The following is a 43629-nucleotide window of genomic DNA, read 5'->3' as shown; positions in this document are numbered from 1 at the left end:
AATGATTGCAAATACGGTTATGATGCCCAGGCGTCCCAATTACGTCTAACATTGCTTCGCTCTCCGACGTGGCCCGATCCTGAAGCTGATCAAGGCATCCACCAATTCACCTATGCTCTTTATCCTCATCAAGGCAATTGGCGTTTTGCAGATACAATTCACCTAGCATACCAGCTTAACTTACCATTTCTAAGTTTACTTTGGTCTCCCCCCAATAGTTCTGTTGTCAGTAATAATGTCAGTAATAATAGTCAACCTTCTTTACCATCAACCGGACAACTATTAAATTTGTCAGCCAAGACTTTAATTTTGATGGCACTTAAACAATCCGAAGATATCCCTGATCAATGGATTCTCAGGTGTTATGAATCTCATGGGGAGTCAGCAAATTTATCCTTAGTAAGTGATTTGGGATTAAAAGTAGTTCACCCAGTTGATTTATTGGAAAGACCCGTTAGTTTATCAGAACCATCACCGGATGGAAAAGTAGTTCAGATAGAGCCTTGGAAAATAAGTAGTTTTGCAGTTAGATTAATAACCTAGAAGGGAGTCGGGAGTCGGGAATCGGGAATCGGGAGTCGGGAGTCCGGAGGTAAGCTATCAGCTATCAGCGTGTCGCGTATCAGCTATCAGTTATCAGCTAAAGGCTGAGGGCTGAGGGCTGAGGGCTGAGGGCTGAGGGCTGACCACTGACCGCTGAATCCTTACCTATTTTCTAATCTGCACTGGCATAATCAAATAGGTCATCTTCAATCCCCCTAGAGGCATAAAAATCACAGGACTATTAGCTTCATTCATCTGCATTTTAATCTCAGAGGTAGAAAGGGCTTTTAAGCCATCAATTAAGTACTTAACATTAAAAGCAATTTCCAAACTATCACCCGATATTTCTACTTCCATTGACTCCCGACCACTACCCAAATCTTTTGCCTCTACCGAGAGGTGAAGCCGCTGGTTAACACTATCGATATTAAACTTGACAATATTATTTTTCTGATCAGCCAACACTGCAATCCGTTCTACTGCACTCAGTAATTGACGGCGATCGAGAATGAGCTGACGCTCAAAGTGTTTGGGAAGCAGCTGATGATAGGAAGGGTACTGTCCTTCCAGAGTTCGGCTTGTTAAAAGCTGTTCTCCTCCTTGACAAACAATCTGACCAGGTTCAAACTGAATCGCAATAATATCTTGAGCTTCAGCCTTAGATACTATCCGCTCCAACTCCCTTAACGCTCTAGCTGGTAAAGTAAATTCTAGGGGGAAATCATGATCATCCAATTCTTGGGTAGCTTCAGTCGTTGCACTTTCCTCTATTGTGCGATTAGTTTCCACAACTGCTAGTCGGTGACCATCGGTAGCAGCAAATTCCAATTTGTCCGACTGTACAGTAAGGTGAACCCCCGTCAACACTTGCTTAGTTTCATCAGAACTGGTGGCAAATAAAGAACCCTGCAATCCAGCCTTTAAGACTTCTACAGGAATATGAACCGCAACGGATGTGTTAACTTCCGGCAGTTCGGGGAATTCCTCAGAACTCATGCCTCGAACCTGATAACGTCCGGTAGCCGAGGTTAAGGTCACAATCAGGCTATCACTGTCTGTTCCTGTCCCATCATCCTCTAGAGTAATTTCCCCTGAAGGTAGACGGGAGACAATATCATTGAGCAGTTTGGCTGGCAGCGTAATTTCCCCTCCTGTCTCAACGTCAGCATTAAAGCTAGTCTGGATACCCACGCTCAGGTCGAAAGCAGTTAGTAGCACCCGCTGATTTTTTTGGTCTGCTTCTAACAAAACATTACCCAGCACAGGATGAGTAGGGCGAGAAGGGACTACCCGACTCACTAGTGAAAGGTTTGTATTGAGGTCACTTTGACTGCAAACCAGTTTCATGATTGGTTTTCTAATGGGGCTTGCTTTAGCAAAAAACTATAGTACTCGATTACTAATCTTTCTACAAAACCACCTCAAAAACCTAAGTATTCAGTGGTCAGTAGTCAGCGGTCAGTGGTCAGTGGTCAGCGGTCAGTGGTCAGCGGTCAGTGGTCAGCGGTCAGCGGTCAGCCTTTAGCTGATAGCTGATAGCTGATAACTGATACCTGATAGCTGATAGCTGATGACTGATAGCTGATGACTGATAGCTGATAACTGATAGCTGATAACTGATAGCTGATAACTGATAACTGATAGCTGATAGCTGATAGCTGATAACTGATAGCTGAATACTAATTGGGCTAGTAATCCATTTGTGGAAAAAGTTGTGGAAAAATTCGGTGATTTTTCCACAGAGCATTTATACTCAGAAGCCAGATATTCCAGCAGTAGACTCGATCATAACATCAAGCTCAAGGGGTTAATTAATAAACTTTAATTAATAAACTTTAGTTAATATAGTGTTTTCTAGGCTAATCAGGTACAGAGTATTTTTTCCCTGTTCCCTATTCCCTATTCCCTATTCCCTATTCCCTATTCCCTATTCCCTAAAAGCCAGGACAAAATTACCTCAAACGTCGCTGATAATTGCTATAAACACGCTTTATTTTTGGTTTTGACTCCTGGCTGTCAGATTTATGCGATCGCTTAACTGAGAAAGTTTCTGAGCTAACTCATCATCTTTTTCCCGCAGCTGAGTTATTTTATCGCAGCTGTACATGACTGTCGTGTGGTCTTTGCCCCCAAATTCTTCCCCAATTCGGGGTAGGCTCAATTCTGTATGCTGCCTCATCAGATACATGCTAAATCCGCAATAGTTCCCAGAGTAAATAGTTCTAACAGCTGTTGGGTCAAGCCTTTGAGTTGACCCAGTTCTTGTGCTAGACAGATAGCTAAAATGTAAGCTATCCCTACACCCGCTAAACTTCGGTAGGGTGACTCTTCCGGCAGTTGCTTAGGATTGAGAATGGCATCAGCGTCTGGAAGTTCTGGAGGTAGGTCATGGTGGTCAGTTACAATAACCGTTATTCCAAGTTCTACAGCTCTAGCAATAGGTTCATGGGCAGCAATACCATTATCAACCGTTAAAATCACACCCACCCCTTCCTCCGCAAATTCTTCCACAATCCGTGTATTGATGCCATAACCCTCTGTCATCCGGCTGGGTATGGCGTAGTCTACATCAGCCCCCAACCAGCGTAATGCTCTGAGTAACAAAGCCGTGCTGGTCATGCCATCAGCATCGTAGTCTCCACAGATAGCGATTTTTTCTTGATTTGCGATCGCTTCAGTGAGCATCCCGACACTAATTGCCAAATCGGGAAATTCATCAATCGGTGCAGGCATCACCTGAGATAGGGGATTGAGGAAAACCTCGGCTTGTTCAGAGGTTTCAATGCCCCGATTGATCAGGAGTTGAGCGATTAGGGGGGAAATGCCTCTAGCTTGGGCGAGTTGGTCAGCTTGTTCAGTTTTGAGGGGGGCAATTTCCCAACGCTGATTAGGCAATTGGGCATGGGGTTTGGATGGGGTGGGTGAGAGGTGGTTGTGCACAGGTGTCGTGATCGAACAACAATAGCCCATACTACCACCCATACTATCAGTTATTGAATTTGACCGAAATAATTACAATAGGTTATAATCTTAACATTTTGTAATACTCAGCTGCCTGGGTTTGTCAAGCCAGAGATCACCTATCGATAGATATATCTTTAACAGCTATCTGCAAACCCCTTTAATCCTGATTAATTGTCAATTTTAAATTGTTAATTAATCAGGAAAAATTGTCTGGTTTCTATTACTTAACCGTAGTCAATAGGACAGGCTCTGAACCCTATTTTAAATTAAAATTTTTTTATTAAACTTCCCGACTAAAATCAGGAAAGTAAGTCAATTTCAAGGCACGTTTAACAAAATCAGAAGGAACTTTGGTAACTATGGATTACCGCCATATTCAGTTTTGCGATCGCAAATCTCAAATCGACTATTACCAGCTACAGCAATTGTTTAACCTAGGTGCTTTTTGGGCAAAAGACCGAAAAATCGAGGATTGGCAAGTTGCGATCGCTAACAGTAATCCTGTCATCAGCGTTTGGGATAACCAGAAGCTGATTGGATTAGCTAGAGCTACCTCTGACGGAATTTATCGGGGAACCATTTGGGATGTCGTTATCCATCCAGACTATCGAGGAGCTGGGCTAGGGCGTAAGCTAGTGGAAACCGTACTCTCTCATCCTCAGATGAGCCGAGTAGAGAGAGTTTATCTGATGACCACCCATCAACAAAGTTTTTACGAACGCATTGGTTTTGAGGTGAACTCCAGTACCACAATGGTATTGTACAATCAGCCTCTAGCTACTCCAGTGCCTAGTAAGGCTCTACAATCTCAGGAATCCCCTGGGGTATAGAAACTTGAAACCGGGTAAGATTCTCAGCAGAGGTATCATTGTCAGCTTCTTCACTGGGGACCGCTAATACTTCTATACGCCCCTGCATCACTTCCAAGAGTGTTTGAATCATCAACAAGGTCAGTCCAGATGAAGTGGATACCGTTTCACTGGGCTGTTTTGATTGATCTGGTGGTAATTGCAATAAATCAACAGCTTCAGCCCAACAGCTGATAGCACAGGGCATATCAATCCAGATGGAAACTGTTTCAGATTTAGAGGAGAGTGTAGTCGAAACTTTAATTTCACCACTGCTTATCTGAGTAATCGCAGTATCCACAATCATTAGTAATGCTTGTCGAAAACGCCGTGGATCTACTAAAACGTGAATTTGGGGGTCAGGTGGAACTATTTGCAGTTGGAGATTGCGATTGGCAGCTTGCAAATAGGTCAGACGATAGAGGTCTTCCAACAGCTGCTTCAAGGGGACTGAGCAAATCTCCAAAACGTTAGTACCGTGTTCAGTTTTAGCTACAGCAGTCACCTCATCAAGCAGTTTGACCATAGTATGGGCAGAGGCGTTAGCCTGGTTCACAAATTCTCTCTCTTCTTCTGGAGACTCACACAGATCCGACAAAATCAACTGATGTAAACCAATCAACCGACTCAGAGGCGATCGCAACTCGTGGGAAGTTCGTGCCAAAAATCCGGCTTTAAACTGGCTCATTTCCATTGCCATTTGGTAAGCCAATTGATTTTGCTTGAATTCCTGTTTCAGACCCTGGATTTCTTCAGCATCAGTATCAGTTTGATGGCATCCAGAGGTCTTTGAGTCTGTGCTTTCATGGAGGTGCGACCCAAGGCCGGGGAACCCGGCCATTGGAAAGCGCACCTTAAGGTGCGACCCAAGGCCGGGGAACCCGGCCATTGGAAAGCGCACCTTTAAAAATTTCCGGAAGCGACTCCCCATAACTCCTAACCCAATGCCTACTAGCAAATAGATCAGATCTGTCTCACCCATGCTTATTAAGTCTTGCCACACTAAAAACGTCAACAGGTGCGACCCGAAGGTGCGACCCTAGGCCGCGAGGGATTGCTCGCGGCCTTGGAGGCGCGACAATCGCGCGAATTTAATTCGCCAAGGTCAAGCGCACCTAACAAAATTGAAGGATAAAGAATGAAGGTTGAAGATTGTACTGCTGGTAATCGACAAGGGTAGAGTTGGGTAGGCAACGAGGCTAAAAAAATACCTGTTGCTGAGTAACCAATCGATAGAACCTTTTCAGGATTCCTTCACAATTCAGGGTTCCTTCACAATTCAAACTTCATACTTTTTTGTCAGATCTTTTTAAGGATAGCTAGTTTTTTTAAAAGGTGAGTAGAACTATTCAAACTCTGAATCGTCTAATTCAATCCCTCCAGCACGCAAAATTTCCCAGCCACTGCTGGTCCATTTGGCAACAGTAGACGGGACGCCAATCTTGTCTGGTTTGATCGCTTCTAACTCAGCTGGCTGGAGGGTCAATACCTCGGGAAACTGCACCTCAACCGCTGCCATTGTTTGTAAAGGTGGCTCGCCTGAGTAATTAGCACTGGTAGTTGCCAACGGACCAGTCTTGGACAAAATTGCGATCGCTATCCTGGAAGCTGGCACACGCACCCCAATAGTAGTCGGGTCAGAAGGATTCATAACGGTAGGTACTTTATCTGAAGCGGGTAAAACCAATGTTAATGCTCCTGGCCAATACTTAACAGCCATGTGTTCCCAAATCGACCTCTGTGCGGAAGTACCTTGAACAAATGGCCAAAGAGACTTAGGAGATGCCCCCATCAAAATCAAAGGTTTGTCTTGAGGACGCCGCTTTGCCTCAAACACCAACTCTGACTTGTGCGGTAGCACTGCTAGTGCTGGTACTGTATCTGTCGGAAAACTTACCAGCTTACCTGAGAGAGCCCCGGAAATCAGGGTAGCCATAGAAACTTGGGTCATTGCTCACCAGCACACTAAAAAGTAGAAGCTATCACGTCAAAGGTAAAAGCTTGGGAAAATTCTCCAAAGCTTTTTACCTGTGGGCATCTATGCATACCTTGTTTATACTTCATACTTCCTATAAGCTAGAGCAAAGCGGTCAATACCTGCTAAATCTGGAAATATCTGGATCTCAGAGTAACTGCCATGGTTTTGGAGTAGTTGAACAACCTTGTCCGCTTGTCCTGCCATCATTTCAATTAACCAAACACCGCCTGGGCGCAGATAATCCCCAGACATGTCAATCAGCTGTCGGATACAGTCTAGACCATCCCTGCCACCGTCGAGGGCAATATGGGGTTCATGGTAGTATATTTCTGGTTGTAGCTGTTTGAGGGAGTTACTAGGTATATAAGGTGGGTTTGCCACCATACCACTTAACTGACCTTTCAAGGCTTCTAGAGGTGAATACCAATAACCATGGTAGAACTTAATTTTTTCTGCCATGCCCAACTGTTGAGCATTCAATTGAGCGATGGCAAGGGCTTCTTCAGTGCAATCAACGGCATGAATAGTCCCATGGGGAAATACCTCTGCCAGTCCACAAGCGATCGCTCCACTACCAGTCCCCAAATCCGCCCAGTGTCCTGATGATAAGTCAGGTGTAGAGCTCATAGCTACACCATTGACCGCCAGATCAATCAGGGATTCAGTTTCTGGGCGGGGAATCAGGACAGCTGGGGAAACTCTCAAGGAGAAATGACGCCAAGGAGTAACCCCAGCTAGGTATTGAACTGGGCATCGCTGATGGATACGCTTTTGCCACAGTTGGGTGAGTACAGGTAGAGGTTGGGAAAGTTGAATAGTTGAGTTTTCAGTGGCTTGCCCTAACAAGGAACACTGTTGCCATGACTCCAAGCGTAGCACTAATGGGTCAAGCTCAGCTACCTCCTTTAGCAACCAGTCCACTTCAGCTGTAGGGACACCTGCCTCGGCGGCAGACTTGCAGGCATCTTGACGCCACTGCCAGAGTTCTTTTCCCGAGACCACCCACCGCTGACCCATAATCATTGATTTGGACGTTGGAGTTGATTTTGGGACAGACCTTGCAAAAATTTCAGGGATTCCTGGGATGGCACTAGTACGATTTTCTCTAGCTGCTGATCGTTGCTGTCCTGTAAGGTTTTTATAACGCCCTCTAGAGGCACTACCTCTATCTTAACCTGGGAGTTAGGGTCTTGCTGCTTATAGCGATTCACTATACTCTGCAATTGCTCTTTGTTAAAAAAGAACGGAATTGATGAGACCCCATTTTGTTGAATGGTTAGGTATCCGCTGTTGCTAGCTTCTTTGGCCACAAACAGCGGTACGCCCTGAAATGGCTTTTTTTCTTGACCATTTTGGTTCCAGATCGCTTGTGCCTGCTTTACCTGCTGTTGGTTTGGTATGTAGGCAAAATTTAAACCATTGGGAACAGTGCGATTCTTTTGATTTTGCTCATGAACTTCCCCCAAAGATACAGGCACTACTTGAACCTTGTTACCTAGTTGAGGATTCTCCTGCTTTAAACGCTGTACAAAGGCATTAGCATCTTCTTGGCTAATAAACACACCTGCCACTGAGGTAGTCTTCTTTTGATCTTGCTGATCTGGAATTGAGGCTACTAGTGGCGAACCTTTAGTATCAGTAACTGCAAATACAGGTACAGGTGTCAACTTTTCTCTTACCTGCTCTTCGGTCAGAGCCAGTGCCGCTAAATTTTCCGCACTCACTGAGCCTAGTAAGGCACTCCCTACTAAACTTAATGTTGTGCCCCAACGGAACAATGATTTCATAGAAATTACCTCGAATTTTAACGAAGAAGAGCCTGTTACAACTAGAATACCCTGCTCACTGAGAGATCTGAACGCAACTTACTAACCTCTAGTAGAGGCAGAGATTAAATTCATTCTTGTCGATCATAGCTTGACGTGGCATGTTAACTTAGCTGATCAGCGGCGTTTCATGGCTCTGCACCTGACTATTATCAAGTTTCACTGACTTTACCCTGGTGTCTTGACTGATTAGACTTATTGATTGATCGATTTCCAATCGGGATGACAGGATTTGAACCTGCGACATCCTGCTCCCAAAGCAGGCGCGCTACCAAGCTGCGCTACATCCCGGATGCTACCTCTAAGCAGTATAACCAGTATAACTCACTTTTGGCATTTTGTGTGTACTCTAGATTAATCTGGATACCAAAACATGCCTTTAATACCTTCTGGGTCAGGCATAAATCCCATTTTACGGTAAAAACTTACCACTTGAGGATCGGCAAATAGGGTGATATTGCTAATATCTTGGCTGCGCAATTTTTTGATCATATATCTCATCAAAGCTTTACCTAGTCCCTTGGCTTGGAAATCTGGATGAACTACTACATCCCAGATTGTGGCATTGAAAGCATGATCAGAAGTGGCACGGGCAAAGCCAATTAAGCGCCTCGTGTTACCTCGCTGGTACCACATAGAAGTAACCAAAAAGCTATGCTGAATGGCTTTCTTAACTTTGCGCAGAGGACGCCGAGACCAACCAACAGCATCACAAAGTTCTTCCAATTCGTACAGGTCAATTTCCCGTGTTGTACTGAAAAATACCCGTGAGGTACCGTCGGTGCGATATTTGACACCTTCTACGGTATCTCCTTCAGATCGTGTTTGAGGCAAAGCAGTATCAGAACTGCTAAAGAAGCTTTTCCAAAAACCCATGCAGGTGTGACAGTGGCGTTATCATAATTGTGAGCTACTTGGACTGGTAATGGTCTTCTTTCCCTGACGGCTCAGACGTTCTGGGTCTCGGTCAACCAGAGCCAGACTTAAATGTTTTAAAAAACAGAAAGTGATATTTGATCTATATGGTTTTACTCCACCAGGAAAACTATCATACCCGACCTACCTTGATCTGAAACTAATTCTTTGTGCAAATGATAATACCACAATTAAGCCTCCTATCCAAATTCCCATCCTAGCATTCCCTCAAGGCTCGCGCTCTTTGAAGTTGCTTGGGTAAGATTCTCGCGTCGGAGGGGGCACAGCTGTTTCAGGCTAGGAAGGTACCGAAGGTGGGGAAGTTGGGGAAGATTAGTTAGACTAGGCTAATCAGCAGGATTGCTCAGAAATGAATCAGATCCGCCCTTGTTGTTGGCTGGGGGCTCCAACCCATATATATCAAGAAATCAAGCAAATCAAGGTGCGCTTTCCAATGGGCGAGTAAATCGCCCTTGGGTCGCACCTCAATGTTAAACTCTATCTATATATACATTTAAGGCTCTTTTATCAGTATTTTTGTAAGTCCCCCTAGAAGCTGACGGGGTTGTGTTAACTCAAAAAGCTTAGGTGCGCTTGACCTTGGCAAATTAAATTCGCCACGGGTCGCACCTTTTGATAAACAAGAATAGCCACCTACCCCTATCGATCACTGTGGGTTGGAAATCATCCCAACAAGAAATCCTGAAACGCTTCAACCGAGCGTTTCCTAAGTTCTATGAACAGTTTGTCAGTAGTGAGATCCAACTGCACAACCTCAAACTGGCTTACCGACTCTATAAAACCCAACATGCTGTAATTGAGATCAAACCGGAAGGCTCAAAAAGTGTCCTGCACTTTGCTTACCGCAATGAGTCTTTTCTGCTCAGTGACATTTTTGGCGTTCTGACTGCCTATGGACTGACTATCCACAGTCTCAGTCTTTATGGTCAAATTAGTCCCCCAATGCTGGTGTTTATGAAACTAGTGGTGTCTCGTGACCGGAAAGCGCTGACCTACAAAACCTCAGAAAATGTCTGCCGTGCCCTGAGGGAGGCTTTGGCAGGGCGCTTTGAGGTGGAACAAATGCTGGCAGTGGAATTTAATCTCGATGCTGGCTTGAAGCAGGTAGAAACAGAATTTTATGTAGACCCAGTGTTTCATCTACCAGCGCTGTTAATTGAGGCCAATAACCAACCTGGATTATTTTACAAAGTTATGTATGCCATCTGGCAAGAGGATTTACTGGTGGTCAATGCCAACTTGCTGGTGTGGCGGGGACGAACCCGACTGATTCTTTACCTACTAGGTCCTAACGGAAACTTGATTCCCGATTATTTAGGTCAAAAAATTGCTGAAAGCATTCGGAGGCGATTACTAGGTCAAGTGTTTTAGTTATCATTGGGTGACAAGCACAGGTGAGACCCGAAAGTGCGACCCAAGGGCGATTTACTCGCCCATTGGAAAGCCCACCAAAGCCAGAATTTAATTCTTAATGGGGAAAGCGCACCTAAGGACTTATGCCGCAAACCCAGTTTCTTAAGGTAATTACTACGATTTCAGCCTTTGATATATAACCAGAAACCGGGTTTTAAGGCTATTGGTGGCTAAGTCCGTCATCCTGCCTACTTTTCAAGTAAAGACAAACAAGATGTGATTAAAATCACTGACTAATTTCCTATCCTGTTAATTCTTCGATAAGATCAAGGTATGGCAAGCATTAACATCCTAGGAGTATCCCATACTTACGAATTAACACCTCCTACTCAATCATCCTGTCCTGTTCTGGTTTTCATCCACGGCTGGCTGTTAAGCCGTAGCTATTGGCAACCTCTAATTTATAGGTTGTCACAGCAGTATCAGTGTCTGATTTATGACCTGCGGGGATTCGGTGAATCCCAGTCCCAAATTCATAACACTCAAAGCTCAACATCGAACCGGGACTCGGAATCACCATTTCCTGAGACTGCTGCTTCATCCACTGACCGCTATAGCTTAGCTGCCTATGCTCAGGACTTGGGCATCCTGCTAGAAAAACTGGGAATCGAGCCGGCTTGGTTGGTTGGTCATTCCCTAGGGGGTAGCATTGCTCTATGGGGTGCCTATTTGCTGCCTCAGAGGATTCAAGGGGTAATCTGTCTTAATGCTGGTGGTGGGATTTATCTGAAAGAAGAATTTGAGCGGTTTCGGGTGGCTGGTCAGCAGTTGGTAAAACGGCGTCCCCGTTGGTTGTGTTATGTCCCTTTACTGGACTTACTGTTTACCAGGGCTCAGGTAGCGCGCCCTATTGCCCGGAAATGGGGACGTCAACGGGTTATTGATTTTGTTACTGCTAACGCAGAAGCTGCATTGAGAACCTTATTAGATTCTACCACAGAAGCGGAGGTGCATCGCTTACCTCAGGTAGTTTCCCGACTCAAACAACCTGTTTATTTCATTGCTGGTACTAAGGATAAGGTAATGGAACCCAAATATGTGCGCCATCTTGCTAGTTTTCACAGTCTCTTTCAATCCTGTGGGGACAATGTGATTGAAATTGCTGAATGTGGACATATGGCGATGGTTGAGAAACCAGAGACTATTGATGATCAAATTCGTCAAATTTTGGCTAATTACAGTTAATTAAAATGGTTAATTAGAATGGGCGAGGCTCAAGCTAATAGAGAACTTTAGCCTCACCCCAGGCTGGGAATGATCGGGCGATCTAGCCGAGATTTGCTTAATGCATAACCTAGATAATTCGGCGTTGATGATTAATGGAATAATTGAGGGGAGTGGGGAATGGGGAATGGGTAACTGACCACTGATAAATGACCCGACTATACTTGATATCATTTCTTACTTCAGCAACGTCGAAAATTCAGAGGGAAGTGCTAGGCAAGTGCAGCACCAAACAGATCACCGGCTTCATTTGCTCCTAGACCTGCCTGATCCAGTCCTTGGCTAGGTACCAATCCGTTAGCGGAGCCATGAAAGATAAAGGCAAACCCGGACTTGGGATCAGACCCAGGAGCTTCACCAGGGGCTCCAACCCCTAGGTCGTCAAAACCGTCGCCGTTGAAGTCTCCCACTGCTAAGGATTCACCAAACCGATCACCAGCCTCATTGGCTCCCAGTCCTGCCTGACTCAGCCCTTGGCTGGCGACCAGTCCGTTCTGGGAACCATTAAACACAAAGGCAAACCCCGACTTGGGAGCCGACCCCGGGGCTTCACCAGGGGCACCAACTACTAAGTCGTCAAAACCGTCGCCGTTGAAGTCTCCCACTGCTAAGGATTCACCAAACCGATCACCAGCCTCATTGGCTCCCAGTCCTGCCTGACTCAGCCCTTGGCTGGCGACCAGTCCGTTCTGGGAACCATTAAACACAAAGGCAAACCCCGACTTGGGAGCCGACCCCGGGGCTTCACCAGGGGCACCAACTACTAAGTCGTCAAAACCGTCGCCGTTGAAGTCTCCCACTGCTAAGGATTCACCAAACCGATCATCAGCCTCATTGGCTCCCAGTCCTGCCTGACTCAGCCCTTGGCTGGCGACAAGTCCGTTCTGGGAACCATTAAACACAAAGGCAAACCCCGACTTGGGAGCCGACCCCGGGGCTTCACCAGGAGCCCCAACCACTAAGTCGTCAAAACCGTCACCGTTAAAGTCTCCCACTGCTAAGGATTCACCAAACCGATCATCAGCCTCATTGGCTCCAAGTCCTGCCTGATCCAGCCCTTGGCTGGCGACCAGTCCGTTCTGGGAACCATTAAACACAAAGGCAAACCCCGACTTGGGAGCCGACCCCGGGGCTTCACCAGGAGCCCCAACCACTAAGTCGTCAAAACCGTCGCCGTTGAAGTCTCCCACTGCTAAGGATTCACCAAACCGATCATCAGCCTCATTGGCTCCAAGTCCTGCCTGACTCAGCCCTTGGCTGGCAACCAGTCCGTTCTGGGAACCATTAAACACAAAGGCAAACCCGGATTTGGGAGCCGACCCCGGGGCTTCACCAGGGGCCCCAACCACTAAGTCGTCAAAACCGTCGCCGTTGAAGTCTCCCACTGCTAAGGATTCACCAAACCGATCACCAGCTTCATTAGCTCCGAGTCCTGCCTGACCCAGCCCTTGCCTGGCGACCAGTCCGTTCTGGGAACCATTAAACACAAAGGCAAACCCCGACTTGGGAGCCGACCCCGGGGCTTCACCAGGGGCACCTACTACTAAGTCGTCAAAACCGTCTTTGTTAAAATCTGCCATAATTATTTACCTACTTGGATTTGGTTTGAGCGCTTTCCCAATTCCCTCTGTAGACTTCTCAGACCCAGTTCAGGAGTTTATGCAGTCAGTTACGAAACTTTACATTGATTGGGTAGGCTATGATAATCACCAGCCAGAAACTCTCTGCTGATTGTTGGTCTAAATTAGCTTGCCCAAATCCAGTACCTGTGCAGAACCAGTCAAAAAGAGCATTTGCACAGTAGCGATGCAGCGCGGTCTTGGGGGTTTCCCCCATGAGCGACTGCATCAAGAATGGTGCGATCGCTCCCGTAGCCTGGTGTTGGTAGCGGGTAAACATTGCCTGATAGCTCTTGCAGTAGTCTTCGTAGAGTTAGCGTGTTTTTTTGTGTTAAACCTGATCCATAAAGAGCGCCCTGATTACTTTAACAGTCGGATCAGAATGCGTAGATAATGTGGCAACAAGACCCCCGAAACCATCAAATTCTGTTTCTCTCCATCTTCCTAGTCTTGGGCATCAGCACTCGGGACTGGACACTAAGACCAGACTTGATTCTAGTTGTAATCGCAAGCTGTCTACTAACTCAGTGGTTAGCAGCATTTCTTTGGTCAAACCCCAAACACAGATCCGCAATCAAAAACTCTGGGGAGCTTGGCCTCTCTTTCTTTGGCCTCCCTTTCCTTGGCCTCCCTTTGAGTTTTAATCCCAAACCCTATTTCCAAACTAGCCTTGAATGGTGCAAAATTCAAACCTTAGAAACAATTCTTAATCTGCTGACAAAAAAATCAAATTGCCCCCAGGATAATGATGCTACTTTCGCCAGTTCTCCCAAACCCCCTTCCCTAAAAAGTGCTATGATTACAGCCTTAAGCTTGAGTCTGCTGCTGCGTGCTGATAACTATAGCACTATGGTTTTAGCTGGCTCCCTAGGAATTTTGAGTAAATTTATTTTCCGAGTAGAGGGCAAGCATTTTTTTAATCCAGCCAATTTCGGAATTATTGCTGTTCTTATCCTAAGCAATGATGCTTGGGTTTCTCCCGGACAGTGGGGGGATGATGGTTGGTATGCTCTATTATTTGCTGGTACTGGCAGTATGGTGTTAAAACGGGTAGGACGATGGGATACAACGGCAGCGTTTTTGGGTGCTTATGCCGTTTTAGAAGGGATTAGAAATGTCTGGCTTGGCTGGAGTTGGGATGTATTTTGCCATCGCTTGATGAGTGGGTCTTTGTTACTATTTGCCCTATTTATGCTAACCGACCCTCGCTCAATCCCCAATGCACCGATTAGTCGATTGCTATGGGCGGTGTGTATTGCGTTACTCACTTTTATATTGCGCAATCAATTCTTCATGCCTACTGCTATTTTCTGGGCGTTGTTTGCCCTATCCCCTTTGACCGTAATTTTGGATTTTATTTGGTCATCTACAAGATTTTCCTGGCATGATAGTGAATCTTAGGTGCGCTTTCCGCATCTAATTATTAAATTCGCCACGGGTCGCACCTATTAAATGACGTGAATTAAGCTTATAAAAATGAAAATTATTCGGGTTATAAGTACTATTATTATAACGGTTTTAGTGAGTTTAGGGTTGGCTCAAAAAGCTTGGGGTTTTTGTGGGTTTTATGTGGCCAAAGCTGATACTAAACTATATAACCAGACGTCTCAAGTGGTAATTGCTCGGGATGGCGATCGCACTGTTTTAACCATGGCAAATGACTATCAAGGGGATGTTAAAGACTTTGCCATGGTTGTCCCAGTTCCTGTGGTGCTTCAGCGAGAACAGGTGAATGTAGGTGACCCTAAGATTATTGAAGGCCTCGATCAGTTTAGTGCACCTCGACTAGTGGAATATTTTGACCCAAACCCCTGTGCCGATAACCGAAGGTATCTCGAAAGTGCGCCAGCAGACCTAGGTCGTCCAGGTGGCACAAGGGGAGCGGATGCTTATGATCGTAGTTTAGGTGTCACGGTAGAGGAGCGCTTCTCAGTTGGAGAATATAACATTCTTATCCTCAGTGCTAAGGACTCTAGAGGTTTAGAAACCTGGCTCAGACGCAACGGTTACAAAATTCCACGGGGAGCAAATCGGTTATTGCGACCCTACATCCGCCAGAATATGAAATTTTTCGTTGCCAAAGTCAATCTGGAGGAATTTGACCCCCCCAATGTGAATCTGCACGAATTTGACCCCCCCAATGTGAATCTGCACGAATTTGACAAAACTGCCTACCAACGGTTGCGACCCCTCCAGATGGCTTACGAGTCTCCCCGATTTATGCTGCCCATTCGCTTAGGAATGATGAATGCTACGGGTGAGCAAGACCTGATTGTGTATGTGTTATCACCCCGAGGTCAGGCTGAAATTACAAACTACCGCACTGTGAAGATTCCTTCTAATACTGAAATTCCAGTATTTGTCAAAGCAGAGTTTGGTGATTTCTACACTGCTATGTTCCAAACTGCTTACGAGGGTGAAGGTAAAAAAGTGGCTTTTCTTGAATATGCTTGGGATATGGCTAGTTGTGACCCATGTTCAGCTAATCCCCTCAATCGGGAAGAACTCCGGAAATCAGGTGTCTTTTGGCTAAACTCAGGAAGAACCAATAGAAGACCCAATAATGTTTATATCACTCGCCTCCATGTTCGCTATACCCGTGATACGTTCCCAGAAGATTTGATGTTCCAGGAAACGTCAAACCGTGAATTGTTTCAGGGACGATATATCCTTCGTCATCCCTTTACTGGGAAGATGAGCTGTAGCGCAGGAGTTGACTATCAACAATCCTTAAATCGACGATTGAAACAGGAAGCTCAAACCTTAGCTGAGTTGACTGGATGGGATATTGATGAAATCCGCAATAAAATCGATTTTCCTGATGTTAAGCCTATTCCTTGGTGGAGACATCTTTGGTAAACCATGGAAATCGTTACTTGTGACTTGTTACTTGGTTACTTGTTTTACTTGTTATTTCTTACTTGACAAGTAACAAGTAACCTAGACTTAATGTAAAGCAATCTAAATTTTAACAAAGATATGTAACGCAATTATAGCGTTTCTCGCAGTTATGAGGTACACTAGTCTTTGAGACTGATTACCTTAAAACCCTCTTTACTATTGCCTTTTGCCTTTTGCCTTTTGCCTTAAAGGGATAAGCAATGTCGCTCATGAGTATGAGAACTGCTATATCATAAATTTGACGGGTTGAACCAGGGTAAGCTCATCTAAATTAGTATCAAAAACTACAGATAAAAGTTTTTTGACTGAAGTTACTCTGTTCATTTGTACTACTTTGAGACTCAAACTCCCTTAAGGTAAGCGATGTAGCAATTGAGTTTCCCAAAAGGGAATAGGTAATAACCAATTTAAATGCATATCAGCTTATTTATAGGACAAGTTTTACTGCCCTTATTTTTACCCAAAGGAATGCGACCGGATCGGGTATTACGGGCAATTGTAGGATTAACAATATTTAGTTCAGCTGATCTAGCAGAAAAGGTGCGGGGTGGAATCCAAGCCATACCGAGAGGTCAAGTAGAAGCTTCTAAAGCCCTAGGTTTGAATACCCCGTTCACTTTAGGATTGATTGTTTTACCTCAAGCTTTTAAAATATCGATTCCATCGATTGTCGGTCAGTTTATTAGTCTGTTTCAGGATACAACACTGTTGGCAATTGTGGGATTATTATAATTGAATTATTGAATGATTAATTATAAATTATGAATGGGGTTGAAGGCGACTTAAAGTCTAGCTTTAGCTAAGTTCTGCTCAACCAGTCGCAATAGCAGAGGTTCCACTGCTAGCCCATATGAATGATAAGTGATGAATGATCAATTCTGAATGGGGTTCTGAGGTACTTGTTCAGCTTAGATGTTAATAACGGCAAGAGACCTTAACATCCTAAACTAACACTGACTCCTTGCTCGATTAAGATGATATTTTTATTGTTGATAGTCTAGATAAATTCGGAGTTAAACGCTATGTCACAAGAAATCTTCGACTTTGTGATTCCTCTCTATCAGTTGCGCTGGAACACGCGGGGTGTGCTTGAGGGAATTACAACCCATTACAAACCTCGCAGTATCCATGTGATTTCACCTGAGCCAGAGGCGCGATCACTACAACAGGTGTCTCAGGGTTGGGAAGTGGCTCCCCTTTATACCCATTCTGAGGAAACCTTCTTTCAAAAGAGTGGTCTGACAAAAGACAGAATTTGTGCTGAACTGGAACTCGGGGAATCCCTTTATACTCCAGGCTGGTTCTATCAGCAACTCTTAAAACTGGGTGCTGGTGAGGGAATTGATGACTTAAGTGAATGGTATGTTGTCTGGGATAGTGACCTACTTCCGGTTGCGACTTGGCCGCTGATTTGTGAGGAGAACCAAACCCAACAGCATACGTTTGCCCTACTTCAGCACAATCAGTGGGGCAATGCGAGCATTGTCTCCACTTGGGCAGAATGGATTCGCTCGGTGTTGGGGGTTGAACCCCTAACAGACCCTGAAGGCACTTTTATTCCCCATCATATGTGGTTTAAACAAGAGCACCTTAAGTCCTTTAAGTGTCAGGTGAGCAACTACTTTCAATCGGATGACCATTGGTTGTTGCTGATGATGCGATCTGCGCTGAAATTTGGCACCTTTAGTGAATATTGGTCTTACGTTTCCTGGGTGGCAGCTCAAGCCCCAGATCATCTGGCTTTTCATCCCTATGAACGCTATGGGGCAACCACTGAACGGTTTTTTGATGATGGTACGGGTTTGTTTTCTGCGACATTACGGCGATATCAATCGACGGTATCCCAGCCGACTCAAGAAAGCTTTTCTCCGTCCTATACAGAGTTAGAATCCTTTATTCAAGCTGAGTATGGGTCAGATCCGCTGCCATCTTCTTTATCTTTTGAAAGTAGCCCTCGACATCTCAAAAAGAACAGAGAGAATATGCATATCGAAGAGTTGCGTTCTCGTTGGAATCCTCGCATGACTGAAGTCTCTAGCACACACTAAAGATTGGAAATCTAAATGGATTCGGGTTCATCTGGGATGGCAGCAGGTCACCTCCCGGTATATAGGACTCACCATGACCGAGACATCAACAAGTTTGGGAATCCCGCGCCAAAAGTGAAACGTTGGCGTCGGGAGGAGGTCAACAATGGTCTTCAAACAACCTGTTGACCGAAAAGTCGTTAGTTATTGTATGAAAACAATCGGTTTATGCCACTCCAAAGACTACAAAAATTGATTAAGCCTATTATCCAGGATATCGGCTATGAATTAACAATTCGTAACCGGATTAAACAGATTCCGATTATTCAAGAAATAGAACGTTTAAGGACAAGTGAACGCTATCAAAATCCTCAGGGTTTAATTGCTTTTGGTAGTAAGGTTTATTCCCAAAGTGATGAAGATGGCATTATTAGAGAAATCTTTAACAGGATTGGTGTCACGAATCAAATCTTTGTTGAATTTGGCATTGGCAATGGCTTAGAAAACAATACCCTTGCCCTGCTTTTTGATCATTGGCAAGGTCTATGGATCGATGCGTCGTCTAGTTCGGTAAATAAAATTAGAAAATATTTTCATAAAGTCATAGAAAATGGTCAGTTAAAAATCGTTGAATCCTTTATTACAAAAGAGAATATTAACGAATTAATTTCTGCCAATATAGATGCTGATGAAATCGATATATTATCAGTCGATATTGATGGTAATGACTATCATATTATTGATTCAATCACCTGTATAAGTCCCAGAGTGATTGTCGTTGAATATAATGCCAAGTTCACACCACCCATTTTATATTGTATGGACTATGATGCCACACACAGATGGGAAAAAGATGATTGTTTTGGGGCTTCATTGAAGTTTTTTGAGGTCAATCTAGATAAAAAAGGGTATTATCTTGTGGGCTGTAACTTATCGGGTGTTAATGCATTTTTTGTCAGAAAAGATTTGGTTAGTGATCAATTTTTTGCTCCGTTCACGGCTGAAAATCATTATGAACCTGCCAGGTATTATCTCTCGGGATATTTTGCAGGTCATCCTGCCAGCTATCAAACCTTAGCAAAATCTCTGACCATGCGCTCTATTTGAAATTCGCTGAACATCAGCACCCCGCTCTAAAGAGACGGGGCTTTTAGCTTCCCTTTTTAGGTAGCTGACCAGCTATCAGAATTGTTCTTGATCTGAGTTGTCTCTCTATCCTGTGTTTCACAGAAAGTGGAACTTTTGAAATCCCATAAAAATTTTTAAAATTAAGCTTGATTTTTGTTAAAATTTACTATTAAAAATACCAATAAAGTTGATATTTGAGCCGATGAAACTTGCCCGCTTAAACTCAGACAGTCTTATCCCCCGCTTCTACAGGCTTGCGGTCATTAATACTCTCTCCGTAAGTATTCACCGGTCAGTGGTCAGCCGTCAGCTGTCAGTGGTCAGTGGTCAGCCGTCAGCTGTCAGGGGTCAGTGCTCAACAGACGTAACTCAGATTAGACAAATGGTTACCTGTTTTATTCAAAAGCTGAGAGCTGAAAGCTGAGAGCTGAGAGCTGAGAGCTGAGAGCTGAGAGCTGAGAGCTGAGAGCTGAATGCTTACCTCTCTCCAATATCATGATTCCCTTATCGGGCTTAGTCAGCGTGGCTTTCCTGGGACATCTGCCAGAAATTCGTCACTTAGCAGGAGTTGCAGTCGCAACGGTTTTGTTTACCTATCTTTACCGACTTTTACACTTCTTGCGGATGGAACGGGAGCGACGGCTCAAGCTGTAGGCAAAGATGACCGGGAAGCCATGTTATTAGTGGGTTTACGCAATGGATTGATAGGGTTGGTACTGGGTGTATTAATTGTTATTTTACAATATCCTATCGAGAAAATTTGGTTTCTTATACTCGATGCTCCTGATGACGTTAAATCTTCTGGTATTGCTTATTTTAATGCCCGTATTTGGGGTGCTCCCGCAGTGGCACTTAACTTAGTCGTGATCGGTTGGTTATTAGGAAAAGAGATGAGTGGTAAGGTGCTAGTGATAACAATCATTGGCAATTTAGGCAATATAATCTTTGATTATTTTTCCATTATTAAATGGCATTGGGGCAGTATTGGAGCTGGTTTTTATGCTTGTTTGAGTCAATATTTGACCTTATTTGTGGGAATCTTCTTTATCAGTCAGGATGTTCGATTCCAAGAAATTCAGCAGTTAAGTGATTGCATTTGGCAGGGTTCCATTTAGATTAGGATAATATAATCGGGGGTAAGGCCAAAGGAAATAGAGTACAGAAACAAGATACTCTAATAGACCTATGCGCAAAAGTATTTTTCTGATAGTGTTTACCTCAATTCTTGTCCACTGTTCCCTGTTCCCTGTTCCCTGTTCCCTGTTCCCGACAACTGCCGCGAAGTCTAATGTATTTCCGTAGGGATATATCGAGCAAGACTACAATCGAGATCCTCAATGATACTATCGACTGGATCATTAAAGCCGATGGAGAGTCGAATCAGACTATCCGTAATATTTAATGATTTTCTATCCTGGTCGGATAAATAGTAGTAGGTAAAGGGAGCAAGCTGTTCGATATAGGTTTCCGCTGAACCAAAGTTAGAAGCAATATATGGAATTTTTAAGTTGTCAATGAATTCTGATGTCTCACGTTTTGAAAGTTTGAGTTCAAAGGTCACAACACCACCATACCCATTAGTAAAATATTTCTTGGAGAGTTCTCGATGAGGATGAGAATCTAAGCCCAAATAATAGACCTTGGAAACCAAATCATGGGAATTTAAAAACTCAGTCAGTTTTTGCCCTGAAGCATTTAAAGACTCCATTCTCAACTGAAAGGTTTTCAAGTGTTGACCCAATGTAAACACATCCCGAGGGCTAGGAATAACTCCATTGATATTTCTGAAATTTCTAATTTGAGCGATCGCTTCCTTTTTCCCAGCAACACTTCCCAGTACCACATCAGCATGACCATTGAGATATTTAGTACAACTATGAATCACTAAATCTGCCCCCCATAAACAGGGTTGAAAATTATAGGGACTGGCAAAGGTACTATCGACAACCAGAAGCGTATCGGGTTCTAACAACTCTTTGATTTTTTCAATATCTGCCAGGTAAAGATGAGGGTTAGAGGGAAGTTCTAGGAAAAGAATATTAATATCTTGACTGACTTGATCAAGTGTTCTCATCAACTCAGATAGATCCGAATTATCCAAAATCAAAGTTTTGAACCCCAGTTTCTCAAGATTCTCAAAAACACGTCTTGTGTTTTTATAGAGATAGCAAGTTGTTGCGAAACAGCTTTGAGATTTGGCGAATGCCATTAAAGTGCTGTAAATCGCACTCATTCCACTGGGAAATAGTAAGCAATCTTCAGCCTTATCGAGTTGGGCTAAAATTCCCTCTACTTCTTCCCAATTCGGATTATGATACCTGCCATAACGGCCTTTTGTGAGCGATCCTTCGTGTAAGGCTTTAACATAAGTTTCATGATCGTCATAAAAGTAGGCTGTATTTTGATAAATGGGTGTTAGAATTGAGTTGGTGTAGGATTCATGCTTTCTGACTCTGCCCATTCTCTAATCCTCCTGTAATTTCCTGTAATTTTGGACTTCTAGATTAGACTTAGACAACGACTTTATCCAAAAGATTCATAGATTTTATATAAATAAGCAACAATTTCAGAAATGATATCTGTTGTCAGATTTCCATGATGTACAATTATCCGAATAAATGCCGGAAGATTATTAAAACTAGACGAACTGACTTTGATAAAGTCATCCTGGACTACTTGATCATAGATAGCGAGATTAAGTTGATCGATTTTATCAATTTCTGCCGCCGTGTAATCTGTGATGGTTTCCTTCACTTCCATTTCTTCAGGAATAAACCAGAAACAGAGGTTAAAATACTGGGGTTCGACGACATATAAAACCCGATCCGAAAGTTGTTTCCTGAATTCTTTACGATTTTTATAGTATTTTTGAATTAAATTTTGAAAATGTTCAAGACCATGATGTTTGAACATCAACCAAAGCTTAAAGGCATAGGCTTCTCGGGAACATTGTAAAGACTTGATGCTGAGACTATATTTTCTATTCTGGTTGCTGTTAAATGGAGAATTAGGATTATGTGCGATTACTTCATCCACTAAAACAGATTTGTCTTTCACCAGTAAGACTGAGCATAATAGAGGGGCTGAAAGAAATTTATGAAAGTCTAATACAATTGAATCTGACAAAGAACTCAGTTTTCTAGAAAACGCTGCATCTTCACTAAAGTAAACCCCGCCTCCCCAAGCTGCATCAAGATGAATCCAAGGTTGAATCGCGAATTCTTGGAATATTTCCAGTATTTCTTCTACCGGATCGAAAGTTCCCAAGGTAGTCGAACCCAGAACACAAGCAAAGTAAATTAGATTGAGATTATCAGCTTTAATTTTGCTGACTAATTCTCGTAAATGTTCTCGATCAACGACTCCTTTTGTGCTTGTTTTAACATTGATAATATGTTGAATCCCACAAATCTTAGCAGCTTTACTGATAGAGTAATGAGAATGTTCGGAAACCAGAATGACTGATTGTCCTAAATTAACTTTTGCTCTTTGTACTGCTAAGAATACAGATGCCAAATTAGATAAGGTACCACCCGGATAAAAGATACCATCGCCTTCAGGATAACCCACTAACGGCAGGAGAGTTTCTACCATTTCTACTTCACAACGAGTAAAAATTGGCGAACATTCTTCAGTATGAATATTAGAATTAATGTAGTTAGACACGAAATCGGCAAAAACACCGATGGGGTCGGGATAGGAAAATAAGTATTTTAAGTTTTTTGGACTGTAGATATCTGGAGTAATAGACAGGGTAGATTTAACAAATTTGTCAATCCTCTCTAATCTTTCCGGTTCGGATAAACTATAGATGCCATCCAGCATCTTCAAGCATTGATCAATGTCTTGTTCTGTTAGCATCTTAAATGTTTGTACGAAGTTTAGGGTAATTCAGTCTAAGCTGTCTGGATATCGCCAATTCCAATCGTGATCAAGCCACCCAGTGCGCATCAGCGGAGATCGGAGTGGAAAAATTAGCAATTGATACAGATTTTTTGAGGCAGGAAGCCTGAAAAATTTGATACATCAATATTAGAATCTGGCGTTATCACAATAATTACGGAGACAGACCTTTGTATAATACCACATCGAATCACACGGGCAAAAACGAGGAGCTTGATAGCCCCGTGAATTCATTCCGAAAGGTCTATAGAAGCCATTTGGTATCTATGGTTATGGTCAGCAATTAGCAAAATCATTATCCTTCAGAAGAGCTTCGCCTACAGCAAATGCGCGTAGCGCACGCTACTTGAGGTGCTATCAACAATTAGCAATTTAATGATGGGGTTATACCGCAGGGTAAGCGCAAGGCGCTTACCCTGTAGATTTTTTTCTCAACTACCATAGATCTCGATCTCAAGGGGAAAATCTATAGGAATATCATCTTGCTCTTCCCTCGTACCAATGCCGATCATGATTTTGAACCAAGCGTGAGCCAACTTTTTGTAACCCTCTGGGGTTAGGTGAATACCATCCTCAAGCATGTGATCAGGGGTGAATATATTGCGGTTATTAATAAATCGAATGTTCTTGTTTTTATAACTTTCTCCAGTCAGCAAATTTGCCAATAGGTTATTGTATTTATCAGCTTTCTGATTCTTGAGAGTACCATCCTTAAGTGCAGAGGGGTTAATGGGGGGAATTGAAGAGACAAACAAATATACCTGATCTGACCAGGCGAGAATTTTATCAATTAGTAAAATCATTTCATTGACTGTATCTTCAGGGCTTTCATTCTGAAAAAGTATGTCGTTTGTGCCAGCCATTAATAAGATAATATCCGGTCTTGCCTGCTTCAGCCAATCTTCTATTTCGGAGTTTAAATCTGACCACGCATTGGATGCTCCAACACCAGCTATGGCAAATCCCCCATGCCCTTGATGCTCTTTGTCAAACACATATGTGTTGTTTTGGCCTAAAACTATTTCGGGATTTTCTGAGGTAGCGCTACCCACAAAATTTACTCTATAGCCATTATCTTTAAACAATGCCCACAGGTCATCTCGATATCCGGCTCGATCCAATGCTTTACCACGAGTGTTTGAGTCTCCTAAAGGCATAATCTTGAGAGACCTTTGATCGATGGTGAGCGCTTCTGCGGTGGGAGAAAACTGAAATATGCTGATGCAATAAGCGGCGATTAAGGTCAATTTTGGGGAGAATTTTTGCTTCATACTATAGTTTCCTAGTAAGCTTGAGGTACAGTAACAGCAATGAGCAAACCAATTACGAAGATCATTATTGCTTAGACAATAATTTCCAGACCTGTTGAGATTGCCAAGTTTATGGACACATTCGTATATGTTTGACACCACTGGCAAGATTAGCACTCAGAAAGTTTTAGTGTAAATTAGCGACCCGCATCGCGGATGAATCAATTCATCCGTTCGCTTATATCCCCCGACTAAAGTACAGGGGCTTTAGCCATCACACTTGTAAAGCAATCTATATCTTAACAAAGATATGTAACGCAATCATCATAAATTTGATGGTTACTTAACATTTATCAATGATAACCTAAAATTTATCTTAACTATTAGATTACAGGGATAGTTATTGTGAGACAATTAGTAGTTGATATCAGGCTGTGGGGAGACTCCTCCAGCGATTTCGGCGATTTGTTTTAGTTGTCTATGAGCAGGAGCTGTATGAATGTCTTCAAAGCAATTTACTAAATCCCAGGAAAATAACGATGGCAAGATTTTTACTAGCAACTTAGGGTTTACTGCACTCTGCTTCTTAATTGGTTTAGCTGGATTTGGCTATATTCTCGCCACATTGCCCGGAATCGCCGAATCGCCGACAGACCCTTCTAGAACCTGTATAGTCGATGGTTGGAAACTGGGATTAATTATTACTCACGTGCTGGTTTTTGCCCTAATACCTCTGGCGATGAGAATTTTTGACAACAGTTTAAAAAATTTAGGACTGCCATCGAGAAGTATTTTTGCTTCCCAACTCGGTCTAGCTTTTGTGATGGTGGCGATCGCTTCAGAAATTGGTTGGCACGTCACCCAATGCTGGTATTATCAAAACGATTTTACGATGCTGAATTTCATGTTTTACTTTTTCTTGATTTCAGCATTTGCGCTGTGGGCGGATGGGTTAGTGGAGAAGACTACTATCATCACCAATTTAATTAACATTGTGTTTGCCATCAGTCTGTTAGTTGTTTCAATTTTGTACCCTTTAGGTTATCAAGCCGGTAACGATAATTTTAAGATTCCTATCTATATTGTACTTACTCTAGTTTTGGGTGTGTTGACCTATCGAGGCTATACGATACTCCAAGATTGGAAAATTATTCTTTTCCCAATTTTCTCCGTTGGAGTCAATTTAACCTTTGTGTTTCTTCTAGATAAATTTGGAGGGAATCCCTATAGTGATCCGCAAGTGACTTTCAATGCTTTATTTCATATCCTTCACGATTTATTAGGAACCGAAGCTGGATTAGTCATCTTTACCTGGCTTTTCTATAATAAAGGCATTGCTCAAAAAAACTCCAAAGCTACATTAGCGGCAGAAAAAAATTAGTATTTACTAATTTTGATATATACCAGTTTTAAATTTTCCTGGGTAATCCTAGCTATTTAGTATTACTCATTTTTTTTTAAATTATCATTATAAACAAAGTAGTGACAGTGGCGGGGTGAGGAAGTGAGGAGTGAGAAGTGAGGAATGTCGGTTATTAAATTATTGTCAAAAAAAATTTAGATGGCTTTGCCCTGGGGGCTAAAGCCCTGCGTCTCCTTTGCACTAGGGACAAGCAAAGGATCATACCAGTCTTCTAGGATCTGGTATGATTTTTTGTTCACGTTGAACTGCAAGTGTTTGAATTATCTGTTTGTTAGTTTGAGACAAGTGTCAAGGAATCTAAACATCACTATCTGGATATGGTGAGATTTTGTTGCCCAATCAAATTCTGAATATGCTACAAAGATGGTTACCTAAGCTAGGTCAACCTTAATCGAGAGGATAGTTTTACACCGGTGGGAAATTTCAGTCAGCTCTTAGAACCAATTGCTAACCAATTTAGAATTTTAGGTATTCCTGAGCCAGTGGTGCATTGGGGACACCCATTGATGATGGGAATTGTGGTATTGATTATGGGTAGCTTTGTGGGAATAGCAGGATGGCGTGGCCGAGTAGTATCTGATCCTGAAATAGCACTACAGAGTCGCAGTAATCATCGAAAAATAGCACCCTGGATGTTCATTTTTATCGCAGGTGGCTACACGGGTGGGGTTTTGTCTCTGGTAATGCAGTATCAGCCAATTCTAGAAAGCCCCCACTTTTGGACAGGATCAATCGTACTGATTGTGCTGGCTGCTAATGGGGTGATTGCCTTGACTGGCTTTGGCGGAAACAAAGCATTGGTGCGTAGCGTTCATGCCTACTTAGGAAGTACGGCACTTTGCCTGCTATTGCTTCATGTTGTTTTGGGCTTAAAGCTAGGTTTATCGATCTGATGAAGCCTGCCACTGGTACAGTAATAAGTCTTGCTTATATTCTGGGCTTACTGTCTACAGGGATTCTCAACTTACCGACTGGTGAGATTCCCTGGCAAGAGTACAGAGCTTTGGTAACAGGATTAGTTGTCACAGGGATAGTGGCTGCGATCGCATTCCCCAGGTTCTGGCGCACAGGACCAAAACCAAGATTATGGGTAGCAGCAGGACTAATCTCGGCCTTGGCGGTGGTCTATTTTCAATTGCGGGTACCACAACCAGAACTGAATGACATTAGCGAATATGTCCCCTCAACCAATAGCATTGCTCCAGAGCAACTGTTTAAGGTTGAAGGCAAAGTGGAGAGTATGCCTCGCCTGACCCGAACTCAGCGTACACAATTTTGGTTACAAGCTACTCAGTTAACTGAAATTGAAAGTCGCGAAGATGGGGGAGCGATCAGTCAGGGAGTGACAGGCAAGTTGTATGTGACTGTGCCATTACTTCAAGGAACTGGTATCTACCCAGGTCAGATAATTAGCGTAACTGGGGTTTTATATAAACCCAAGCCAGTGACTAATCCCGGAGCCTTCGACTTTGGAGCCTATCTTGCCCGTCAAGGGGCTTTTGCTGGTTTGAGTGGGCGTCAAATAAACTTTGATGAGGAAACTATTGGCAAACCCTGGGGATGGTGGAGACTGCGACAACGTATTATCCGTTCCCAAGTTCGCTTTTTAGGCTCTCCCACAGGTCCGTTAGTCAGTTCAATGGTTTTAGGACGTCGTGCTGTTGATTTGCCCTACGATATCCGGGATCAATTTATTCAGGCTGGGTTAGCCTATACCTTAGCAGCATCTGGATTCCATGTCTCTTTGCTGTTGGGTTTTGTCTTAGCCGTTACCAGGGGTTTAAGCAAGGAAAAGCAGTTCAGTATTAGCTTGAGTGTACTGTTAATTTACGTGGCATTAACTGGACTGCAGCCATCAGTAATGCGGGCGGCTCTGATGGGGGTGGGTGCCCTAATTGCGTTAGTGACGGCACGGAAAGTAAAGCCTTTAGGGTCACTCTTGTTAGCAGCAACACTATTACTCCTATTTAATCCTTTGTGGATCTGGGATTTGGGATTTCAGCTGAGTTTTCTGGCCACCCTAGGATTACTAATCACTGCACCAGGGATTATCCAACGTTTGGATTGGTTGCCACCTGCGATCGCATCCCTAGTTGCTGTGCCAATTGCAGCAGCAGTTTGGACTCTACCCCTGCAACTGTATGTTTTTCAAGTTGTTGCCAGCTACTCTATACCAGTTAGTGTTATTGCTACACCCCTAATTTCTATTATCACTTTGGGTGGAATTGTCAGCGCCTTGGCAGGACTAATTTGGCCAACAGCAGGAAGTGGACTGGCTTGGTTACTGTATTACCCAACCCATGGACTGATGGGACTAGTGGAATTTTTCAATCAGTTGCCAGGAAGTTCTGTAGCGGTGGGCAAAATTTCCCTAGGGCAACTGTTATTCCTCTACGGGCTAATTGCTCTAGCTTGCTTGATTAAATGGTTACATCCTCGTTGGTGGCTGATTAGTCTAGTTGCTGTCACTGTGGTGGTGTTGCCCCAATGGCAACAAGCGTCAAAATTGTTTCAAGTTACAGTGCTAGCTACAGGAAATGACCAAATTTTAGTGATTCAAGACCAGGGACAAGTAACGTTGGTCAATAGTGGCAACCCTGATACAGTAAGGTTTACAGTGCTGCCTTTTCTGCAAAAGCAAGGTATCAATCATATTAATTGGGCGGTTGCTCTAGACAAGCAGCCCCAACTCAGAAGTGGTTGGGTTCAGGTTCTAGGTAGTTTACCTATCGACACATTCTACGATAACACTGATTTACAACGACCATTGTCTCAGGCTCAAAATTGGAACGATATTGTCACCCGTAACTCTATCGCTAGTGCAGTAGCATCTAGGCAGGGTTACTACCAACCAATTCCTGTGGGTGAAATACTCTCTGTTGGCTCTACATCAATAGAATTAGTCAACACTGAACCACCAGTGTTGCTGATGCGCATCATTGACCAAAATTGGTTACTCCTAGGAGACCTCAAACCAGGCTTCCAAAAACAGTTAGCCAAAACCATCCGTTTCCCTGAGCTACAAGTACTTTGGTGGTCGGGAAAAAGTCTGAGGCCAGAATTCCTGGATGCCCTGCAGCCAAAAATTGCGATCGCATCATCGAATGTAGTAGATTCCTACACGGCGAAGCTAATGCGCAATGCTAAGATGACCCTCTATTGGACAGGCCGTGATGGTGCTATCCAGTGGACACCGGATGGTGGTTTTAAGACTACTGTTGACGATATTGAGATAGACATTGATGTTCCTTGATAGTGATCCCATCATTGACCACCCAGGAATGCCTGAGTTTTCAACAGCAGGCTTGACAAATTCCACGGTTTTGTGTTCAAATTTCAGATGAAGTCTGGGGTGCGGTTTGACTAGATCATGGAGGGGTGTCCGAGTGGTTTAAGGTGGCAGACTCGAAATCTGTTATGGTGTCAAAGCCATCGGGGGTTCGAATCCCCCCCTCTCCGTACAGTAATTTAACTCAATTTTTGGTTAATCTCACTCATAAATGTGCTAGATACTGGTAGTAGGTAAGATGAGCTAACTGTCATCCGAGAGAATCCCATCGAAGAAGTTGGGAAGATCGAAGAAGTTGGGAATATAGGCTTAGAATTAAATTATATTCATATATTGATTCATCTTTATCAGCTCGGGATTTAAGCCAAGTGACTTCTGCTGATTATTCTCCAAAATCGACATTAACTGTTGAACTCTCCCCAAGCTACACACTTCCTATAGTGTTGATTATTGCTGCAGTGACAATAGTGCTCATACAACCCTGGGTGAGTTTAGCGATCGGCGAAGCCGCGCCAAAGGCGATCGCCTTTGGCGCGGCTTCGCCGATCGCGTTGTTGGGCTTATTCTTGTTGTTTCAAGCCATAACTATACGCCTGCAATTTACTGAAACCGCCTTGGATATTTATCGCTCCGAGACCCTGATCCGGCGTTTTCCTTATCAAGAATGGCAAAATTGGGAAATCTTCTGGAGATCAGTACCGATTTTGTTTTATTTTTCAGAAGTCAAAAGCATTCACTTTCTACCAATTATATTTGACCCAAAGCTGCTACGAACTTGCCTAGAAGAACGCTTCCCTAAAGGATAACTGACATACCTCAAATTATAGAGTAGAGGTTAGGTATTTAATGAATAAGTTATTAATAAACCAGTTTAAATGAATTCCGAAGACCCACAAAACCCAGAACAAGAGCAAGATAACAACCAAGCAGTTAAGGGATTAGATAATTCACAGGAGTCAAATTGGCCAGATCAGGATAGGGCTACTCCTAGGGATAACTCTCAAGCTCCCGACCTTCCTCCCATTTCTCTGACCCTATCAGACCATGACAAAGCTAAACCAACACAGTCGAATGAGCCGCTGCAGGAGGATAAAGTTAGTGAAATTCAACTAGGCCAGTCTTCAGATCAAGCCAAAAAAATGGCTAGCTTAGCTCAAACTGTGGCTGAACTGGAGCAAAAAGAACAGGAGTTGAGACAGAGAATTGCCGCTCTGCAAAACCATCAACAGTCACTGGTTTCAAAGGAATTGGGAAGCACCGAAGCAGTTGTAGAGCGGATGGTACTTGAAGGTCTGACCGAACTGGAGCAACGCAAGCAAAAGTTGCAAATTTCTATTGAGCAACTAGAACGCCGCCGGGAACGCATTCGTGAAGAAATGCGCACCAGTTTTGCGGGTGTATCTCAAGAGCTAGCCATTCGGGTTCAAGGCTTTAAAGATTATTTGGTTGGCTCTTTACAAGACCTAGCTGCTGCTGCTGAGCAACTGGAACTCTCCCAGCCACCAACCGAAGCACCACGGTCAGAATTAGAAGAAGCACCACCACCCCCGACCAGAGGCAACCCAAAATTTGCCGAACAAGCATTTAAAGAGGAAGTCCGACAGATTCGTCAGCTGTTGGATCAATATCGAAAAATGCCAGATTATTATGGTCCTCCCTGGCAACTGCGTCGTACCTTTGAGCCAATTCACGCTGAAAAAGTGTCTCAGTGGTTTTTTTCCCAAGGTGGTCGTGGTGCCCTCCAAACTATGGGGAGCCGCTTACAAAATGTTTTAATTGCCTCAGCGGTTATATCCGTGTTGCGGACACTGTATGACAATCGCCTAAGTACTCTTGTGCTGGCCAACACCCCAGAACGACTGGGAGAATGGCGTAGAGGATTACAGGACTGTCTCGGAATCTCCCGCAGTGATTTTGGTCCAGAACGGGGAGTTGTTCTATTTGAAGATCCAATAGCCCTGGTTCAAAAAGCGGAACGACTGATCAAGCGGGATAAGTTAGCGTTAATCATTGTTGACGAAACCGAAGATAAGATCAGTTTGTCATTATTGCAATTTCCCCTATGGTTGGCTTTTGCACCTGATCCTCGGCAGATGTATACTTACGACGATTATTGAATTACTTGGTTGACTGGGTTTAATTTTAGCAAAACAGGCGCGAAACTGCTGCCAATCAGGAGGTTCAGCGAACTAAAAAATCGATGTAGTTGCTCCGACGGGGGTTTCCCCGACTTGCGCTTTACATCAAAACAGTTAGCAATGTTACAGCCGAGCTACCCGTCGCGGTGGTGATCGGGGAATTCTTGCCGGATCTTGTCACAATCTTCAACATGACACCAATGGTACTTAACTTAACTTGGAGTGGGCTACTAGTCATCTCAGCCTATTTATTAGGTTCCCTGCCTACTGGTTACCTAGCAGGACGCTGGCTTAAAGATATTGATATTCGCGAGCATGGCTCTGGATCAACTGGTGCCACCAATATATTGAGAACTGTGGGCAAAGGACCAGCAGTGGTGGTATTACTGATTGATGCCTTGAAAGGAGTAGCGGCTATTAGTCTAGTCAATGGCTTTTATACCCTGACAGACGTTTCCCTACTGCCTGAAACCTGGCAACCCTGGTTAGTGGCATTGGCTGCATTTGCTGCTATCTTTGGTCATAGTAAATCCATTTGGCTAAACTTCACCGGAGGTAAATCCGTTGCCACCAGTATAGGTGTTATCTTCACCATGTCTTGGCCTGTAGGCTTAGGAACCTTAGGTGTATTTGCAGTAGTCTTGGCAATTTCTCGTATTGTCTCTCTCAGTTCCATTGCTGGTGCGATCGCTGTTTCCCTGCTGATGTACCTTACTAAAGCTCCTCTTGCCTACGAGTTATTTGGTATTGCTGCTGGCATATATGTCATCATCCGTCACCGCAGTAACATTCAGCGTATAGTTACAGGTACCGAACCCCAAATCGGTAAACCCCTTTCTCCAGCAGTATCCTTAGAGACTGGAACAGACTAGAACTGTTAAACACAAATCCCTGGTCATGGATTGCTTGAGTAGAAATCTAATAAAGGAGCGGACTTACGCAGCGGTGCGACCCCGGTCGGGTTTACCGACAAGCGTGAACGCGCACCAATAGAGCGAAGCGTGAAAGCCAAGCAAGAGATATCTTTGTATGCTAGGGGTTGAATTGAGACAACAATTCTGGTAAAAGACTCCAGCAATTCTAATTTTTAAACATTAGCTTTGAAAAGCGATTAACCCAAAGTAGTAGCGCTAAGGACAATCGTTTACCTTGGTGATAAAGCATAGATGAGGGAAAACTTGACATAATGATGGACTGTATTAAACTAAGCAATATTCGCTGCTACGGCTACACTGGCTACCTACCCGAAGAACAGACCCTAGGACAGTGGTTTGAAGTAGACCTGACCATGTGGCTAGATCTAAGCCCTGCGGGAGAAAGTGATGACCTTAGCGATACCATGGATTATCGGCAAACTATTGATACTGTCAAGCATTTGGTTAAAACCTCAAAATGTGCCCTGATCGAAAAATTGGCAGTACAAATTGCTAATGCGATCCTAGAATTCGATCAGGTGCAGCAAGTCCAGGTGCAGTTAAGCAAACCTGGTGCCCCAATTCCGGATTTTGGAGGTAAGATCACCCTGGAAGTGACTAGAACCCGTCACAATAGTTAGGAGGATTAATTCAACATCGTGGGTTTTTAGGGGGATCATGACTTTTCGCATACTCAGCTTAGATGGCGGTGGTATTCGGGGCGTTATTGCAGCAGTAATCTTGGCAGAATTGGAAAAAGATATTAACCAGCCCCTCAACAAGTATTTTGATTTAATTGCAGGTACCTCCACTGGTTCAATTTTGGCTGCCGGCATTGCCACTGGCATCCCTAGCCGGGAGATGATTAAACTTTATGAACAGAAAGGGGAAAGAATTTTCCGCTACACCAGCCGTTTTTCACTAAAGCGGCTCAAGGTTATCCTTAAGTATGGTCTTTCTGCTCCTAAACACTCCAATCAGGGGTTAATTGAGGTGATGAAAGAGCAGTTTGGGACGACCAAGCTGTCGGATATCTACGATTCACCTCGGCTGTTGATCACAGCCTATGACACTATGAGTCGGATGCCGATTATATTTAAAAGCTGGCGTGAAGACAAAGATTATTTCCATGTTCCCTTGTGGGAAGCCTGTGTCTGTTCCGCATCTGCCCCCACCTATTTTCCAGCCCATCAGCTCAAGACTCAAAGCAAGACTTACTCAGCGATTGATGGTGGAGTTGGGGCGAATAATCCCTCAAGCTGTGCATTAGCTGAAGCGATCCGGTTAAATCATTCCCTTAAGGAAATTTCTATCATCTCGATTGGCACAGGAGAATCCAACCGCCCCATTCCTTGGGAAAAAGCTAGAGGCTGGGGATTGGGACAATGGGGATGGCAAGGACGATTGATTGAAGTGCTATTTGATGCTCCTTGTGACATTCACCGGTATATTACCAAAGAGTTGATCGGTAGCTTAGAATCTGAGGATGCAACAGTTTCTCGTTACCTGCGTCTACAACCGCAAATCACTAATGACACAATGGATGATGCGACTCGGAGCAATATTGCCCAGTTAAAGCGTGTTGCCAAGAATTACGCCTGGCAAAACCAAGGTTTGTTCCAGAACTTCCTGGAAATAAATTGATGAACCTTTGAGCTCCTGTTCGTCGGTTTACTACTGATAATTCAAGGAACTTGCTTACTTGTTACTGGTTAATTAAACACTAACATTTATGGGATAAACCTGATTAGACGTGATGTAAGCAGTCAGCAGTCAGCAGTCAGCCGTTGGCCGTTGGCAAAGCTAATTGAGGTGCTTTCCGTAACTCAGCATTATTCCAATGCTTACCTCTTTTATTCTAAAGACGTAACTCAGCATTATTCCAATGCTTACCTCTTTTATTATTAACGGTTTCCTACTCAATAAGCTTGCCCATAGCCCATAAGCTGAGAGCTGAGAGCTGATAGCTGTTGGCGTAGCCTGCGCGTAGGGCATATGCTTAACAATTGGGTACTGAATTGAGAAATGCTATAAAATTGGGCAATGACCTTAAAAGCTCGTAAAAAATTTGCTCAACATTGGCTGCGTAGCGAGGAGGCACTGAACCAAATCGTGACAGCTGCTAATTTACAAAAAAGCGATCGCATTCTAGAAATTGGTCCGGGTACTGGCATTCTTACCCAGCGCTTACTGCCTTTTGTTCAGTCTGTAGTGGCCGTAGAAATTGATCGAGACTTGTGCCGATTATTAGTTAAAAAACTCGGTAAAATAGATAATTTTTTACTGCTGCAAGGGGACTTTCTATCCCTAGACTTAGATACCTTGTTAGCTAACTTTTCCAATTTCCAAAAACCTAATAAAGTGGTTGCCAATATCCCCTATAATATTACCGGTCCGATTCTGGAAAAGTTACTAGGTACCATTACTCAGCCAGCTGTGCCAGGGTTTGATTTAATCGTGCTGCTAGTGCAAAAAGAAGTAGCTCAGCGGTTATATGCCAAACCCAGTTCTAGACAATTCGGGGCATTATCAGTGCGGGTGCAGTATCTCGCCGAATGTGAATTGATTTGCGATGTACCTGGGTCGGCCTTCTCTCCTCCCCCCAAGGTCGATTCCGCTGTCGTGCGGTTACATCCGAGCCTAGCCGAACCACCAGCTTCTGACCCCAGATGCTTAGAGACACTATTGAAACTGGGCTTTGGCAGCAAACGTAAAATGTTGCGCAATAATTTAAAATCTGTAATTGAACGCGATCGCATCACCCAATTGCTGGAACAATTAGAAATAAGCCCTCAAGCCCGAGCCGAAGACCTTAGTGTTGCTCAATGGATAGCCCTAGCTAATCAGATCACCATAAAGAATGCATTCTTATTCCCTAAATGCCCCAGCTAAAATCAATCTGTATTTGGAAATCATCGGTGATGCGGGTGATGGTTATCACGAACTCGCAATGATTCTCCAAAGCATCGAATTAGCTGATCAAATCGATATCCGTGCCATTGGTACACAGGAGATTAAAGTCCACTGTCATCATCCCGAAGTGCCAACGGATGAAAGCAACCTCGCTTATAAAGCAGCTGCCTTGATGTGGGAGGAGTTTCCTGAGTATTTTGCTAACTTGGGCGGTGTAGAAATTACTATCCACAAGCGAATTCCTGTAGCCGCTGGACTAGCTGGTGGCTCCACGGATGCAGCGGCTGTGTTAGTAGGAATCGATATGTTGTGGCAATTGGGATTAACCCACCCGGAATTAGAACAATTGGCAGCACAGCTTGGATCGGATGTGCCGTTTTGCCTTGCTGGTGGCACTGCTCTAGCTCTGGGCAGAGGTGAACGGCTGTCTGCCCTACCGGGACTGGATTCTCTATATGTCGTCTTGGGGAAATACCGCAGTCTGATGGTTTCTACTGCTTGGGCTTATCAGACTTATCGGGCTCAGTTTGGGGAAACCTATATCCGGGAGCTTGAGGACTTAGAATCCCGTGCTAATCGTTTTCATAGTGGTCCGATGGTTAAGGAAATCCTCAATAAGGATGGGGGAAAGATCGGAAAACTATTGCGCAATGATTTAGAGAAAGTGGTGTTACCCAATCACCCCCAAGTCTTGGAACTACGGAAAGCCTTTGAGAATAGCGGTGCCATAGGAACCATGATGTCTGGTTCCGGTCCGACGGTATTTGCCCTGTGCGAGTCCCAGGAGCAAGCCCAGGAAATTCAACAGAAAGTAAGCATTGATATTACTGACCCAGATTTGGAATTTTGGGTGACCAAGTTATCGACTCAGGGAATTCAGATAATGTCAACACCTTGAGTCAAGTCGCTTCGCTCCAATTCAAAATTATAAATTCAAAATTCAAAAATACCCCAGGAATTAATTCGGGGGTTTGAAACATCGCTTCGCTCCAATTCAAAAATAGGGGCTTGTATCCGGTGTCAACAATTCAAAATTATCAAGCTATTCATTTTGAATTCAAAAATGGTGGTTAGTCCTGATTCAAAAGTGACTAACCAGAGTTTCAATCACTAATTATGCTTGAAATAAGCCTCCATCACCTGGCGCACAATCGGTCCTGCCACTGAACCTCCACCGCCGCCGGAATGTTCCACAAAAGCAACAACCGCAATCTCGGGTTTATCATAGGGTGCAAAACCACCAAACCAAGCATGAGCTTTGCCAGGAGGAGCCTCTGCTGTTCCACTCTTACCAGCGGCAGGAGGTAACTCTGGCACCCTCAATGCCGCTCCTGTTCCCCCAGTAACCACAGCTCGCAATCCTCGGCGCAGGGTTTGAATCGTTGATGGCTTCATATTAATCGACACTCGCCCTTTGATGGCATCCTGATTGTTCTTGAGCAAGTGAGGTTTAACCCGATAGCCGCCATTGGCAACTACAGAAAACATCACTGAGGATTGTAAGGGTGTTCCTAGGGTAAACCCTTGACCAATAGACATATTGATGGTATCTCCCACGGTCCATCCCCAATTGTAGTTTTTCCGCTTCCAGGCATCATCCACTATCAAACCACGGGATTCCCCAGATAACTCAATACCAGTTTTTTCACCAAAGCCATATCTACGAGCCCATTCAATCAGGGTTTTCCCCCCAACCCCTCGACCGATTTGACCAAAGAAGGTGTTACTGCTCCAAGCCATAGCACCCACAAATCCCATTGGACCAAATCCGGCTCGGTTCCACTCCCCAAAGGCATGACCACCCACATAAAGGTAAGGATAAGTCTGTAAAACAGTTCTGGGAGAATACCGACCAGATTCCATACCCGCCGAAGCCGTGACTACCTTAAATGTACTGGCTGGAGGAAACCCTCGCATTGCCCGGTTGATAAACGGATTCCCTCTGCCTTGTAGCTTTCGCCAGGTTTCTGAGGTGATGCGAGTCGAGAAAATATTCGGGTCAAAGGTTGGACGAGAAACCATTGCGAGGACAGCACCGGTGTTGGGGTCTATAGCCACGACTGCCCCTTTGCGATCGCCTAATGCTGCCTCGGCTGCCTTCTGCACGTCTAGATCGATGCTTATATGGATAGGTTTACCCGGTTTTGCCTGTTTCTGACCCAGAACCCTGACGACTCGTCCAGCACCATCAACTTCTACTTGCTGACCGCCCCATTCTCCCCGTAGCAGATGCTCATAGGACTTCTCCACCCCCATTTTGCCAACCACATCACCGAGGCGGTAGCCGTCCGCTTTACGCCGTTGCAGCTCTTCATAGTCTAACTCTCCAGTATAACCTAGAACATGAGCCGATAGCTTCCCATGGGGATAGTACCGCACTGCATCAATATCCACCTCTATCCCCTGTAATTCATTGCTGTACTCAGCCAAGGCAGTAACTTGAGCGGGAGTAACACCACGGGCAATCCGAAGTAGGTAAGGAGAGTTATAGCCCGCTTGTTCCAGACGCTTTTGAATCTCAGCGTCTGGTATCTTCAAAATTTGGGACAGGCGTTTGCGAGTTTGGGGCCATTGCTCCTGCCTAAGAACCATCGGCCATACAAATACCGAGTGAGACAACCGATAGCTAGCTAATACTCTTCCCTTACGGTCAAAAATATTGCCCCGTATAGGGGGCTTGGGAATCAGACGAATCCGATTATTTTCTGCCAGCTTTTGGTTGCGTTCCCCTTGAACTAGCTGTAAATAAGCTAAACGGGAACCAATTCCCCCCAGCAAGAATAGGCTCATCAGTACCATAATCACTACGGATTGGTATTTGCGTCCGACAGTGCGGGAATTAGATCGATATACTGCAAATGGAGATAAGGAAGGCTGAATTAATGTCATCGTGAGAGGTCTGAGAATGGGGAATCGGACTTGGAGAACACGGGATTGGGCAATTAAGGCGAATAGTCACCTGATCAATGCAGTAACCTATTGGCTTGGATTCCCAATACGTCCCCCTTTTCAATTAAGAATTAAGGATTGACAATTGACAACAAAACAACAGGACTCACGCCCCAAGCTTGTCGGTTAAAACTGGATATGGGGTTTACGGTGACCGGGTGTAGTGAGCAAAATTGGAACATGCCCGATTAATTGCCCACACCGGTTAGCCTACAGCCGCCCCAAATCCTTGATTAAGGAGGCTCTGATTTGCCCCTGTTCAATAGCTCTTACCATTAGCCTAATACCTCCTAGTCAAGCCTAATACCCAGCAATTTACTTCCGCACCTCAGCTACTGGATCAGTGCAGATCTGTTTAGCTACTGCAGGAGTATTTTTAGGTTCGAGGATAAAATAAACCCAAGGAGAGAAACCGTGTTGCACAGATGCAGACAGACGAGGCATGACTCTGGGGGCATCACTACTGCTGAAATAACCACCATGTTTCAAACGACTGTTAAAGAACCACGTCCGACTGCTACGACTACAGCTAAACTTGATGTTGAACTCCGCAAGGTTTTTAAAGTGTTCGACACCGAGACCGTTGTCCGTGGTGTTGACTTAAGTATCCGTCAAGGAGAATTTTTTAGCATTCTTGGTCCGTCTGGCTGTGGCAAAACTACAACCTTGCGTTTAGTAGCAGGATTTGAGATGCCTTCAGCTGGGGAAGTAATGATTCAGGGACGCTCGATGAATCATATTCCACCACACCGCCGACCTGTCAATACGGTCTTTCAAAGTTATGCTCTATTCAATCACCTGAGTGTATCCGAAAATATTGCCTTCGGTCTACGGCTAAAAAAGCTACCCTCATTGGAGGTTGAGGAACGAGTCAAAGCAGCCCTCAAACAAGTGAAACTAGAGGGATTGGCGAATCGGTATCCCCCTCAACTGTCTGGGGGTCAACAGCAACGAGTGGCATTAGCCAGAGCATTAGTTAATCGGCCAGGGGTGCTGTTGTTGGATGAACCCTTGGGAGCCCTAGATTTCAAGCTGCGCAAACAGATGCAGGTGGAACTTTCAAATCTCCATCAAGACCTGGGGTTAACCTTTGTGATGGTGACCCACGACCAAGACGAAGCCATGAGTCTTTCTGACCGTATCGCTGTGATGCGTGCAGGTAAAATTGAGCAAGTTGGTTCCCCCAGAGAAATCTATGAAAATCCTCGGACAACCTTTGTGGCGGACTTTATCGGTGATACCAATTTATTTAAAGGTCGTCTGCAACGGTCCGATGCCGACTCACTCGAAATTACCACCAAGACTGGTATCAAGATTGTGGTTGAGTCTCCATCCGTTAGAGAAGTCCTGGATAATTCTAATCCTCAGGATATTGTAGTAGGTGTACGACCAGAGAAAATTCGCCTGAGTCTTTCCCCGCCAACAGTAACAACAACTACTACTACTATGAATTGCTTTGAAGGACGTCTCAAACACGCGATGTACCTGGGTACTCATATTCAATGTGTGGTGGAGTTACTCAGTGGCGACTGTCTCAGAGTCATACTTGCCAACACCAATAACAAGTTACCAGACCCTAACACGACAATTTATGCTCGTTGGGCACCCACGGATTGTCGCGTGTTGGCGGAATAATTTAAAGATTTCGGTAGTTTTTGAGCCTAGTTTGCTGGCAAAATAGTGCTCAGGAAAGCCAGATATTTTTAGTTGTTTACTAAATCAATTTTGGTGGATTAATTATCCTATCCATTTTGGGGTAATGGGTAATCGGTAATCGGTTTTGAATAACTTTATTAAACCTACCCTACTTCGGACGCCTGGGCAACAACAAACCTCAACCTTAAACCTTTTCAATCGTGCTTTCTAAGGATCGACAATCATTCCTAAAACGCCCTACAAGGCGCAACTTTTTACAGCTAGCCACTGTCGCTACCCTATCAGGTCTAACCCTGTCTGGATGTGGCTGGACTCTAGCTAAGGTGAAACCAACACCTCCTTCACCAGGTGACAGAAATAAACTATTTATCTACACTTGGACTAACTATACCGATGATGAGCTACTAGACCGCTTTACCGAAATAACTGGAATCAAAGCTTTAGTCGATGTCTTTGATTCCAACGAAGCTATGCTTGCTCGACTTCAGGCTTCTGGGGGCGGAGCCTATAGCATTATCTACCCGTCTGACTACATGGTGCGGAAGATGGTTGAGTTGGATCTGTTGCTCAAACTGGACTTTGAACGCATCATCGGAATGAATCGACTTTTTTCTAAGTTCCTCAATCCTATATATGACCCCAACAATTTGCACAGTATTCCTCTGAGCTGGGGAACAACGGGTTTGATTTACAACTCCAAAAAACTATCTAAAGTACCGGAGGATTGGAGCTATCTTTGGCAAGATAAAGACAAATTATCGAGACGGATGACTTTGCTCAACGATGTGCGAGAAGTGATGGGTGCCACTTTGAAAATGTTGGGTTACTCGTACAACTCTACCAATCCCCAGGAGATTAAAAAAGCCTATGAAACGTTGGTGGACTTAAAACCAAGTATTGCTTCATTTTCTTCTGATGCTTGGCGATCGCAAATTCTGAGTGGGGATTTATGGATTGCGATGTGTTACTCCTCGGATGCTGCTGAAATCATGGCAGAAAACCCAGATTTGCAGTATGTGCTACCGAAAAGCGGTTCTTCCTTGTGGACCGATACCTTGGCAATTCCTAAAACAGCTCCCAATCTTGAGGGTGCCTACGCTTGGATTAACTTTATGTTAGAAGCAGATGTTGCTGCTCAAATTTGTGAACGCTTGAGCTTCGCCACACCAAACCAAAAAGCCTTTAAGCTATTGTCCCGTGAAATCCAAGAGGATCAAAGTTTGTTTCCAGAATCATCAGCGTTAGAACGTTGTGAAGGTCTTGCACCTGTTGACGAAGTTAGCGAACTTTATGACCGCTACTGGACTAAGTTGACCAGTGGTTAGGAGTTAGGAATTAGCCCTTTTTAACACCCTAAAGTTTAGGAAACTAGTACGGAACGGCAGAAATAAACATACCATTCAAAATACCTCTAAAAAAGAGCGTAACGCTATTGATAATTGCTAGAGATAACAAATAACATTCCAAGAATTAGAGTGATAAAATCCTAAAGAATCAAGCACATTTTGAATAGTTTTCAATTTATATATCAAATATACCATTTTTATTAAAAAATGGTATATATCTTGGAATAATGACTAATAACTAATGACTAATAACTAATGATAAATAACACTGAAAGCGTTACTGATAACATTGCTGAGTCCCCAGTTATGCAAGATAAGAGACACTTACGATGGCAGTGGTTAGAACCCCTAGGATTGCTCAGTCCAGCAGGTATATGGTTAGCTTTGTTGTTGGTGCTGCCAACCCTAGTCATTTTTGAACTAAGTTTGGTACCCAACATTAGACCAGGAGATGTGGTCAATCCCTCTGGTATTGATAATTATTTGCGGGTATTTGATCCAGTAATCTTGCAAGTGATAGGGCGATCGCTTTTTTTGGCCATGGGAACCACTGTGATTTGTCTTCTGCTAGGATTTCCTGTGGCTTATTGGATTGCTCAGCTAGCACCCAAGCGGTGGCAAAATTTACTGCTGCTTGGTTTTATCTTACCGTTGTGGACATCTTCTCTACTGCGTTCTTATGCCTGGATTACCATTCTGCGACCGACTGGGGTTCTCAATACAGTCCTGACTAGTCTTGGACTACCAGGGTTGGATTTGCTCAATCGTAGTGCTGCTGTATTGATTGCCATGGCTTACAGCTTTCTGCCATATATGGTGTTGATTCTCTATGCGTCTATAGAAAAATTAGACAAACGTTTGTTAGAAGCGGCGGCAGATTTAGGGGCAAATCCCTATCAAACGTTTTGGAAGGTAACCGTACCCCAAACTCTACCAGGAATTGCTGCAGGTTCTTTGCTGGTATTTATCTCTGGATTAGGGGATTTTGTTAATCCGGAATTGCTAGGGGGAGCATCGAGTATGACTGGAGCAAGATTGATTTATAACCAGTTTTTAGGAGCTACTCAAAACTGGGGATTTGGGTCAGCTTTGAGTATGATGTTAATTTTGGTGGTGAGTATAGCGATCGCACTTTTGATTAAGTATGGTGATCCAAAAGCACAGCCCTAGCACTATAGTAAAGGGAGTAGGGAGTAGGGAGTAGGGAGTAGGGAGTAGGGAGTAGGGAGTAGGGAGTAGGGAGTAGGGAGTAGGGAGTAGGGAGTAGGGAGTAGAGAAATTCGGATCAACAATTCTCACAATTCCTACAGGGATCCCTATCAAAAGAAAATGTTTGCATTCATAAAAATGGAAAATTTTAACTATAAACTTAAAATTAATTAACAAGTAACAAGTAACAAGTAACAAGTAACAATTGACGAATAACAATTGACGAATAACAATTGACGAATAACAATTGACGAATAACTAATGACTAATGAACAACTATACCATCAGCAGGAGGAGCTTACCCTAGACATGGTAAACTCTCAACCAAAACTCCGGGTTTCTTGGCAAGGTATTTTCTCCCTGGTGATGTTCTTTTATATGTACCTACCCCTGCTGGTACTGACGTTTTATAGCTTCAATGACTCTAAATACAGCGCCCAGTGGCAGGGATTCACGTTTAAGTGGTACCTAAAACTATGGGAGGACGAGAGTGTAAAGACCGCACTATTCAATAGTCTCACGGTAGCGCTAGTGGCAGTAGGGATTTCTGCGGTATTGGGTACCATGATGGCAGTCGGTTTAGCCCGTTACCACTTTCCAGGGAAACGCTTGTATCGAGGGATATCCTACTTACCCCTGATTATCCCAGATATTGCGATCGCAGTGGCAACTCTCATCTTTTTGGCAGTTATGGCTATTCCTCTGAGTCTGTGGACTATCATAGCAGCTCATATAGTTTTCTGTTTGGCTTATATTGCCATTGTTGTTTCCTCCCGTATCACCCAGCTTGACCCTCACCTAGAAGAAGCAGCCCTCGATTTAGGAGCAACGCCTCTACAAGCTTTTATAAAAATCTTACTACCGGAATTGATGCCAGGGATTATTGCTGGTTGTTTATTGTCTTTTGTCCTAAGTATGGATGATTTTCTGATTTCTAGTTTTACCGCTGGGACTGGTGCAACTACCCTACCCATGGAAATCTTTAGCCGCATCCGCACTGGTGTTAAACCAGATATAAATGCTCTTAGTGTTTTGCTAATCCTGGTATCAGGTGCAGTTGCTTTTATCGCTGAATGGCTCCGTTATCGGAGTGTGGAAAATCGGCAATAATCGGGAATCGGGAATCGGAACCCACCCCTAACCCCTCCCAGGAGGGGAACGGGAATCGGGAATCGGAACCCACCCCTAACCCCTCCCAGGAGGGGAACGGGAATCGGGAATTTTTCACTGAT

At 44.0% G+C, this 43629-nt stretch carries 42 protein-coding genes, 2 tRNA genes and 4 pseudogenes (1 of these 48 cut by a window edge); 30 read left to right on the top strand and 18 right to left on the bottom strand.

Annotation, left to right across the window (positions count from 1 at the left end; genetic code table 11):
* On the top strand, positions 1 to 543 hold a 543-nt coding region (locus F6K38_RS00975), incomplete at its 5' end, for a glycosyl hydrolase-related protein (RefSeq protein ID WP_287355903.1).
* Positions 544 to 708: 165 nt separating this feature from the next.
* On the opposite strand, the gene dnaN is transcribed toward F6K38_RS00975, so the two are convergent.
* Positions 709 to 1890 carry a DNA polymerase III subunit beta gene (gene dnaN, locus F6K38_RS00970; protein ID WP_008186326.1) on the bottom strand — a complete coding sequence of 394 codons (1182 nt, stop codon included), beginning with the start codon at positions 1888 to 1890 and terminating at the stop codon, positions 709 to 711.
* Here dnaN and F6K38_RS00965 point away from each other — a divergent pair.
* Positions 1889 to 2068, top strand: a complete 180-nt coding sequence (locus F6K38_RS00965) for a hypothetical protein (protein WP_008186328.1) — start codon at positions 1889 to 1891, stop codon at positions 2066 to 2068. The two genes, dnaN and F6K38_RS00965, sit on opposite strands and share 2 nt — an antisense overlap.
* Here F6K38_RS00965 and F6K38_RS00960 read toward each other — a convergent pair.
* The 3 genes and pseudogenes from F6K38_RS00960 to F6K38_RS00950 form a co-directional block, all read right to left on the bottom strand.
* Positions 2065 to 2283 carry a hypothetical protein gene (locus F6K38_RS00960; RefSeq protein WP_044493786.1) on the bottom strand — a complete coding sequence of 73 codons (219 nt, stop codon included), beginning with the start codon at positions 2281 to 2283 and terminating at the stop codon, positions 2065 to 2067. The two genes, F6K38_RS00965 and F6K38_RS00960, sit on opposite strands and share 4 nt — an antisense overlap.
* Before the next feature lie 250 nt (positions 2284 to 2533).
* A pseudogene (locus F6K38_RS00955) lies at positions 2534 to 2800 on the bottom strand (helix-turn-helix domain-containing protein); the annotation flags it as partial.
* Positions 2731 to 3513: pseudogene (locus F6K38_RS00950) on the bottom strand (single-stranded-DNA-specific exonuclease RecJ); the annotation flags it as partial. The pseudogenes F6K38_RS00955 and F6K38_RS00950, both read right to left, overlap by 70 nt.
* Positions 3514 to 3866: 353 nt before the next feature.
* Between F6K38_RS00950 and F6K38_RS00945 the strand changes: the two are divergent.
* A complete protein-coding gene (locus F6K38_RS00945; protein ID WP_008178414.1) occupies positions 3867 to 4337 on the top strand; it encodes a GNAT family N-acetyltransferase in 471 nt (156 codons plus the stop codon).
* Here the strand turns inward: F6K38_RS00945 and F6K38_RS00940 are convergent.
* The 6 genes from F6K38_RS00940 to F6K38_RS00915 form a co-directional block, all read right to left on the bottom strand.
* Positions 4297 to 5337 carry a sensor histidine kinase gene (locus F6K38_RS00940; protein WP_008178416.1) on the bottom strand — a complete coding sequence of 347 codons (1041 nt, stop codon included), beginning with the start codon at positions 5335 to 5337 and terminating at the stop codon, positions 4297 to 4299. The genes F6K38_RS00945 and F6K38_RS00940 overlap by 41 nt on opposite strands.
* Positions 5338 to 5700: 363 nt before the next feature.
* The gene (locus F6K38_RS00935; protein ID WP_008178418.1) at positions 5701 to 6306 is read right to left on the bottom strand and encodes an L-threonylcarbamoyladenylate synthase; all 606 of its coding nucleotides are present in this window, start codon (positions 6304 to 6306) and stop codon (positions 5701 to 5703) included.
* A 102-nt stretch (positions 6307 to 6408) separates the two neighbouring features.
* Entirely contained in the window at positions 6409 to 7356 is a 948-nt protein-coding gene (gene prmC / locus F6K38_RS00930; RefSeq protein WP_008178420.1) for a peptide chain release factor N(5)-glutamine methyltransferase, read from the bottom strand.
* On the bottom strand, positions 7353 to 8120 hold the full coding sequence (locus F6K38_RS00925; RefSeq protein ID WP_008178422.1) for a Tic22 family protein: 768 nt from the start codon (positions 8118 to 8120) through the stop codon (positions 7353 to 7355). The genes prmC and F6K38_RS00925 overlap by 4 nt, the downstream gene beginning before the upstream one ends.
* Positions 8121 to 8376: 256 nt before the next feature.
* Positions 8377 to 8450: transfer RNA gene (locus F6K38_RS00920), tRNA-Pro, on the bottom strand.
* A gap of 63 nt (positions 8451 to 8513) precedes the next feature.
* Positions 8514 to 9035: a GNAT family N-acetyltransferase gene (locus F6K38_RS00915; RefSeq protein ID WP_008181937.1), complete on the bottom strand. Its 522-nt coding sequence runs from the start codon at positions 9033 to 9035 to the stop codon at positions 8514 to 8516.
* 705 nt (positions 9036 to 9740) lie between these two features.
* Between F6K38_RS00915 and F6K38_RS00910 the strand changes: the two genes are divergently transcribed.
* Together F6K38_RS00910 and F6K38_RS00905 are read left to right on the top strand one after the other, a co-directional pair.
* Positions 9741 to 10466 carry a hypothetical protein gene (locus F6K38_RS00910; protein WP_044492570.1) on the top strand — a complete coding sequence of 242 codons (726 nt, stop codon included), beginning with the start codon at positions 9741 to 9743 and terminating at the stop codon, positions 10464 to 10466.
* Positions 10467 to 10781: 315 nt separating this feature from the next.
* On the top strand, positions 10782 to 11693 hold the full coding sequence (locus F6K38_RS00905; protein ID WP_287312212.1) for an alpha/beta fold hydrolase: 912 nt from the start codon (positions 10782 to 10784) through the stop codon (positions 11691 to 11693).
* A gap of 251 nt (positions 11694 to 11944) precedes the next feature.
* Here F6K38_RS00905 and F6K38_RS00900 read toward each other — a convergent pair whose 3' ends face one another.
* Both F6K38_RS00900 and F6K38_RS00895 read right to left on the bottom strand, forming a co-directional pair.
* Positions 11945 to 13312 carry an FG-GAP and VCBS repeat-containing protein gene (locus tag F6K38_RS00900; protein WP_008181932.1) on the bottom strand — a complete coding sequence of 456 codons (1368 nt, stop codon included), beginning with the start codon at positions 13310 to 13312 and terminating at the stop codon, positions 11945 to 11947.
* Positions 13313 to 13397: 85 nt separating this feature from the next.
* Positions 13398 to 13631, bottom strand: coding sequence for a hypothetical protein (locus tag F6K38_RS00895; RefSeq protein WP_008181931.1), 234 nt, complete (start codon positions 13629 to 13631; stop codon positions 13398 to 13400).
* A 113-nt stretch (positions 13632 to 13744) separates the two neighbouring features.
* Between F6K38_RS00895 and F6K38_RS00890 the strand changes: the two genes are divergently transcribed.
* The 9 genes and pseudogenes from F6K38_RS00890 (at position 13745) to F6K38_RS00850 (ending at position 20522) form a co-directional block, all read left to right on the top strand.
* The gene (locus tag F6K38_RS00890; protein WP_008181929.1) at positions 13745 to 14752 is read left to right on the top strand and encodes an RnfABCDGE type electron transport complex subunit D; all 1008 of its coding nucleotides are present in this window, start codon (positions 13745 to 13747) and stop codon (positions 14750 to 14752) included.
* A gap of 75 nt (positions 14753 to 14827) precedes the next feature.
* Positions 14828 to 16210, top strand: coding sequence for a DUF2330 domain-containing protein (locus tag F6K38_RS00885; RefSeq protein WP_008181927.1), 1383 nt, complete (start codon positions 14828 to 14830; stop codon positions 16208 to 16210).
* Between the two features lie 465 nt (positions 16211 to 16675).
* A pseudogene (locus F6K38_RS00880) lies at positions 16676 to 16981 on the top strand (ABC transporter permease subunit); the annotation flags it as partial.
* A 293-nt stretch (positions 16982 to 17274) separates the two neighbouring features.
* Positions 17275 to 18300: a DUF6492 family protein gene (locus F6K38_RS00875; protein WP_008181924.1), complete on the top strand. Its 1026-nt coding sequence runs from the start codon at positions 17275 to 17277 to the stop codon at positions 18298 to 18300.
* Positions 18301 to 18315: 15 nt separating this feature from the next.
* Positions 18316 to 18468, top strand: a complete 153-nt coding sequence (locus F6K38_RS00870) for a hypothetical protein (RefSeq protein WP_154659738.1) — start codon at positions 18316 to 18318, stop codon at positions 18466 to 18468.
* 63 nt (positions 18469 to 18531) lie between these two features.
* Positions 18532 to 19386 carry a hypothetical protein gene (locus F6K38_RS00865; RefSeq protein ID WP_287355902.1) on the top strand — a complete coding sequence of 285 codons (855 nt, stop codon included), beginning with the start codon at positions 18532 to 18534 and terminating at the stop codon, positions 19384 to 19386.
* A gap of 223 nt (positions 19387 to 19609) precedes the next feature.
* Positions 19610 to 19831: a hypothetical protein gene (locus F6K38_RS00860; protein WP_131826970.1), complete on the top strand. Its 222-nt coding sequence runs from the start codon at positions 19610 to 19612 to the stop codon at positions 19829 to 19831.
* 71 nt (positions 19832 to 19902) lie between these two features.
* Positions 19903 to 20061: a hypothetical protein gene (locus tag F6K38_RS00855; RefSeq protein WP_229414257.1), complete on the top strand. Its 159-nt coding sequence runs from the start codon at positions 19903 to 19905 to the stop codon at positions 20059 to 20061.
* 20 nt (positions 20062 to 20081) lie between these two features.
* Complete coding sequence (locus tag F6K38_RS00850; RefSeq protein ID WP_229414259.1) at positions 20082 to 20522, top strand: MATE family efflux transporter; 441 nt, start codon at positions 20082 to 20084, stop codon at positions 20520 to 20522.
* 170 nt (positions 20523 to 20692) lie between these two features.
* Here the strand turns inward: F6K38_RS00850 and F6K38_RS00845 are convergent, their stop codons facing one another.
* From F6K38_RS00845 to F6K38_RS00835, 3 genes are all read right to left on the bottom strand, one after another.
* Complete coding sequence (locus tag F6K38_RS00845; RefSeq protein ID WP_008178429.1) at positions 20693 to 21868, bottom strand: PLP-dependent transferase; 1176 nt, start codon at positions 21866 to 21868, stop codon at positions 20693 to 20695.
* Positions 21869 to 21930: 62 nt separating this feature from the next.
* The gene (locus tag F6K38_RS00840) at positions 21931 to 23268 is read right to left on the bottom strand and encodes a pyridoxal phosphate-dependent decarboxylase family protein (RefSeq protein WP_008178432.1); all 1338 of its coding nucleotides are present in this window, start codon (positions 23266 to 23268) and stop codon (positions 21931 to 21933) included.
* Between the two features lie 473 nt (positions 23269 to 23741).
* A complete protein-coding gene (locus F6K38_RS00835) occupies positions 23742 to 24581 on the bottom strand; it encodes an SGNH/GDSL hydrolase family protein (RefSeq protein WP_287355901.1) in 840 nt (279 codons plus the stop codon).
* Positions 24582 to 24663: 82 nt separating this feature from the next.
* On the opposite strand from F6K38_RS00835, the pseudogene F6K38_RS00830 reads away from it, so the two are divergent.
* The 12 genes and pseudogenes from F6K38_RS00830 to ispE all read left to right on the top strand — a co-directional run.
* Positions 24664 to 24756 (top strand): annotated as a pseudogene (locus tag F6K38_RS00830) (IS200/IS605 family transposase); the annotation flags it as partial.
* Positions 24757 to 25059: 303 nt separating this feature from the next.
* Positions 25060 to 25941, top strand: coding sequence for a hypothetical protein (locus F6K38_RS00825; protein ID WP_287355900.1), 882 nt, complete (start codon positions 25060 to 25062; stop codon positions 25939 to 25941).
* Positions 25942 to 26396: 455 nt separating this feature from the next.
* Entirely contained in the window at positions 26397 to 26876 is a 480-nt protein-coding gene (locus tag F6K38_RS00820; RefSeq protein WP_008178438.1) for a DUF4079 domain-containing protein, read from the top strand.
* Positions 26876 to 29236: a ComEC/Rec2 family competence protein gene (locus F6K38_RS00815; RefSeq protein ID WP_287355899.1), complete on the top strand. Its 2361-nt coding sequence runs from the start codon at positions 26876 to 26878 to the stop codon at positions 29234 to 29236. The genes F6K38_RS00820 and F6K38_RS00815 overlap by 1 nt, the downstream gene beginning before the upstream one ends.
* Before the next feature lie 119 nt (positions 29237 to 29355).
* Positions 29356 to 29442 (top strand) — tRNA-Ser (locus F6K38_RS00810).
* A 198-nt stretch (positions 29443 to 29640) separates the two neighbouring features.
* A complete protein-coding gene (locus F6K38_RS00805) occupies positions 29641 to 30078 on the top strand; it encodes a DUF3119 family protein (RefSeq protein ID WP_287355898.1) in 438 nt (145 codons plus the stop codon).
* A gap of 69 nt (positions 30079 to 30147) precedes the next feature.
* The gene (locus tag F6K38_RS00800; protein WP_287255865.1) at positions 30148 to 31389 is read left to right on the top strand and encodes a DUF3086 domain-containing protein; all 1242 of its coding nucleotides are present in this window, start codon (positions 30148 to 30150) and stop codon (positions 31387 to 31389) included.
* A gap of 221 nt (positions 31390 to 31610) precedes the next feature.
* Positions 31611 to 32282 (top strand): glycerol-3-phosphate 1-O-acyltransferase PlsY, encoded by a 672-nt coding sequence (gene plsY / locus F6K38_RS00795; RefSeq protein ID WP_287255867.1) that lies wholly within the window; start codon positions 31611 to 31613, stop codon positions 32280 to 32282.
* Between the two features lie 317 nt (positions 32283 to 32599).
* On the top strand, positions 32600 to 32965 hold the full coding sequence (gene folB, locus F6K38_RS00790) for a dihydroneopterin aldolase (protein ID WP_008178448.1): 366 nt from the start codon (positions 32600 to 32602) through the stop codon (positions 32963 to 32965).
* A 37-nt stretch (positions 32966 to 33002) separates the two neighbouring features.
* Positions 33003 to 33968, top strand: a complete 966-nt coding sequence (locus tag F6K38_RS00785) for a CBASS cGAMP-activated phospholipase (protein WP_008178450.1) — start codon at positions 33003 to 33005, stop codon at positions 33966 to 33968.
* A gap of 399 nt (positions 33969 to 34367) precedes the next feature.
* Entirely contained in the window at positions 34368 to 35216 is an 849-nt protein-coding gene (gene rsmA / locus F6K38_RS00780; RefSeq protein WP_008178456.1) for a 16S rRNA (adenine(1518)-N(6)/adenine(1519)-N(6))-dimethyltransferase RsmA, read from the top strand.
* Entirely contained in the window at positions 35185 to 36135 is a 951-nt protein-coding gene (ispE, locus tag F6K38_RS00775; RefSeq protein ID WP_008178458.1) for a 4-(cytidine 5'-diphospho)-2-C-methyl-D-erythritol kinase, read from the top strand. The genes rsmA and ispE overlap by 32 nt, the downstream gene beginning before the upstream one ends.
* 212 nt (positions 36136 to 36347) lie before the next feature.
* Here the strand turns inward: ispE and mrdA are convergent, their stop codons facing one another.
* Both mrdA and F6K38_RS00765 read right to left on the bottom strand, forming a co-directional pair.
* Positions 36348 to 38126: a penicillin-binding protein 2 gene (mrdA, locus tag F6K38_RS00770; RefSeq protein ID WP_008178460.1), complete on the bottom strand. Its 1779-nt coding sequence runs from the start codon at positions 38124 to 38126 to the stop codon at positions 36348 to 36350.
* A gap of 375 nt (positions 38127 to 38501) precedes the next feature.
* Positions 38502 to 38630, bottom strand: coding sequence for a hypothetical protein (locus tag F6K38_RS00765; protein WP_267871969.1), 129 nt, complete (start codon positions 38628 to 38630; stop codon positions 38502 to 38504).
* A gap of 36 nt (positions 38631 to 38666) precedes the next feature.
* On the opposite strand from F6K38_RS00765, the gene F6K38_RS00760 reads away from it, so the two are divergent.
* The 4 genes from F6K38_RS00760 to F6K38_RS00745 all read left to right on the top strand — a co-directional run bounded on the left by F6K38_RS00760 (position 38667) and on the right by F6K38_RS00745 (position 43507).
* Positions 38667 to 39821, top strand: coding sequence for an ABC transporter ATP-binding protein (locus F6K38_RS00760; RefSeq protein ID WP_287252429.1), 1155 nt, complete (start codon positions 38667 to 38669; stop codon positions 39819 to 39821).
* A 221-nt stretch (positions 39822 to 40042) separates the two neighbouring features.
* On the top strand, positions 40043 to 41167 hold the full coding sequence (locus F6K38_RS00755; protein WP_008178466.1) for an ABC transporter substrate-binding protein: 1125 nt from the start codon (positions 40043 to 40045) through the stop codon (positions 41165 to 41167).
* 327 nt (positions 41168 to 41494) lie between these two features.
* Positions 41495 to 42358 carry an ABC transporter permease gene (locus F6K38_RS00750; RefSeq protein WP_044492088.1) on the top strand — a complete coding sequence of 288 codons (864 nt, stop codon included), beginning with the start codon at positions 41495 to 41497 and terminating at the stop codon, positions 42356 to 42358.
* A 300-nt stretch (positions 42359 to 42658) separates the two neighbouring features.
* Positions 42659 to 43507 carry an ABC transporter permease gene (locus F6K38_RS00745; protein WP_008178470.1) on the top strand — a complete coding sequence of 283 codons (849 nt, stop codon included), beginning with the start codon at positions 42659 to 42661 and terminating at the stop codon, positions 43505 to 43507.
* Here the strand turns inward: F6K38_RS00745 and F6K38_RS00740 are convergent.
* Positions 43461 to 43629, bottom strand: partial view of a hypothetical protein gene (locus F6K38_RS00740; protein WP_131826969.1) — the 3' portion only. 20 nt of this gene lie beyond the right edge of the window; 169 of the gene's 189 nt are visible here — the last part of the coding sequence; its start codon lies off the right edge, out of view — the gene reads right to left on this strand; it ends in the stop codon at positions 43461 to 43463. The genes F6K38_RS00745 and F6K38_RS00740 overlap by 47 nt on opposite strands.

It is taken from the genome of Moorena sp. SIO3B2 (assembly GCF_010692525.1).
Lineage (GTDB): Bacteria > Cyanobacteriota > Cyanobacteriia > Cyanobacteriales > Coleofasciculaceae > Moorena > Moorena producens.
Note: the sequence above shows the minus strand (reverse complement) of the source record. Positions and strands in the feature narration are given on the sequence as shown.

Coding starts and splice junctions, on each gene's coding strand:
- F6K38_RS00965 (WP_008186328.1), top strand. CDS start 1,889: ATGATTGGTTTTCTAATGGGGCTTGCTTTAGCAAAAAACTATAGTACT.
- dnaN (WP_008186326.1), bottom strand. CDS start 1,890: ATGAAACTGGTTTGCAGTCAAAGTGACCTCAATACAAACCTTTCACTA.
- F6K38_RS00945 (WP_008178414.1), top strand. CDS start 3,867: ATGGATTACCGCCATATTCAGTTTTGCGATCGCAAATCTCAAATCGAC.
- F6K38_RS00940 (WP_008178416.1), bottom strand. CDS start 5,337: ATGGGTGAGACAGATCTGATCTATTTGCTAGTAGGCATTGGGTTAGGA.
- F6K38_RS00935 (WP_008178418.1), bottom strand. CDS start 6,306: ATGACCCAAGTTTCTATGGCTACCCTGATTTCCGGGGCTCTCTCAGGT.
- prmC (WP_008178420.1), bottom strand. CDS start 7,356: ATGATTATGGGTCAGCGGTGGGTGGTCTCGGGAAAAGAACTCTGGCAG.
- F6K38_RS00925 (WP_008178422.1), bottom strand. CDS start 8,120: ATGAAATCATTGTTCCGTTGGGGCACAACATTAAGTTTAGTAGGGAGT.
- F6K38_RS00915 (WP_008181937.1), bottom strand. CDS start 9,035: ATGGGTTTTTGGAAAAGCTTCTTTAGCAGTTCTGATACTGCTTTGCCT.
- F6K38_RS00905 (WP_287312212.1), top strand. CDS start 10,782: ATGGCAAGCATTAACATCCTAGGAGTATCCCATACTTACGAATTAACA.
- F6K38_RS00900 (WP_008181932.1), bottom strand. CDS start 13,312: ATGGCAGATTTTAACAAAGACGGTTTTGACGACTTAGTAGTAGGTGCC.
- F6K38_RS00895 (WP_008181931.1), bottom strand. CDS start 13,631: ATGTTTACCCGCTACCAACACCAGGCTACGGGAGCGATCGCACCATTC.
- F6K38_RS00890 (WP_008181929.1), top strand. CDS start 13,745: ATGTGGCAACAAGACCCCCGAAACCATCAAATTCTGTTTCTCTCCATC.
- F6K38_RS00885 (WP_008181927.1), top strand. CDS start 14,828: ATGAAAATTATTCGGGTTATAAGTACTATTATTATAACGGTTTTAGTG.
- F6K38_RS00875 (WP_008181924.1), top strand. CDS start 17,275: ATGTCACAAGAAATCTTCGACTTTGTGATTCCTCTCTATCAGTTGCGC.
- F6K38_RS00870 (WP_154659738.1), top strand. CDS start 18,316: ATGGATTCGGGTTCATCTGGGATGGCAGCAGGTCACCTCCCGGTATAT.
- F6K38_RS00860 (WP_131826970.1), top strand. CDS start 19,610: ATGAAACTTGCCCGCTTAAACTCAGACAGTCTTATCCCCCGCTTCTAC.
- F6K38_RS00855 (WP_229414257.1), top strand. CDS start 19,903: ATGATTCCCTTATCGGGCTTAGTCAGCGTGGCTTTCCTGGGACATCTG.
- F6K38_RS00850 (WP_229414259.1), top strand. CDS start 20,082: ATGTTATTAGTGGGTTTACGCAATGGATTGATAGGGTTGGTACTGGGT.
- F6K38_RS00845 (WP_008178429.1), bottom strand. CDS start 21,868: ATGGGCAGAGTCAGAAAGCATGAATCCTACACCAACTCAATTCTAACA.
- F6K38_RS00840 (WP_008178432.1), bottom strand. CDS start 23,268: ATGCTAACAGAACAAGACATTGATCAATGCTTGAAGATGCTGGATGGC.
- F6K38_RS00835 (WP_287355901.1), bottom strand. CDS start 24,581: ATGAAGCAAAAATTCTCCCCAAAATTGACCTTAATCGCCGCTTATTGC.
- F6K38_RS00825 (WP_287355900.1), top strand. CDS start 25,060: ATGTCTTCAAAGCAATTTACTAAATCCCAGGAAAATAACGATGGCAAG.
- F6K38_RS00815 (WP_287355899.1), top strand. CDS start 26,876: ATGAAGCCTGCCACTGGTACAGTAATAAGTCTTGCTTATATTCTGGGC.
- F6K38_RS00800 (WP_287255865.1), top strand. CDS start 30,148: ATGAATTCCGAAGACCCACAAAACCCAGAACAAGAGCAAGATAACAAC.
- plsY (WP_287255867.1), top strand. CDS start 31,611: ATGGTACTTAACTTAACTTGGAGTGGGCTACTAGTCATCTCAGCCTAT.
- folB (WP_008178448.1), top strand. CDS start 32,600: ATGGACTGTATTAAACTAAGCAATATTCGCTGCTACGGCTACACTGGC.
- F6K38_RS00785 (WP_008178450.1), top strand. CDS start 33,003: ATGACTTTTCGCATACTCAGCTTAGATGGCGGTGGTATTCGGGGCGTT.
- rsmA (WP_008178456.1), top strand. CDS start 34,368: ATGACCTTAAAAGCTCGTAAAAAATTTGCTCAACATTGGCTGCGTAGC.
- ispE (WP_008178458.1), top strand. CDS start 35,185: ATGCATTCTTATTCCCTAAATGCCCCAGCTAAAATCAATCTGTATTTG.
- mrdA (WP_008178460.1), bottom strand. CDS start 38,126: ATGACATTAATTCAGCCTTCCTTATCTCCATTTGCAGTATATCGATCT.
- F6K38_RS00765 (WP_267871969.1), bottom strand. CDS start 38,630: ATGCCTCGTCTGTCTGCATCTGTGCAACACGGTTTCTCTCCTTGGGTT.
- F6K38_RS00760 (WP_287252429.1), top strand. CDS start 38,667: ATGTTTCAAACGACTGTTAAAGAACCACGTCCGACTGCTACGACTACA.
- F6K38_RS00750 (WP_044492088.1), top strand. CDS start 41,495: ATGCAAGATAAGAGACACTTACGATGGCAGTGGTTAGAACCCCTAGGA.
- F6K38_RS00745 (WP_008178470.1), top strand. CDS start 42,659: ATGACTAATGAACAACTATACCATCAGCAGGAGGAGCTTACCCTAGAC.